Origin of the sequence: Allomuricauda sp. XS_ASV26, from assembly GCF_041224615.1 — a bacterium.
Taxonomy (GTDB): domain Bacteria; phylum Bacteroidota; class Bacteroidia; order Flavobacteriales; family Flavobacteriaceae; genus Flagellimonas; species Flagellimonas alginolytica.
The window spans coordinates 226,891-284,561 of the sequence record NZ_JBGFGK010000027.1 but is presented as its reverse complement, the minus strand read 5'-3'; the positions used below and the strand labels follow the sequence as shown (position 1 = coordinate 284,561).

Genomic DNA, 57,671 nt, shown 5'->3' with positions numbered 1-57,671 from the left:
GTGGAATTGATCTACGAACGGGATTCTCGGGTTCATCGTATTTATTGGATCCTTCGTCATAAAAAAGCAAAGGTTGGTCTATTCCCATTCCGCCCTCTTTAAACTCAGCCTACATTTGGATCAAACAAATAATTATGGGAAAGGTTTTTTGCTCTTTGAGCCTATCGATATTTGTATTGTGGTCTTGTAGTTCTGAAAATTATAATGCATCAGATTTTTTGGCCGGAGAAGAATTTACCGATAGCAATATTCGTGTTGCCCTGATCGATACGATCACCGTGGAAATTTCCACAATGAAGTTTGATAGTATTGTTACCAGCGAGTCCAGTAGGGTGCTGGTGGGTAAATATAACGACCCCGAATTTGGAGTGGTCAAGTCTTCTGCTTACATGGGATTGATGCCATCTTCGTATGTAATAGATTCCGATGCGGAATATGATAGTATTGCTTTGTATATGAAGTATGACTCGTACTACTATAGCGATACGCTGCGGACCAATACGTTGCACGTAAAGCGATTGTCCGCTACCTTAAAACCGTCAGAAGGGGATTATCTTTATAATACCAGTGAAGCCGAATATTTTGAAGATGATATTGGTGCATTGACCTTTATGCCCCGACCAATGGATGGTGACTCCTTGGAAATAAAACTCTCTGATGCATTGGGGGTAGATCTTTTTGAAAAGTTCCAGGAAAAGGAGATAACCACATCCGATCAATTTAAGGATTACTTTAAGGGAATTGCACTTATTCCCGGCCAAACGGACAATGGTTCTGTGATAGGATTTACAAAATCTTCGGAATCTATTTTTGTACGCTTGTACTTTAGTGAGGCAGAAGAAACCGAAAGGGTGCAAAGCTATTTGGACCTGAATATGGATGTGACATCTTCTCCTGTTCCATTTTTTAATCGCATCGAGTCGGAAAACCCCAACACAAACCTCGAGACATTATCAGATCAAGAAGTCAATCTCGATTCTAAGGATTCAGGCGGACTTAGTTATATCCAATCGGGTGTGGGCATTGCCACCCGGGTAGAGTTCCCACATATAAAGAACCTATACGACATAAAAGGTCAGGGGACAATTTTGGATGCAGTACTCAAAATCAGGCCTTTATCGGGATCGTTTACCGATAATCTTATTCTAAAGGACTCTTTGTCCGTATACGTAGTTAATCAAAACAACGATTTAATTTCTCAATTGCTTGTAGAGGAAATCGCTCCCGTACAAGGTATTCTAAATCGGGACAATGAGGAGTTCAACGATATTTATTACGAATTTTCTTTGGGAAGCTATATCGAAGAGCTGTTCACAGAAGAAATGGAAACGGAAGAAGCATTGATCTTGTTGCCGGATAATTATAATTCCACGGTAGACCGATTTATACTAAATGGCTCTGGCAATACAGGGTATAGCACGGTAATGGAGCTAACATTTGCGATTTATGATGAAGAAGACGATTAAATATTTATCCATAATAGCTATATGTTTTATGACTGGTTTGGCAAATGCTCAATCAGAAGGGCTTACCAGTTCACCCTATTCCTTATATGGATTAGGAGTGATCAATCAAACAAGTATTGGAAAAACCAATGGAATGGGGTATGCCGGTATTGGATTGCGTTCAGAGACTGAAATCAATAATCTTAACCCATCCAATTTTGCACTAATACCACAAAACTCCTTCTTTTACGATATTGGGGTGGTCGGTGAACTGAACAGTTATAGCAATGCCAGTTATAGCGAATCCAAGAGTACTTTGAATTTTTCCAATTTGGCCTTTGCTTTTAGAATTGCTGATCGATTGGGAGCGGGTGTCTCCTTAGTTCCCTATACTGATGTTGGCTACACTTTGGTAGGCCTAGAAACGAACATCGAAGGATCCAACGAAACATTTAATAGTAATGTAACCGGATTGGGGGGGCTCAACGACCTAAGTATAAACCTTGGGTATGGCCTATCGGAGGCTTTTAGGCTTGGTATAAAGGCATCTTTCCTATTTGGCAATATCGAAGAAACCGAGGGTTTTGCCATAAGTAATAGTTATTTCCAATTGGATGAGGTTACCAATTACAGTGGAGTTAGGCTGGGTATCGGTGCACAGTACGATGTTTTTAAGGACTTTACTGTAGGGGGTACCGTTCAATTGCCGGTCTCCCTTAAAGGAAATGTAACGCGATCGGTGTATAAAACACTGGACGATGTAGAAATTCAGGTCGAAGATGAAGAGGGCGATTCGGTTTCAGATTTTAAACTTCCATTGGAACTTGGCTTTGGTTTAAGTACAAAACTCATTAAGTCCTTCACCTTGTCGGCCGATTACAAACATAACTTTTGGGATTCCACCGACCAGTCCGAAAATGTGGGGACTTATATTGATCAGGATATATATGCCATTGGACTGGAATATTTAAAAAATGAGAGAGGTTTTAAGTATTGGGATCGTGTTCGGTACCGAGGGGGGTTCAATTATGATAATGGATATCTCGCCATCAACGATAATAAAATTGATGGATATGCGATTACAGCTGGCCTGGGCCTTCCGGTAGGGCGTACGAGCAATTCTATGTTGAATATATCCTATTCCTATGGCAGTAAGGGGCAAATTCAAAATATTTTGGTCAAAGAAAATTACCATACCATAACAATTAATTTTAGTTTGGAGGATCTGTGGTTTAGAGATAGAAAAATCAATTGATCCAAAAAGGTGGATTCTTTTTTTATTTTTTCTTTTTGAAAATGAAAAACTATTATATATTTGCACTCCCATTTAGGAAAATGAATGGGCGCTTAGCTCAGTTGGTTCAGAGCACCTCGTTTACACCGAGGGGGTCGGGGGTTCGAATCCCTCAGCGCCCACAATAAAAAAGCCTCCAAAATTGGAGGCTTTTTTATTTTTAAATGTTGATGGATTCCCCGATACCGGGCAGTAGCAGCTTCTTGCCCTTGCTTTCAAAGTGTTCCACTGCTGTTGTTTTGTCAATTTTTATAGGCGGGAATGTATCGTAATGATAGCCTAGAACTTGGTTGTGGCCAACTAGTCTTTCGTCATGATGCCGAAAATATAATCAAGGGATTTTATAATTGTTCTTTCGTGTTGGTTTTGATCAAACTTCAATTACTGCCCATTCTCCGGATATTGATGAATAGAATGAAGTATTTTCAATATTGATTAAAGCAAGACAGCGGACTCAATTAAAATTGGAGAGGCTAGCCGGAAATACATTCAATAAGATAAATGAAAGTAAATATTTAGTTGACCGACCAATGTCTAAATCGGATTGGTCAAAAAGCTTGCAAATGAATAAATTTCTGAAAATATTTAAAAAGGTAGTTTTATATACATTTTCTGTTCTAATACTTCTTTCAGTTGCGGGATACACTTACCTATATGTACTTCCAAAAGGACCTGAAATCACAGTTGCCAATAAAATTAATGAAGGAATAGACACTTTTGTTATGCAGGCTTTTAAAGATAGTGGGAAAAAATCCATTAAGGTATGGACCTACAAACCTGAAAGTTGGAACAACCAAGACAAAATTGTTTTTGTTATGCACGGTGGTGGTCGAAATGCAGATGATTATCTAAATGCATGGATTGAGTTGGCAAATAAGAATAACTTATTTATTGTAGCGCCTGAATTTGAGAACAAGTTTTCAAAATATACGACAAACGACTACCAAGAGGGAAACTTATTTACTTTTTTTGGAACTAAAAACCCAAAAACTGAATGGGCGTATTCAGTCGTTGAGAACATATTCGACCATATTAAATCTGTAAATAATATTACGAATGAGCAGTACGATATTTTTGGTCATTCAGCTGGCGGACAATTTGTGCATAGAATGGTGATGGTAATGCCCGAATCCAGAATTGGAACAGCGGTTGCTGCAAATTCTGGATTTTACAGCTTTCCGGACCAGTTCCTTGACTATCCGTATGGATTGAAAAATATAGGAACAGATTTGCCGAAAGCCTACAAAAAAAGATTGATCATTCTATTAGGGGAATTGGATAATGATCCTAGTTTAGGAACTTTTAGAACAACAGATCTGGCAATGGAACAAGGAGCGCATAGGTTGGAACGTGGTACAACTTTTTTTAATGCGAACAAGGAATTAGGAGATAAGAACAAATGGGAGTTTAATTGGACAATGGACACAGTGAAAAATGTAGGCCACGACTATAAAAAAATGTCAGAAAATGCAATTGAGTGGATAAAAAACCGCCCCCATTAATATATTTCATTCATTTCCCCCAAGTTTTTATTTTTTAGTTGATGTAAGAATCCCCCATGGTTTGCCTGTACTACTCCTTGAGCCAAATACATCATTTAAAACCTTTGACCGATAGTTGTACAGTATTGTCGCCACTATTCAAATAATTGTTTTTAAACAATGTTGATTTTATTTTTAAATGTTGATGGATTCCCCGATACCGGGCAATAGCAGCTTCTTACCCTTGCTTTCAAAGTGTTCCACTGCTGTTGTTTTGTCAATTTTTATAGGCGGGAATGTATCGTAATGATAGCCCAATACCTGGTCACAGCCAACAAAATCACTTGCAATCGCTGCATCTTCATAACCCATGGTAAAATTATCGCCAATTGGCAGTACCGCAATATCCAACTTGGGACAGGTCAATGGGATTAACTCCATATCCTTTGTCAATGCCGTGTCCCCGGCAATATAAATGCAATTGGATTCATCATAAATTACAAAACCACCGGGATTGCCTCCATTGCTTCCATCGGGCAATACACTGGAATGGATGGCATTTACATATTTTGCGGTCCCAAAATCAAACGAATATTTACCCCCGTGATTCATTGGGTGGCCTTGTATTCCCTTTTCCCCAAACCAAGAAATAATCTCAAAATTGGAGACCAAGGTTGCATCTGGATTGTTTTTTAAAATCGCCTCAACATCCAGAACATGGTCTTGATGGCCGTGTGTAACAAATACGTAATCCATCTTAAGAGTTTCAACGTCAATGTCGGACGCAAGCTCGTTACCGGTGATAAAGGGGTCGAACAAAATTTTCTTGTTGTTGATCTCTACCAATAAAGTGGCATGGCCCAAATAGGTTATTTTCATAGTGTAATGTTTATATCAGATTTTAAACGTAGCTGTAATAAGAAGTGTTTTTTTGATGCATAAATTTAGTAAGAACGCACGGCATTATCAATTCCGCTTATTTTTTTGAATCCGAAAATATGGAATGCAGAAAAAGGGATTACCTTTGCAGCATGATTGCCACAATTTGCAGAAAAGCCCATTTTAATGCAGCCCATAGGCTCCATAACCCTAATTGGAGCGATGAGAAGAACATAGAAGTGTTCGGAAAATGCAACAGCCCAAGTTACCATGGTCATAATTTTGATCTTGAGGTGAGAATTAAGGGCGAGGTTGATCCCGACACCGGGTTTGTAATGGATCTAGCGGAACTGGGAACATTGATCAAGGAAGAGGTCGAGGAACGTTTTGATCACAAGAACTTGAACGAGGACTGTCCTGAGTTCGCAAACCTATTGCCAACTACAGAATACTTTGTGAAAGTAATCTACGATATTCTAAAACCTAAATTAAAAGAGGGACAATTATTGCATATTACTTTGCACGAGACATCAAAGAACTCTGCGGAGTATGGAGATTGGGATTAATTTCCGATATTGCAGCCCGTTTCCAATAGGGGATATTAGCTCAGTTGGTTTAGAGCGCTGCCTTGACAGGGCAGAGGTCACTGGTTCGAATCCAGTATATCCCACTTTTCTTTTCTATTTACAGAATATCCAAAACCCGTTCTAAGGCCATACCGCGAGAGCCTTTTATCAGTAAATTGCCTTTTTCTAAAGGATTTTTCAAAAGGTGTTCTTTTAAATCATCAAACGAATTGAACTTGTTCAAGGTCGTATTGGTGCCAAAAAAGTTGGTGCCTACCAAATAAATATGGTCAAAATGTAGTTTCGCGGCCAAATCAACGATGGCCTGGTGCTCCTCTTTGGCAGTACTGCCCAGTTCGAACATATCGCCGATAATTATGGTTTTTGGATGATTTGGCATGGAGTCAAAATTTTCCAAAGCGGCTTTCATGCTTGTAGGGTTTGCATTGTAAGCGTCCAAGACAATGGAAAACCCATCTTTATCAAGTATTTGGGAACGGTTGTTCTGCGGTCTATATGATGCTATGGCCGATTTAATATCATCCAATGGAACGCTAAAATACTTGCCCATTAGAATGGCAGCGCAGCAATTGGTAAAATTGTATTTGCCTACCAGCTGTGTGTTTACTCTTTTTCCTTCAAACTCCAAGGATACATAAGGATCGGCCCCTAAAAACACGATGTTGTAAAATTGATGGTCTTGGGTGCTGAACCCGATTTTTTTTGTGTAAGCGTTCAGTTTTTCTTTTTGGATTCCATCATCGGCATTAAAAAAAACATGTTTGTCGTTGCCTATAAGATAATCGTATAGTTCGCTCTTGCCCTGAATTACACCTTCGACACCCCCAAACCCTTCAAGATGGGCCTTGCCAAAATTGGTGATGTACCCAAAATCTGGTTGGGCAATAGAGCTCAAAGCTGCAATTTCTTTTTTATGGTTGGCGCCCATTTCCACAATGGCAATTTCAGTGTCCTCTTTAATGGATAGCAAGGTCAATGGCACCCCGATATGGTTATTAAGGTTGCCCACCGTAGCGATGGTCCTGTATTTCTTGGAAAGCACGACATTAATGAGCTCCTTGGTCGTGGTCTTTCCATTACTACCGGTCAGAGAAATAATTCTGGCATTGGAATATTGTCTGTGAAAAGTGGCCAATTGCTGCAAGGTGGTCAGTACATCTTTGCAAACTACAAATCGGTCTGAAGTTTTGTAGGATGGATCATCAATAATTGCATAGGCCGCACCTTTTTCCAACGCATCTTGGGCAAAGGCATTTCCATTAAAATTGGGGCCTTTAAGAGCAAAAAACAAACCGTTTTTCTTGATTTTACGTGTATCCGTCGAAATTGTAGGGTGCGCTAAAAAGAGCGCGTGCAATTCTGTTATAGTCATAAATCGAAGATAAAAAAAAGCCCCGACCTTTTGGCCGGGGCTTTTAAAATACTCAAGAAGTTATTTATCTCGCCTTTTTATGGCGTACTGTTTTCTTTGATTTGGATTTTGATCCCACTCTGGACATGGCACATCTAAATCCGATATCGTCCGTTGCCATGTATTGTGGCAAATATCTACGTTGTGCCGGGTCTAACCAGAATGCACGGTCTCTCCAGGATCCACCTTTGTACACTCGAACTTCGTTATTGATCAAAGAAGTTCTGTAGTTGGATTCGTCGTACTGGCGAACAAGCTCCCCGTCTTCGTTGCGCTCCACTTTGTGCTGCGGAGAGTCATACATCTTTTGGTTATCCTCTTCGTCGCTAAAACGGCTGAAGAATCTAGAGGAACCTGGGTCCCCATCCCTAAATCCACGGTTATCACTTTTATCAAAATTGGTTCTTAAATAAGTTTCCTCTTCTGTTACCGCAACTTCTTTGATCTCTCCTGGCAGGTTGATGGCTACGATTTTTCCATTAGGGAGTGTATCGTACACAATTTTATCCTCTAGGATTTCAACTTTACCATCTTCGCCGATTGCTTTTTTCATGAAAACGTTTCCACGATAGTAGTTAAAGTCACTGATTTCATCATCGACAATGGGGCGGTAAACATCGGCAACCCATTCGTTAACGTTTCCGGCCATATCGTAAAGTCCAAAATCGTTGGGTTTATAGGATTTAACCTGTCCCGTAATATCGGCACCATCATCGGACCATCCGGCAATCCCGCCGTAATCACCTTTACCTTGTTTAAAGTTGGCTAGCTGGTCACCACGTCCTACACGTTGTCCATTTCTGGTGTAATCGCCGTCCCATGGATACTTTTTTCTACCTCTGTAGTTATTGTATTCCCTTGATCCAACAAGTGCCTGTGCGGCATATTCCCACTCTGTTTCGGTAGGTAGTCGGTACTCGGGCATAATTACCCCACTGCTTCTTTTTGCAAAAGTGTTTATGGAGTCTCTTTTTTGTTTCCCTTGAAGTGAATCTATTTGCCCACCATATACGGATTCTGGATTGTTAAGGTAAGCTTCGGTGCTAAAAGTACCTTGAATGTCACCATTCAAAACTTTGTACTTGGCGTCCTCCGCCAAATATCCTTCGCGCTCCAACATAACCTCGTTTACCCGATCGGTCCTCCACTCGGCATATTGTGTGGCCTGTACCCAGTTTACACCTACTACGGGGTATTCTGCATACGCGGGATGTCTTAAGTAGTTGTTGGTCATGGTTTCGTTAAAGCCCAAACGGTTTCTCCATACCAAAGTATCGGGTAGGGCACCTTGATAAATGTTGGCATAATTTGGGTTTTCAGGAGGATATACTTCCTTCAAATAATCCAAATATTCCAGGTACATTACGTTGGTCACCTCTGTTTCGTCCATATAAAAGGACTGCACATGCTGTTGGGTCGGCGTATTGTTCCAATCGTGCATTACATCGTCCTGAACTTTACCTTTGGTAAATGTTCCACCCTCTATAAATACTGTTCCAGGAGGAGTTTCCTGCTCTTTGAAGTCCGAATTGTATTGAAATCCCCCTTCTTTGGCATTGATTTTCCAACCAGTGGCTCTGGAGACGTTCTTGGATGAAGAAGAGTTTTTACAACTTGAAAAACTTCCCATCACTACGGCGCAAGAAAGTACAACTTTGATTAAGTGTTTTTTCATAATTTGGGCTTGAGTACTTTAAAACTCAGGGTTCATACCCTCAGTAACTTCGATTTGTTTTGATTTTTAAAATCTTTCGATGGCATTAAAACGGCGATTTTGCCATTATATTTTGTGCACATCAAATATTTATCGCAATGCCATGATCGGCACCTGCTACATTTCTGTAACGGAGAAGGAACCGAATTAGTATGATTGCCTTTGTTTTTAACGAATTCGCTCCCATATAAATTTTACAGGAATCTCCATACCTTTAAAAAAAACACCGTTGGTTACAAGAATTTGTGGAATTAAGCGTTTACATGTAATAATCCAATAGGTTTAAATTTAGACCGTGAACTTTACTAAACGCTAAATACTTAGAATGAAAAAGTTACTCGCATTAGTAGCAATGCTTGCCATAGCCCCATGGATGAGCGCACAACAGGAAAGAGCGATTACAACGGCAGTGCCATTTTTGACCATTGCTGCCGATGCAAGGGCATCTGGTATGGGCGATATGGGGGTAGCTACATCTTTTGATGCCTATTCACAACAATGGAACCCCGCCAAATATGCATTTGCCGATCAAAAATCGGGTGTGGGCATTAGTTATACGCCCTATCTGGAGACTATTGTAAACGATGTCTCCCTTTTAAATGCCAACTACTATAATAAGCTGAACGATAGAAGTGCTTTCGCCTTTGGACTTCGCTATTTTGGGTTGGGGGAAATTGAATTAAGACAGACCATTGATCAAGATGCTACCTTGGTGAAACCTAATGAGTTTGCATTGGATGGGTCCTACTCCCTTAAACTTAGCCAAACTTTTTCCATGGCGGTCGGGGGGCGCTTTATTAGTTCCAATCTTAGGTTCCAAGATGGTGCGCAGGATTCTCAGGCAGCAAATGCATTTGCAGTGGATATAGCCGGTTTTTTTAGGTCAAGGGAAATTGCCTACAGTAATTTTGATGGCCGATGGAGAGCAGGATTCAATATTTCAAATATTGGGGGTTCACTACAATACGATGAGGGCGGACAGGAAAACTTTTTGCCTACCAACCTTAAATTCGGAGGTGGATTTGACTTTATTTTTGATGCGGACAATGTATTGGCCATCAATACGGAGTTCAATAAATTATTGGTGCCCACCCCACGGGATTTCAATGGGGACGGCGATATTACTATTGAAGATAATGACGAGTATCAAAACATCAGTTTCTTTAACGGTATCTTCGAATCTTTTGGAGATGCACCAGATGGTTTTAGTGAGGAATTGAAAGAGGTGACCTGGGCACTCGGAGCGGAATATCGTTTCCGGGAAGCTTTTATGCTCCGAAGTGGTTACTTTAACGAGAGTGAGGAAAAAGGCTCTAGAAAATTCTTTACTCTGGGTGCCGGATTCAAATTTAAATCGGCCCAAATAGATCTTTCTTACCTCTTTTCGACCTCACAGGTTAGAAACCCATTGGAAAACACCTTGCGATTTTCGTTATCGTTCGATTTTGGAGAGGAGTTCTTCAACGATTGATCACAAACAGAAACACCATAATAAAAACCTGTCCCTTGGGCAGGTTTTCTTATTTTTGGAATACATCACCATCAAAAGATATGGAGAAAAAGAAGATTGATTTTGAACTGCTCATTTACGAGAATGAAAACGAGCTGTCACAAAACGACAAAAAATTGTTAGAAAAGGCCAAAGAGGCTATGCAGAATGCTTATGCGCCATATTCCAAGTTCAAGGTAGGTGCCGCAGTACTTTTAGAAAACGGGGAGGTTGTCCAAGGGAACAACCAAGAAAACGCTTCGTACCCTTCCGGTCTATGTGCCGAGCGGGTCGCCGTTTTCCACGCAGGTGCCATATATCCCGGGGTCACCATTCTAGCTGTCGCCATTGTAGCATCATCATCTTTGCACGAGGTTACCGTTCCAGCGGCGCCATGTGGCAATTGCCGACAATCCATGATCGAGTACGAACAAAAGCAAAAATCACCAATTTCAATAATACTTGGGGTGCCCAACGGGCCTGTTTATAAATGTGCTTCCATGTCCGATATTTTGCCTTTGGCGTTCAATAGTTCATTTTTGAGCGATTCTTAATTCAATTCTTTTTCCAAAAACAGATATATATGTATTTTTGCTCTTCCCTAGTGCAGGGCGAATCCATTTAATATCACAGTCGATGAAAAAAATCACCAAAGAAGTTTACCTTAAATGGTATGAGGACATGTTATTCTGGAGAAAGTTCGAGGATAAACTGGCCGCTGTATATATACAACAAAAAGTAAGAGGGTTTTTGCACCTCTACAATGGTCAAGAAGCGGTGCTGGCCGGTGCATTGCACGCAATGGACCTGGAAAAGGACCGTATGATCACGGCCTACCGGAATCACGTTCAACCGATTGGTATGGGTGTTGATCCAAGAAGGGTGATGGCAGAACTCTATGGAAAAGTAACCGGTACCTCCAAAGGAATGGGCGGGTCAATGCATATCTTTTCCAAAGAACATCGTTTTTACGGTGGACATGGTATCGTAGGGGGGCAAATCCCTTTAGGTGCCGGGTTGGCCTTTGGTGACAAATATTTTAAAAGAGATTCGGTAACTTTATGTTATATGGGAGATGGTGCCGTTCGACAAGGTTCGCTCCATGAGGCATTTAACTTGGCCATGTTGTGGCAACTGCCCGTTGTTTTTATATGTGAGAACAATGGCTACGCCATGGGAACATCAGTTGCAAGAACATCTTATTCCACGGATATCTGGAAATTGGGTCTTGGGTACGAAATGCCATGTGGCCCTGTAGATGGTATGGATCCTGCAATTGTGGCCAAAGAAATGGATAAGGCCATTGAACGTGCAAGAACAGGGGGAGGCCCAACTTTCCTGGAAATGAAAACCTACCGATATCGAGGACATTCCATGTCCGATGCACAGCATTATAGAACTAAAGAAGAAGTAGAAGAGTATAAAAAGATAGATCCGATTACTCAAGTAAAAGATGTAATTCTGGAGAAAGGATATGCATCCGAGGACGACCTTAAACAAATAGATAAAAAAGTCAAGGACTTGGTAAAGGAGTGTGAAAAATTCGCGGAAGAGTCGGATTTTCCACCAAAAGAACAATTGTACGATACTGTTTACGAGCAAGAAGACTATCCATTTTTACAACATAAATTATAATTAGATGGCAGAAGTAATCAACATGCCTAGATTGAGCGACACCATGGAGGAAGGTACCGTGGCAAAATGGCTCAAGAACGTAGGGGACAAAGTCGAAGAGGGAGATATTTTGGCCGAAATCGAAACGGACAAGGCCACAATGGAGTTTGAATCCTTTCATGAGGGAACTTTGCTTCATATCGGAATAGCGGAAGGTGATGGGGCCCCGGTTGATTCACTTTTGGCAATTATCGGTGAAGAGGGAGAAGATATTTCCGCGCTTTTGAACGGCAATACAAGTGACTCGGCACAACAGGAAGAAACTTCGGTATCAGCTGAAGAAAAACCAGAAGCTCCGGCGGAATCCGTAGATGTTCCTGAAGGAGTCGAAATTGTTACCATGCCTCGGTTGAGCGATACTATGGAAGAAGGTACCGTGGCCAGTTGGTTGAAAAGTGTTGGGGACGAAGTCGAGGAAGGAGATATTTTGGCCGAAATCGAAACGGATAAGGCCACAATGGAGTTTGAATCTTTCTATTCGGGTACACTTCTTCATATCGGTATTCAAGAAGGAGAAGGAGCGCCAGTGGATTCTTTATTGGCCATAATTGGTCCAAAAGGCACGGATGTGGACGCAGTTCTTAAATCACAAGCATCCGGAGGATCTTCAAAAAGTGCACCAAAACAAGAAGCGCCCAAAAGCGAGGCTACAAAAACCGAAGAATCATCAAACAAAGTAGAGACACCTTCTGCAAAAGATGGTCAGCGTATTTTTGCATCGCCATTGGCAAAAAAAATAGCCGAAGAAAAAGGTGTTGATCTTTCTCAGGTAAAAGGAACCGGAGACGGTGGTAGAATTGTAAAAAAGGATATAGAGAACTTTAAGCCATCGCAAACGGCGCCAGCTGCTGAGAAAGCCGGGGAGCCTGTCACAGCAGTTGCCCCAGTGAGTATTCCTGTTGGTGAAGAAAGCGTTGAGGAGGTAAAAAACTCTACAATGCGCAAGGTAATAGCCAAACGATTGGGAGAGTCCAAATTCTCCGCTCCGCATTACTATCTTACCATTGAAGTGGACATGGACAATGCAAAAGCATCCCGTTCACAGATCAATGGTTTGCCGGACACAAAAGTATCTTTCAACGATATGGTGTTGAAAGCCTGTGCCATGGCACTTAAAAAACACCCACAAGTAAATACGTCTTGGAACGGTGACACCACGATCTATAAGCATCATGTGCACATGGGCGTTGCGGTGGCAGTGGACGAAGGCCTTGTTGTTCCCGTAATTAAGTTTGCCGACCAGTTGAGTTTGACCCAACTTGGTTCTGCTGTGAAAGATTTGGCAGGAAGAGCTAGAAGCAAGAAAATAAAGCCGGACGAAATGGAAGGCAGTACCTTTACTGTTTCCAATTTGGGAATGTTCGGTATTCTGGAGTTCACATCAATTATAAACCAACCTAATTCGGCAATCTTGTCGGTGGGTGCCATTGTAGATAAACCAGTGGTTAAAAATGGTGAAATAGTTGTGGGCAGCACCATGAAAATCACGTTGGCCTGTGATCATAGGACCGTCGATGGGGCAACAGGGGCCCAGTTCCTTCAAACTTTGAGGGCATATTTAGAGAATCCTGTTACCATGCTTGCCTAAAAATAGTAGGGACTCTTCCCTTAACTTATATATATAAAAGCATCCTTTTAAGGATGCTTTTTTTATCTTTAAAAAATTTCAAAAAACGAAATTATGAAGATTGTTATCTGTGCTTTGGCAACCCTGTTTGCAATGAATTGTGGGTCCACTCAAGTGGTGGAAACCTCAAAAAATGAATCTCCGGCTCGGCCGGTTTCCGAAGAAGCCTTTACTAACGCCGAACGTGTAGGGGAGATGATGAACTATTTGGCATCCAATGATATGAAAGGAAGAGATTCCGGGAGCGAGGGCATTGAAATGGCCGCAGTTTACATAGAGAATTATTTTACATCATATAGGCTTGCTCCGTATTTTACATCCTATCGGGATACGCTATCAAACTTTAAGAAACCTTCCTATAATATTGTTGGGGTAATCGAGGGAACCGACCCGGAATTGAAGGATGAGTATATTCTTATCGGTGCACATTACGATCATATAGGCATTATTGATCCCGAAAATGGTGATAACATCGCCAATGGAGCTAATGACAATGCTTCTGGGACCATATCCGTTTTGGAGTTGGCACGCTATTTTGGTACACACAAAACCAATAAACGAAGTTTGATCTTTGCCTTGTTCAGTGCAGAGGAAAAAGGACTTTTGGGGTCAAAGCACTTGGCAAAAAAACTAAAAGAAGAGGACTTGAACCTCTATACCATGCTCAATTTTGAAATGACCGGGGTTCCTATGAACCAAAAGGATTATACCGTGTACATAACAGGGTACGAAATGTCAAATTTGGCAGAGGTAAGTAATACATATGCTAAGGAAAAATTGGTTGGTTTTTTACCGACTGCAAAAGAGTTCAGTCTATTTCAACGTTCGGACAATTATCCTTTTTATCAAGAATTTGGAGTTCCCTCACATACCTTCTGCTCTTTTGATTTTACCAATTATGCATTTTATCACAAGGTAGGGGACGAAGCATCGTTGATGGATTTTGAACATATGGCTACTTTGGTGAACAAGACCATTCCTGTAATCGAGGGTATAGCCAACTCCTCTTTCCAAGAGATTAAATTGGCCGAGTAACCGTACTTCGGTTTCTATAGTTAATGGGCAATTATTTTTAAACGGCGGAGAGGTTGTTTGTTGACCTAAAAATGCATCAAAAGTATTCCTGCTGTTGTGGGAATCAAAATAAATAAAGTAAAATGGCAAACATTATTATTACGGGGACAAGCAGGGGAATTGGATTTGAGTTGGTTAAACTTTTTGCCAAAGAGGGACACCAAGTGTTGGCACTCTCACGGAATGTGCAACCAGTTCAGCGTTTGGATTTGTCCAATGTCCATTGTTTTTCGTTTGATTTGGGTAACCCGAACGATTTTAAAAAAGTAGAAGCATTTCTAGAACAATGGAACGGGGTGGATGTGCTGATCAACAATGCGGGAAGTTTATTGAACAAACCCTTTTCGGAGACCACTATCGAGGAGTTTGAGGGAGTTTACAAAGTAAACGTATTTGGGGTGGCGGAGATGATCCGGACTGTTCGTCATAAAATGGGGAAAGAGGGCCATGTGGTCACTGTAAGTTCCATGGGCGGGGTACAGGGCAGCATGAAGTTTCCGGGACTATCCGCATACAGTTCGAGCAAAGGCGCCGTAATTACTTTGACCGAACTTTTGGCAGAGGAATATAAGGAGACAGGCCCAAGTTTTAATGTGTTGGCTTTGGGGGCTGTGCAAACTGAAATGTTGGAAGAGGCATTTCCCGGTTATCAAGCTCCCGTAACAGCTCTGGAAATGGCAACTTACATTAAAGATTTTGCGCTTACGGGCCATAAACTCTACAATGGAAAGTTGTTACAGGTGAGTAACAGTACCCCGTAGGTTTTACAAAGTTCGTTGTACGGATAAACTTGTAACTTTATTCCTGTGAACCATACCCTTCAAAAATACCTGCCTGAACTTGCAGTTGCTCCTTGTTTTGAGCTAATAAAAAAGCACAGTGTCCATCTAAAAATAGTGGATCATAGGGTCACAAGGCATGGGGATTACCGTAGATTGCCCAATGGGATGCATCAAATTACGGTAAACGCTTCATTGAATAAATACCGATTCCTGATTACGCTCGTCCACGAAATAGCGCATTTGGTGGCCTTTGAGACCTACGGTCGTCGAATAAAACCGCACGGGGAAGAATGGAAACGTACCTTTCAACTTTTAATGGTTCCATTTATTCGTCCAGAGGTATTTCCATCTCAACTACTGCCCATAATTGCGAATCACTTTAAAAACCCGAAAGCGAGCAGTAGTACGGACGCTCGATTATCCATCGCTCTCAAGGCTTTTGATGATGAGGAACGTAAAAACAGTTATGTGTACGAGTTGTCCGAAGGAAGTATTTTTAGACTATACAATGGTAAGTTGTTCAAAAAAGGAAATAAAAAAGTAAAACGCTACCAATGTGTGGAGTTATCAACAGGCAGATTATATTTGTTCCAACCCAACGCTGAGGTTGAGCTGGTCAAGGATGCAAGTGGATAACAAGCCTTAAATATAAAAACAGCAACATGAACAAGAATTATTACGCAGTTTTAATGGCCGGAGGTGTAGGGTCAAGGTTTTGGCCGGTAAGCACAACATCCAATCCAAAACAGTTCCACGATATGTTAGGGACAGGGAAAACATTGATCCAAAAAACGTTTGATCGTTTAAACCGATTTATCCCAACGGAAAACATATTGATCTTGACCAATGAGAGATATAATGATCTTGTTTTGGAACAATTACCAAAGGTAAAACAAGAACAGGTGGTCCTGGAGCCGGCCATGCGCAATACTGCCCCATGTATCTTGTATGCTTCCCTTAAAATCCAAAAAATGAATCCAAATGCGTTGATGATTGTGGCCCCTAGTGATCATTGGATAGAGGATGAGGAAGCATTTGAAAAAGATGTGATCGCTTGTTTTGATAAATGTGAAAAAGAGACGGCTCTTTGCACGCTTGGCATTCAGCCAACGTTTCCGAATACGGGCTTTGGCTACATCGAATTTAAAAAAGGAAGTGACGAGCAACTCAAAAATGTGTCTCAATTCAGGGAAAAGCCGGATTATGAAACCGCCAAGGAGTTTTTGGCTCAGGGCAACTTTCTTTGGAATGCAGGTATTTTTATGTGGAGCGTAGAAACCATTGTGGATGCATTTAAAAAATACCAGCCAAGTCAGTACAAACTATTTGGAGAGGGGATTTCTTGCTACAACACCAAAGAGGAGAGAACCTTTATCAAAGAAAATTATGCCAAGGCAGAAAACATATCCATTGATTATGCTATCTTGGAACAATCCAAGGCCATTTATACACTGCCAGCGACCTTCGACTGGAACGACCTGGGAACTTGGGGCGCTCTGTACGAAAAATTGGAAAAGGACGATGCCGATAATGCAGTGGTCAACGCTCAAGTGGTATTGAACAATGCCAAAGGCAATATGATAAGGTCGCCAAAAGGAAAAGTAGTCGTGGTAGATGGACTGGAAGATTATATTATTGTGGATAAAGAAGAGGTGCTACTAATTTATCCAAAGGACAAACAACAGGATATTAAAAAGGTATTGAGCCAAGTAAAGGATAAATTTGGCGATCAGTTTGCGTAACATATGAACGAGAATCAAAAAAATGTAACAGCACCTTCCGGGCAGGATAGTGGAGACGAAGTAAGAAAAGACCTAAAAGGGCTTTTGGGGAGTGTTCGGAAATTCCTTTCGGAACTTTTGGAAATACGATCCAATACCGATGCTGTTGCCACCAAGGAATCCATAAATGCGGATATACCCTTTAAAGGGCATACCTCCTGGATTTTGGTGTGTTCCATATTTATTGCATCCATCGGGTTAAACGCGAACTCGACAGCTGTGGTGATCGGGGCTATGTTGATCTCCCCACTAATGGGTCCCATTTTGGGAATGGGTATGTCCTTGGCCATCAACGATATTGACACGTTGAGGCGATCCCTAAAGAATTTTACGGTAATGGTGGTGCTCAGTGTTATCACCGCCTTTTTGTTTTTTTACCTTTTTCCGTTAAGGGATGAATCCTCGGAACTTTTAGCGAGGACCAAGCCGGATATCCGTGATGTGCTCATTGCGTTTTTTGGTGGTCTTGCCCTTGTTATTGCAAGGGCCAAAAAAGGGACCATTGCCAGTGTTATCTTCGGTGTGGCCATTGCAACGGCTCTTATGCCGCCACTTTGCACAGTTGGATTTGGTTTGGCCATTGGTAAACCTTGGTATGCGGCTGGGGCCATGTACTTGTTCATAATCAATACAATTTTTATTGGCCTGGCGACATTTTTGGTCATCAAGTACCTGCGTTTTCCTATGGTGCGATATGCCAATTCGCAACGAAGGAGGATGATTGCACGTTTGGCCTCCATTACGGGTATTTTGGTTATGATTCCGGCTGGATTTACATTTTATCAAGTATTTCAGGAATCACTGTTTAAAAAACAGGCACAAGAATTTTTGCAGGATACGGTAGAGATGTACCAGTTCAACGGTTCCGGAAGGTATGTGGATAATTTGACCAAATTGGAATATGTAGATGATGGAGAATCCCTGGTAGAAGTTGTTTTTATGGGTGATGAATTGATTCCTGATAACGTTATCAATACATGGAGAACACAGAAAAATCAATTTTCAAGATTAAAGAATGCCGAACTGCACATTATTCAGGGAGGTAGGGACGATTCCGAGGAAAAATTCAACTATGTGAGTGAATTGTATGAGAAGAACAAAGCTGAATTGCTGAACAAAGATGAACAGATTAGATTGCTTGAAGAAGAACTGGCAACGTTGACCAAAAACGTTGGAAAACAAATCCCATTTCGAGAAATTAGTGCCGAGGCCAAGGCCAATTATGAAAATATTGATGCGCTAGGGTTTTCGTACCTCATTACAACCGATTTTAACAAACTGGATACCGTCCCCGTATTTGAAGTAAAATGGAAAGACGGGCTACGAACCGATCAAAAGCAAACAGATGCCAAAAAAATGTTGTCCTGGCTAAAACTTCGTTTACAGGATAGCACATTGGTGATCAAACAAGTCAATTAAATGTCCGATGTTTGAAGTTGGAATCAATTCCGTTCTTCGATATACATTTGTCTTACTTTTTTGAAAAGCTCGGAGGAATAGACAAAATCGGTAACGGATTGGTTGTCGGTTTTAAAGATTTCTTTATTGGTGCCTTCCCATTCTTTGATTCCATTCTTTAAAAAAATGATTTTTTCCCCAATTTCCATAACCGAGTTCATATCGTGGGTGTTTATCACCGTGGTAATATTGTATTCTTGGGTAATTTCTTGAATCAGGTTATCGATTAAGATGGCCGTTTTTGGGTCGAGACCGGAATTTGGTTCATCGCAAAACAAATATTTTGGATTCATCACGATCGCCCTGGCAATGGCCACCCTTTTTTGCATTCCACCGGAAATTTCGGCGGGATATCTTTTATGGGCATCGATCAAGTTGACGCGTTTCAGGACAAAATCTACCCTGTCTTGCTTTTCCGACTGTGATTGGTTGGTGAACATATCCAAGGGAAACATAACATTGCCCTCTACTGTCATCGAATCAAAAAGGGCACTGCCTTGAAAAACCATGCCCATTTCTTGGCGCAAGTTTCGCCGTTCTTTGGTAGATAGTTCGGAGTAGTATTGCCCATTGTAGCAAATTTGCCCTTCATCGGGCTCAAATAGACCAAGTAAACATTTTATAAAAACTGTTTTTCCCGAGCCACTTTGCCCAATGATCAAGTTTGTTTTTCCTGTTTCGAACTCGGTGGAGATTCCTTTAAGAACGTGGTTGTCCCCGAACGATTTATGAATGTTTTCTACTTGTATCATCAGCCCAGTAACAATTGAGTTAGAACATAGTTTGATATAATGATCACCACACTGGTCCAAACAAAGGATGTGGTGCTAGCCTTTCCAACTTCCAAGGCACCACCTTTCATGTAAAAACCGTGGTAAGATGGCACTGTGGCGATCACAAAGGCGAACACGATCGATTTTATAAAGGCATAGGTAACATGGTAAGAATCAAAATCCATTTGTAGCCCTTGTATAAAATCACCGCTGGGTGCAAAACCACCAAATACGGCCGCTACCCATCCGCCCAAAATACCGACAAACATGGAAATAGCCACTGCAAAAGGGTACATCATGGTTGCTATTATCTTGGGGAAAACAAGGTAGTTCAACGAGTTGATTCCCATAACCTCAAGAGCGTCTATCTGCTCGGTTACCCGCATGGTACCAATACTGGATGTAATGTACGAACCCACTTTTCCTGCCATGATGATGGAGGTGAAAGTCGGGGCAAATTCCAAGATGACCGATTGCCTCGTTGCAAACCCGATCAGACTTTTTGGCAGAAGGGGATTGTTCAAGTTCAGTGCAGTTTGGATAGTGACCACGCCCCCGATAAAAAAAGATATAAATATGATGATGCCCATAGCACCAAAAATTAGCTCGTCGATTTCCTTGAGGATCAAGGTCTTCATTATGCGCCACTTGGTAGGTTTTTTAAATACTTCCCAAATCATGATGAAGTATTTTCCAATCGCTTCTAGGTATTTCATGCGTTTTATGGACTTGAGTTGATAAAAATAAGAATATTGTTAAGCATTTAACCTTGATTTAAATTTTTAAAAGGGAGAAATCTATAGTTTTGCCCAAATTCTGAATAAATACCAATCATGAGAACAACCAACCTTATCGTTTCTGTTTTAGCATTCTGTACTATCGGCCTTACTTACGGCCAACGCAGAAAAAAGAATGTTGTGGAAGAAAAGCCCAAAGTTATTGCCCAATCGCCAAAATTGGTACTGGGTATTGTGGTCGATCAAATGCGGTACGATTATTTGACCCGCTTTTGGGGTCAGTATGGCGAAGGCGGTTTTAAACGATTGGTTAACGAAGGTTTTAATTGCAAGAACAATCATTTTAATTATGCGCCAACCAGCACCGGACCAGGACATGCTTCGGTGTACACGGGAACTACACCTGCCATGCACGGTATTATCGGGAACGATTGGTTCGATAAAACAACGGGTGAGGATGTGTACTGCGCCGGTGACGATGCCTATACTTCTGTAGGAACCACTTCGGGTGTAGGGAAAATGTCCCCGCATAGAATGTTGACCTCAACCATAACCGATCAATTGCGATTGCACACACAAATGCGGGGAAAGGTAATTGGTGTTGCCGTTAAGGACAGAGGTGCAGTGTTGCCAGCGGGACATGCCGCCAATGCGGCCTATTGGTTTGAAGGTGGAGCAACCGGTAACTGGATCAGCAGTTCCTATTATATGGAGGAGTTGCCACAATGGGTCTTGGATTTTAATGCTTCGGATAAGGTTGAAGAGTACAAAAAGCCCTGGACTACCCTAAAACCTATAGAAACTTACGTTGAGAGCGGATTGGATGTCAATAATTATGAAGGATTGCAAAAAGGGGAGACTACCAATGCTTTTCCACATGACCTTCCTGCAATTTGGGAAGACAACGGTCAGTTTGATTTATTGCGAAGAAGTCCTTTTGGAAACAGTATTACGGCAGATTTTGCACTGGCGGCTTTGGAAGGCGAAGCTTTGGGAGTGGACTCCATAACCGATTTCTTGGCCATTAGCTTTTCCAGTACCGACTATGTAGGTCATTTTTTTGGGGTAAATTCCAAAGAAATAGAAGATACCTACATTAGATTGGATAGAGATTTAGAGCGTATTCTATCCGAATTGGACAACAAGGTGGGTAAAGGTGAGTACACGGTTTTTTTGACAGCCGATCATGCTGCAATTCATGTTCCTTCTTATTTAATGGATTCGAACATTCCATCCGGGTATTTGGATATGCAAGGTATGAAAGCCCAATTCAACGAGTTTCTTCAGTATAAATATGGCACAACGGATGTTGTAAAAAACATTAGCAATTATCAGGTTTTTTTGGATCATAAGATTTTGACCAATCTGGACATCGATGTAGAGCAAGCGCAAAAAGATATTGCCATGGAAATGTTGTCCTATCCAGGGATTGGTCAAGTGTACACCGGATACCAAATGTGGCAAAACGAGTACGTAGAGGGAATTCCATATATACTACAGAACGGATACAACCAAAAACGCTCAGGTGATGTTCTTTTGGTACCAGAAGTGGGTTATATATCTTACAATAGAACCGGTTCCACCCATGGTTCACCGCAAATATATGATACACATGTGCCCTTATTGCTTTATGGGAAAGGTATAAAACAAGGGAGTACGGTAAACCGTACGGAGATCCCGGATATTGCGCCCACAATTGCTGCTCTATTAGGCGTTGCTTTCCCTAGCGGAACCACGGGGCGACCCATTGGAGAGGTTTTGGAGTAATCTAATTGGATTAATTTTATGTCTCTAGTTGTCATAAAAAAAGGAGGGGAAACATAGGAGTGTTGTAACGGTTAAACAACCGATGATCAAATAATCATATATGCTTAAGTTTTTTATTCCTTCCATTTGAAAAATGCCATACAGGACTAAAAAGCCTATGAGGAGCACTAAGATGGAACTAAACAAAAAGATATTGTTAATGGGGCCATTTAAACCGAAAATAAAGATGGCAATAATTCCTAGTATAATTATAAAACTAATGGAAAGACCACAGAGAATCCCGTACTTTTTGTCTTGAATAAAGCCAATTAGAGCAATCAATGAAAGAGTTGTGGTAAGAATAAATCCTTTTGCAGTCCATATGGTTTCCAAGGTACTTTGCGACCAAGGGCTCCAAGCATTGCCATATGCTGTGATAAATATTGCACCCAAAGACAATAAAGAAAATACAATTACCAAGAAAATAAAAGATGCTATCATAAGTTTGGAGTATTTTTTAGTTGAATTTTGGGGCATTTTAGCACTAATTAGTAAGGTTTATAATGAGGGATTTAAATTGTTTTTAAACAAGTAAACTCTCTGTTGAATTCATTTCCAATAGGTTACTCCGCAAATATAGTTTTACTTTAAGTAGCTTAGTTGTGCTAATTGATGAAACAGGGTTTTCAATTGAGGAAAGCTAGGAAGGAATTGATTTTTTGTCAATAAACAGATGTACAATAAAGGTAAGGTACACCATGTGTTTAGAGTTAAGCCCTACTTTTAAGAATGACTTTTAGGTCTTAACTCATGATTTTTAATGGCTGGTTATGTTGTTTTTATAAGGATATAATGAATTCAAATTTTGGATTTGATTCCTTTCCAACGATATTTTCGAATGAACTTGCCTTCTTTCTTGGTCACATATTTGGACGTTTGTCCTAAATAGGATTGTATAAAACCCAATATTGCGAATAAATACAACGATGGACTTTTAGCTTGCCATGCCATTTTTAAGGCGGCAATTTTGGTAAGCACAAGACCGTATCGCATTTTGTACATGGCAATACCTTTGGCTCTGTAGTTTTTGGAAGAATATCCATGACCGGTAGGGCGTAGGTGTTTTACCAGAAGATCGGGAAGTGTCAAGGTTTCAAAATCGTGAAATTTGGCCAAAAGAATATCCACTGTGTCCCAGCCTATACCCGCTCGCAAGCCTCCTATTTTGTTAAAGCAGGCTTTGTGATAGAGTTTGATCGGGCCTCGGATATGGTTTTTGTCCGCGATGTTCTCATAGACCCATTTGTGTTCTTTTTTGATGAAAAGGAGTCCTGAGCACATTCCTAGTTTCCAATTGGCCTGAAATTGATTCACAATGACTTCAAAATAATTGTTTGGGAGAACAATATCTGCATCAAATTTGCCAATGAGGTCATATTCCGAAGCATGTTCCAAGCCAAAATTAAAAGTGTCCACAACCTTTTTCCCGGGGATATGTTCATCCGAAGAAAAACGCTTTACTACTTTTATCCAGTTATGTTGTTGGGCAAAACCTTGGGCTATCAAGAACGTATCGTCCGTAGAATTATCGTCCACCACAATGAGCTCATTGGGCAAACAGGTCTGCTTTGCAAATGAGTTTAAGCACTCTTTTAAATGGGCAGCCTCATTATGGGCGGGAACAACAATACTTATTTTCATGGGCTATGTTCTTCTATAATCGTGGGTATAATCCAAAGTTGCATTAAGGTCGTTCGGCGCACACAATATAGTATCGGTCGGTGAAGTATCTAAGAATCGGTCTAATCCCAATTTTTTTGGTAGGGTTTGTCCATTTGGCAGCGTCTTTAATGTGCCAACCCGATTTTTCCAACAGCCAATCAAACTGCCAATCTTCAAACTCATGATAATGCCTGTCCCATGGGTCGGTTTTACTGCGATACGCAGGGGAGAACCATAATCGCATGGGTATGCTTGCAATCAATTTTTTGGCTTTGATTTCCCTTAGAACATTAAAAGGAGCCACTAAATGTTCAAATATTTCAAAAGCGGTCACTACATCCGCATCCGATTGGACAACCCGGCTAAAGTCCACATCCAAATCTTCACCTTTTGTATTTTCCACCTGAAACCCGTTGGCCCTCATTATCTCCGAAAAAGGATTATCCACCCCCAGGTCTAAAATTGATTCGGCAGGGTCAACGTGTTTTTGCAAAAACTCGAGGGTATGCCTGTAACGTTTATTGGGAAAGTTGTTTTCGTACATGGGCTAAAATTCCAAAAAACAAATAACAATTCCCAAATTACTTTTACGTTAGATCGATTTTGTGATGAGATCAATACCGGTAAACAATGGCATTGATGTTCATTCCGGCACCAACACTGGCAAACATGATAACATCCCCTTTTTGTAGATCATGCCCTGGGAGATTGCCCTGAAGGACCATGTCGTATAAAGTGGGAATGGTGGCCACGGAACTGTTTCCCAATTCGTGAATGCTCATGGGCATAATATTCTCTGGAACACCCTTGCCATAACTTTTGTAAAAGCGCTTAATTATGGCTTCGTCCATTTTTTCGTTGGCCTGATGGATGAAGATTTTTTTTACGCTGTCAATATCCATGCCGCTCTTTTCCAGACATTCGGCCATAGCCTTGGGTACATTGATGCAGGCAAATTCGTAAATTTTACGCCCCTGCATTTTTATAAATCTAGTGTTCTGGTTCTGCTCTGGATTGTTGGACTTGTCAAAATTTAGGTAGTAAGCCTCCTCATTGGCATATGTTTCCGATGCGTGGGCAAGAATTTCCCCCGTAGGAGCATTGGCTTCAAGAATGGCGGCTCCTGCACCATCGGCAAAGATCATGCTGTCGCGGTCGTGTGGATCGATAACCCTGGAAAGCGTTTCGCCCCCAATAACCAAACATTTTTTGGCCATTCCACTTTTGATGAAGGCGGTTGCCTGAATTATTCCTTCAACCCAACCGGGACAACCATAAATAAGATCGTAGGCAACACATTTGGGGTTTTTAATGCGTAAAAGATGTTTTACCCTCGAAGCCAAGCTTGGCAACATATCACTTTGGGTCTTGCCAGCAGTAAGATCTCCAAAATTATGGGCAAAAATAATGTAGTCCAGTTCTTCCTTGTCGATTCCTGCATTTTGGACCGCTTTTTCTGCGGCCAAAAAACCAATATCGGAGGTTTTTAATTCCGGTTTTGCATAACGCCTTGCCTTAATTCCGGTTATGGCCTTGAATTTTTCTACGATAACCGTATTGGGCTGTTCAAATTTAGAACCGTCCGTTTCTAAAAATGCATGTTCCAAAAATGCTTCGTTTGTAGTAATGATGGAGGGGATGTAACTTCCTGTTCCGGATATGCCTATTTTCATGCTGAGGATAATTTGATCTAAGATACATCATTGTATGTTTTTTATTATGCATGCATAATAAATCTTACAATGCCCAGTCCCGTTCTGGAACTTTATTGGAATCAAAAAAGCCCTGAAGGAATAACGTCCTCAGGGCTATATATCAATGCTCATCGAGGTTTTTAAGCCTCCATGTATTCTTCAATCGGTGCACAAGTACAAATTAAATTACGATCCCCAAAAGCTTCATCGGTTCTTCTAATACTAGGCCAAAACTTATTTTCGGCAACATAGGTCAACGGATAGGCGGCTTTTTCTCTGGAATAGGGAAAATCCCAAGAATCGTTGGTTAGCATACCAAGCGTGTGGGGTGCATTTTTTAGTACGTTGTTGGGCTCTCCAGCTGTGGCTTCGTCGATTTCTTGCCTTATGGAAAGCATGGCGTCGCAGAATTTATCGAGTTCTGCCAGGCTTTCACTTTCTGTTGGCTCTATCATTAAAGTGCCGGCCACAGGGAACGATACCGTTGGGGCATGGAAGCCATAATCTATCAATCGCTTTGCGATATCGGTAACTTCTATGCCATTGGCTTTAAACGGACGACAATCCACGATCATCTCATGTGCAGCTCGGCCCCGTTCACCGGCATAAAGAACATCGAATTTTCCTTTTAATCGGTCCTTTATGTAGTTGGCATTCAAAATAGCAGCTTTAGTAGCATTGGTCAAACCTTCGGTTCCCAACATTTTAATATACCCATAGGAGATCAAACATACCAATGAGCTGCCCCATGGGGCAGCGGATATGGCGGTAATAGCATCTTTTCCACCCGTTTTAACCACGGGATTGGACGGTAAGAACGGTTTTAATTGTTCAGCTACGCAAATTGGCCCAACTCCGGGCCCGCCGCCACCGTGTGGAATGGCAAATGTTTTGTGTAAGTTTAAGTGGCATACATCTGCACCTATGGTGGCCGGATTGGTCAAGCCTACTTGAGCGTTCATGTTGGCACCATCCATGTAAACTTGACCACCGTGGTCGTGTATCAGTTTGGTGATCTGTTTTATGGATGATTCAAAAACCCCATGGGTGGAAGGGTAGGTTACCATTAAGGCTGCAAGGTTTTCGGCATGTTTAACCACTTTTTCCTCCAAGTCGGTTACATCAATATTTCCTTGGTCATCTGTTTTGGTCACCACCACTTTCATTCCGGCCATTACGGCAGAAGCAGGGTTGGTGCCATGTGCGGACGCCGGAATAATACAGATATTACGGTGTCCTTCGCCACGGGATTCGTGGTAAGCGCGTATGACCATTAAGCCGGCATACTCACCTTGGGCTCCCGAGTTAGGTTGTAGTGATGTGGCAGCGAAACCTGTAATAACGTTCAGTTGCTCCTCCAAGGATTGAAGAACTTCTTGATAGCCTTGTGTCTGATCGAGTGGGACAAAGGGATGGATATTGCCCCATTGTGGCCAACTTAATGGTAGCATTTCCGAAGCAGCATTGAGCTTCATAGTGCAGCTACCCAAGGAAATCATGGAGTGGTTCAGTGCCAAATCCTTACGCTCCAATTTTTTGATGTAGCGCATCAACTCGGTTTCTGAATGATAGGAGTTGAAGACTTCATGCTCCATAAATGGAGCTTTTCTTTGAAGGCCGGCCGGAATGGCATCGTCCAATTCTAAGTCTTTTAAAGACTTTTCCTGTAAATTGTGTGATTCAAGGAAACAAGATATCAATGTGTTCAAATCCGATTCCGAAACGGATTCATTCATTGAAATGGACACAGTTTCCCCATCTACATAAAATAGGTTGATGCCTTTCTTCTCGGCAAGCTCTTTAAGGCGCTTTGTGTTTTTGACTTTTACTTGTACAGTGTCAAAATAGGAAGAGTTTACTTGGTCAAACCCATAAGCTTCCAGACTTTTGGCCAGTTTTTTAGTATAGCCGTGTACTTTTTCCGCGATGTATTTTAATCCATCCGGTCCGTGATAAACGGCGTACATCCCGGCCATTACGGCCAATAGTACTTGGGCGGTACAAATATTGGAGGTGGCCTTGTCCCTTTTTATATGTTGTTCCCTTGTTTGTAATGCCATACGCAAGGCACGGTTACCATCAGTATCTTTGGTAACACCGATTATACGGCCCGGAATACTTCTCTTATATTCTTCTTTGGTGGCAAAAAAAGCAGCGTGCGGTCCTCCGTAACCCAAGGGGATACCAAAGCGTTGTGTAGTTCCCACCACGGCATCTACGCCCCATTCTCCGGGAGGGGTCAGCATAACCAAACTTAGAATATCGGCGGCAACGGCCACTTTTATATCCTTGGCTTTTGCATTTTCCACAAAGGATGCATAATCATGGACCTGACCGTATTTTCCGGGATACTGTAACATAGCACCATAAAAATCATCGGAAAATTGAAAAGTTTCATGGTTGCCCACTACCAATTCTATACCTAAAGGTATAGCCCGCGTTTTGAGCAAGCTCAATGTTTGCGGTAAAATCTCTTCGGATACAAAGAACTTGCTTACTTGTTCTTTTTTTTGGGGACGACTGCGCAATTCAAACAACATGGTCATCGCTTCGGCCGCAGCGGTACTTTCGTCCAAAAGCGAGGCATTGGCAATTTCCATGCCGGTTAGGTCGGAAACCATGGTCTGGAAGTTAAGCAATGCTTCCAGTCTTCCTTGGGCAATCTCGGCCTGATAAGGCGTGTAAGCGGTGTACCACCCCGGGTTTTCCAATATATTTCGTTTGATCACCGATGGTGTCAAGGTTTCATGGTATCCCAGCCCGATATAACTTTTAAAAACCTTGTTCTTTTCGGCCAGTTGGTGAAGGTGGCTCAGGAATTCGTGTTCACTTATCCCTTCGGGAAGATCAAGTGTTTTTTTTAATTTGATGTCATCGGGGATAGTCTCATAAATGAGTTGATCCATACTATTGACCCCAATAGTTTCGAGCATGTGGGGCAAGTCCTTTTCTGTAATGCCAATGTGCCTGGCAGCAAAAACCTCTGTGTTCATGTTCAATCCAATAAAGTGCACAAAATTAGGGATAAATTCGATGAAAATGGTCAATTTTGAATATCACGGGAACAAAGTTGTTAACCACAAATTAACCTTGAGTGAAATAGAAGCGACAATGATTTGATGCGAACCTTAAAAGCTATATTCGACTTTTATCTCGATGCCAGTATCCATGTGGCCGTTTCGGTTATTTCTATGGCCGGGGCAACATTTTATTTGATGGGCAGCTCTACCGATATATATCTTTTGGGCTTTATTTTTTTTAGTGTGATAGTTTGTTACAACTTTATAAAATATGGGGTAGAGGCCTATAAGTATATAATCGTATCCAATGCTTACCACAAGCTTATCCAGGTTTTTAGTTTTTTGTCGTTCGGTATGGCCATTCTTTTTCTGATGCGATTGGATGCCAAAATATGGGGGGCAACCATTTGTCTTGCGGTATTGTCCGTACTTTATGCAGTTCCTTTATTGCCCAGGGCCAGGAACTTAAGGAATTTAGCTGGTCTTAAAGTGTATATTGTGGCCTTTGTTTGGGCCGGATTCACGGTCTTGCTGCCGGTTTTGGATGCCGATATGCCCTTGGATTGGGATTTTGCAGTTACATTTATCCAGAGGATGCTTTTGGTCTTGATTCTTATTCTACCGTTTGAAATCCGCGATTTACAATGGGATCACAAGAGTTTGAGAACCTTACCACAACTATTGGGTGAACGCAATACCCGGCGCTTGGGAACTATATTGTCCTTAGTTTTCTTTATGATCACATTTTTAAAGGACAACCTGAAAAGCGAGGAAATAGCCCTCAGACTGATCCTGGTCGCAATATTGATTTTTGTTTTGCAGATGGGTAAAAAAATGCGTTCCAAGTATTTTGTAATATTCTGGATAGAAGCGATTCCTATTTTTTGGTTGGGTCTGCTTTGGCTTTCGGAAAGATACGGTTAGGCATTCTTTTTTTCCAGGTCCCTTTTCATTTTTTCCTTGTCTTCTTCGGACAATACAGTAAGTCCGGCCCTATCGCAAAGCGAGGTCAATTCGTTGTTCTTCTTGGAATATCCTTTGCATACTTTGCAGGTAAACAGGTGAAAGCGCAACTTGATAATATCCCAAAAACTTGCTTCCTTGTATTGGGATTTATCGCAGATGCCCTGTGCTTCCTCACATGAAATCTTCATAGCTAAAACCAATTTTCGTTTAAACAACCCATTAATGCAGTTCTTGCCCTATGGATCATTACCCATAAGTTGGACGGATTTATACCCAATTCATTACAAACATCTTCCGTGCTCATGCCCTGTATGGTTTTCATGCTAAAAACCAATGCTTGTTTTTGGGGTAATTTGGATATACAATCTTGTAGTGCATCACCCAATTCCTCGTTCTCAAGTACATTGTCGCCGTCTTTACTGTAAGGGTCGGCTACCTGCTGTTCCAGCCAATCACCTTCAGCATCGGTATCGGAACTATAATTTATACGTACTTCTGCTTTGCCTTTTTTTGAATTGATTTTTCGGTAGTGGTCTATAACCTTTCGTTTTAGGATGGACACCAACCAAGTTCGCTCGGCAGCATCGCCCTTGTAGTTTTTAGCTGAATTAAGACCTGCAAAAAAGGTCTCCTGAACCAAATCCTTTGCAATTTCTGTGTCGCTTACACGGGATACTGCATAGTTAAAGAGGTAATCCGCATATTGATCTACCCAAGTGTCCGGTTGAAGTTTATGTTTGGTCATATTCCTATCGAATAACCAAAAGTAATGGTTTTTGGCGTTTTAACATAGGTTTTGAGGCAGGTTAGACGTATGAATTGCTCCTACCTAACACATTGTTTGTGGTTTAACAACAATTTAGTTCTATAAAAAAAAGGAAAATTGAGTTTATTTGAATTGGGTCAGGATGTTTTTTACCTGTTCCGATTTTAGCGGTTTGATCAAATAATCGGTAATGGCATCGTTTCTTTTGGCCTTGCGGATGTCTTTAGGGTCAATGGAAGAGGATACAAGATATACCTGTATGGGTTTGTTCAGCTTTGGCAGTAGATCTGCGAATTCATCCATAAACTGGAACCCATCCATTACAGGCATGTTGATGTCCAGAAAAATAATATCGGGCAGTGCATCCTTATCATTTTTATTGTTGATGATATATTCGAGTGCTTGGGCGCCGTCGGTAAAAACTTGGGTAGATTTTACCGTAGGGATGTTTCTTATGGTCACCTTCATGGTAAATTGATAGATATCATCGTCGTCGACTATACATACATTGATAGGTTTCATGGGGGTCAATGATTTAGGTTAACAAAAAAGGATGTGCCGATGCCCGGTTCGCTCTCGGCCCAAATTTTTCCGCCCATGGCGTCTATTTGTGCCTTGGTCAGAAAAAGGCCCACGCCTTTGGCGTCCTTGTTACGATGGAACACCTTGCTAAATCCAAACAATTTATGTCCGTTTTTTTTAAGGTCGATGCCCAGTCCGTTGTCCCGAAATTCCAGTTGGGTCCTTCCATTTTCTATTTTGGACTTCACCAATATTTTAGGTTTTCTATTCTCGTCCCTATACTTTAACGAATTGCTGATCAGATTCAGGAAAATGCTCTCCAAATAAATTTTATTGTACATGGCGCTTTCGACTTCGGAAAAATCATGTTCAATAATTGCTTCGGTCTTCAGTATTTGGGCGGCGAGCATATCCTCTGTCTTCTGGAGGATAGATTCAAAAATGGTCTCTTCGAGGGCAACGTTGGTCTTGTTTTTTATTACCAAGGACTCTACTAGTGTGTCCAAAGTCCAAGTTAAATGATTGGTAACAGATTCCATTTTTTCTATGAGCTCCTCCCGCAGGTCACTGTCGTCCTCCGTCTTGTAAATATTGATTAGGGAACTTAGGTTGCTCACCGGCGATCGCAGATTATGCGATGTTATATGGTTGAATTCGGCCAGTTGCTTATTCTGGATTTTTAGCTTATTTGCGGATTCCTTTAAACTTTTATTGGTTTCCAAAATCCGATGGGCACTCTGTTTTTGTTCGGTAATATCCCGAATGGCCAAGGAGACCAACAGTCCCTCGGAGGTTACAAGAGGACTAAGGGTAACCTGTATGGGTATTTGAAAACCAGCTTTGTTTTGTACATAGAAATCGAGATCAGCGGGCAGTCCTGTATGTTTTGGGTCTTTAAAAAATATGTTGGCGTGGTACTCCATGGTATCCCACAAACGATTGGGTACGAGCATGGAAACATGTTGGTCTACAAGTTCGGTTGCCTTGTACCCGAACATTTTTTCCGCTTGTTTATTGGCCAATTGTATCAGACCTTTTGTGTCTACAATGATCATTGTGTCCGGTGCGGAATCCAATAGGCCCCGGAACTTAATTTCGGACATACGTTGTTCGGTAATGTCCTGTGTGATCCCAACCATTTTTAGAACATTTCCTGCTCTGTCCGTTACCACCTCGCCATAAAGTTCAACAGTTCTTACCGCTCCACTATCGTAAACAATACGGTGCATGAACTTTCTGAATTTTTTTTCTGCAATAAATTCCTCTGCATGGGCGCGGAACATATCCCTGTCGCCGGGGTGAATGGCTTCAACCACATTCTCAAAACCAAGGGGAGTGCCCACCTCCATGTCAAAGATCCGGTACATGTTGTCGGACCAAGTAAGGTGGTCGTTCACTACATCCCATTCCCAATATCCTATTTTTGCCAGTTCTTCGGCAAAGGTCAATTGCTGGTTTTTTTGAATTACCTCTTGAGCTTTGTTGAATTGATCGGTAATATCTTGGCATGTGCCCAGCATTTCAATGGTTTGCCCATGGGCCACATTGACAATTCCAGTGGATTTAATGGTTTTTACGGAACCATCTTGTAACCGGATACGATAGTTAAGGTCTTCGTAAACCCCTGTTTCTGCTGCTTCACCTATCTTTCGTTCCACAAAAGGTCGGTCATCTTCATGTACATAGTTTAAATACACTTCATAACTTAAGTCTGCGTCTTTTGGGTGTCCGTAGATGTCGTATAAGTTATCGGACCATTGTACTTCGTTGGTAAGTGCGTTCCATTTCCAGTTGCCGATTTTGGCCATCTTTTCGGCAAGGTTGAGCTGCTGGTTCTTAAATATAAGTTCTTGTTCCTTTATGGTTTGTTCGGTAATATCTTGACACGTGCCCAGAATTTCCTGGACCATTCCTTTGCTGTCCGTTATAGCCTGCCCAACGGTATTAATGGTTTTTAGGGTTCCATCTTTTAACTGGATACGATAAACAATGGGCTCAAAATTTCTTGTAGCTACAGCGTTTTCCATATTTGCCTTAACGGCTTCTCTGTCTTCATGGAAAATGGTGTTCAAAAATACTTCGGTATCAACTTTGATGTTTTTGTCAACTCCTGATATTTCATATAAGTTATCCGACCAATAGGCTGTGTCGGTATCTAAACACCAGCGCCAGTGCCCAATTTTTGCGATTTTTTCGGCGTTGTTGAGTTGTTGGTTCTTTTTTATTAATTCTTGTTTCTGATGCACAAATTCCGTTATATCCTGAGAGGTGCCGATTATCTGATCTATTTCTCCCTGTTCATTAACAATGATCTCTCCTAAGACTTTAAAATGGTGTGTACTGCCATCTTTGTGTTTTATTCTGTGGGTGAAGGGTTCAAATATCTTGGTTTCGTTGCATTTGTCTATATGCTCCAAGATCTTTTTTCTATCCTCTCCGGGAATGTGTTTTAAATATTTTTCCAAGGTCATTGGAACACCGATTTTAAGGTCGGCTATCCTGTACATATTTTCGGACCAAGTGAATTTTTGGGATACCGGATCTATTCTCCAATGGCCTATATGGGCCATTTTTTCGGCAAAACCTAGGAGCTGGTTCTTTCGGGTCAAATCGAATTTTATTCTTTTTCGCTCCGTAATATCCTGTAGAACGCCAATGATTTTAACACAATTACCATTCCTGAACTCTGGATATCCTATATTCCGTACATATCGCTGATTTCCTTTGGCGGTTATCATTTCCACATCCAGATCAAAAGGTTCTCCATGTTCCTTTGCCCGGTGTAATGCCTGTATGGCTTGTTCCCTGCAATTTCCCTCCTTGAAAAAATATTTGATATTTTCCAGTGTTGGCACAAAATCGCTTGGCACTTCCGTAATTTCTCGGGTAACTCCGCTCCAATATATTGTATTGGATGCAACGCTAAGTTCATATATGCCGACCTTTGCGATCTTTAAGGTTTTTTCGAACAAATCCCTTGTGCTGATATCTTCAATATCCCAATGCTTCATTTTAAAGGTTGATTACATTTAGGGGGAACATAGCATTATTGTTTAGGACATTTGTTTTGCCCGTTTCATTTGTATTTGGTAAACCGTTAAGTTATAGAACAATATAACTCTAATTTATGATATCAATCAAGATTGACTTTAAAATCAATTGGTTTTCAACAAACCTGCCCGTTCGAGCAATGCATCAATGTTGGGTTCGGCTCCCCTGAACTTTTTGTAAAGGTCCATTGGGTTTTCTGTGCCTCCTTTCGAGAGGACATGTTCTTTGAACTTATCGGCCACCGTAGTATTGAAAATTCCATTTTCCTTAAAATGGGCAAAGGCGTCGGCATCCAAGACCTCGGCCCACTTATAACTATAGTAGCCGGATGAATACCCGCCTTGGAAGATGTGTGAAAATGATGTGCTCATACATGTTTCCGGTGTTTCAGGGAACAGGTTGGTGCTTTTAAAGGCCCCTGTTTCGTATGCTTTAACGTTGTTGATGTTATATGGATCTTTTCCATGCCATGCCATATCTAAAAGGCCAAAGCTCAATTGGCGTACCGTAGCCATGCCTTCTTGGAAAGTTGCCGATTCCTTTATCTTTTCAACCAGTTCCATGGGAATCATTTCCCCACTTTCGTAGTGATGGGCAAAAAGTTCCAGAGCCTCTTTTTCGTAGCACCAGTTTTCCATTACTTGACTTGGCAGTTCCACAAAATCCCAGTATACGGAAGTGCCGGATAAACTAGGGTAAGTGGTGTTGGCCAACATCCCGTGCAGGGCATGTCCAAACTCATGGAAAAGCGTGGTCACTTCGTTAAAAGTGAGCAAGGAAGGTTTTGAGGCTGTTGGTTTGGTAAAATTACATACGTTTGCTATGTGTGGTCTACTATTTTTACCGTTCAAGGTGTATTGTGGCTTAAAAGATGTCATCCATGCACCGCCACGTTTACCCGGTCTTGGATGGAAGTCGGCATAGAAGAGCGATAAAAAATTATCGTTCTCGTAAACCTCGAAGGTTTTTACCTCTTCGTGGTATTTGTCCACTGTGTCAACCTCTTTAAAAGTGAGTCCAAACAGTTTTTCAGCCACTTTGAAAACGCCGTTGATCACGTTCTCCAGTTTAAAATAGGGTTTTAGTTTTTCATCGTCCAGATCAAAGAGTTTCTGCTTCAATTTTTCGGAATAATAGGCGCTGTCCCATTTTTCAAGCCGATCAATATTATCCAACTCTTTGGCATACGCTTCCAATTCAGCAAACTCGCGATCGGCGGCTGGTTTGGCTTTCTCTAAAAGTTCGTTCAGGAAGTCAAGTACTTTTTCGGGGGTCTCCGCCATGCGCTCTTCCAGAACAAAATCTGCATGGGTTTTATAACCGAGCAAATTGGCACGCTCAAAGCGCAGGTTTACGATTTTTTTTACATTTTCTTGATTGTCCAGCTCGTCATTATGAAACCCTTTGCTGCCAAAAGCCAAAGAAAGTTCTCTGCGCAATTCCCTGTTCTTGGCGTATTTCATAAACGGGATATAGCTCGGATAGTCCAAGGTAATCAGCCAGCCTTGCCTGCCTTTGGATTCTGCTAGTTGCGCTGCTGCCTCTTTGGTGCCTTCGGGAAGGCCATCCACATCTTTTTCATCCGTTAGCAACATTTCATATTTGTTAGTCTCGGCCAGCACGTTTTCGCCAAACGTGAGCTTTAATTTAGAGAGTTCCGCATCGATTTCTCGTAGGCGTTTTTTTTCTTTTTCTTTTAAGTTGGCACCATTTCGGCTGAAATTCTTGTATTTCTTTTCAAGAAGGGTTTGCTGCTCCGTGGTAAGGTCTAAAGAATCGCGTTGTTCGTAAACAGTTTTAATTCTTTTGAACAGGTCCTCGTTTAAAGTGATGTCGTTGCTGAATTCCGATAATAGTGGGGAGACTTCCTGTGCGATTTTTTGGATTTCTTCGTTGGTTTCCGCTGAATTTAGATTGAAAAAAACACTCGAGATACGGTCCAATTGTTGTCCGGAAAAATCCAAGGCCTCCAACGTATTTCCAAATGTTGGGGGTTCAGGGTTGTTGACTATGGCATCAATCTCCTTTTTGGTGTCTTCGATAGCCTGAAGAAAAGCAGGCTTAAAATGTTCGTTTTTTATTTTGGAAAAAGGAGCTTCGTTAAAAGGTTCCAATAATGGGTTGTTCATATATTTCTTAGTGTTTGTACTAAATCACTTTAGTGGCATTAAAAAGTTTTCTTGACCTCTTCGGCTCCTTTGATCACTTTTTCTTTTAGTCCTTCTTTGTAGGAAATAATATTGTCCATAATCTCACTATTGGAGCTCCCAATAATCTGGGCGGCAAGGATTCCGGCATTTTTGGCACCGTTAAGGGCTACTGTGGCCACGGGAACACCTCCTGGCATTTGTAAAATAGATAACACTGAATCCCAACCATCTATAGAATTGCTACTTTTAACGGGAACCCCTATCACCGGAAGTGGCGATAAGGATGCTACCATTCCGGGCAAGTGCGCTGCACCTCCTGCACCCGCAATAATGGCCGAATACCCATTGATGTGGGCATTTTTGCTAAAACTGAACAATTTTTCGGGAGTTCTGTGGGCCGAAACAATGTCCACATCCACATTAATTCCCAATTCTTTTAAAATATCGATGGCGTCTTTCATAACGGGAAGGTCACTTGTGCTTCCCATGATCACGGCTACTTTGCTCATATCTTATTTGCTTATCACTTTAATGGTTTCCTTTACCTGCTGGGCCACTTCTCTGGCTATGGCCATATTCTTGTCCACGATGGTTACATGGCCCATTTTACGGAACGGACGTGTTTGCTTTTTGCCATAAATGTGTGGGGTAACCCCGTCCATTTCCAATATTTTGTCGATATTCTCGTAAACCACATTCCCGGTATGGCCCTCGGCACCGACCAAATTAACCATAATTCCGGCCACTTTACTATCGGTTTTTCCTAAAGGCATGCCCAAAATGGCACGAATATGCTGTTCGAACTGATTGGTGTACGAGGCCTCAATGCTGTAATGGCCACTGTTATGAGGTCTTGGAGCAGACTCGTTTACCATAATCTGATCATCCTTGGTCTGGAACATTTCCACTGCCAATAACCCTACGTGTTTCATGTGCTCGGAAACCTTTAAGGCCACTTCTTGGGCCTTCTTGGCTACGGCATCGTCAATTCGTGCTGGACAGATAACATATTCCACCTGATTGGCTTCTGGGTGAAACTCCATTTCCACAACAGGGTATGTTTTAACTTCACCTTTAGTGTTTCGCGCAACTACAACGGCCAGCTCGTTTTTAAAATCGATCATTTTTTCGGCAATGCACTCAACATTGGGCAGCTCTTTAAGGTCCTCTATTTTACGGACCACCTTAACGCCCTGTCCGTCGTAACCAAATTGGGCGCTTTTCCATACGAATGGAAAGGAAAGTCCTCCATTGTGAATGCTGTCCTCAATTTCTGAAGTATAGGCAAATCGGGTGAATGGGGCAGTAGGTATGTTGTGATCGGTATAGAACAACTTTTGCACGGCCTTGTTCTGGATGGTTCTTAGAGTTTTGGTCGGGGGATAAACCTGGATTCCTTCGTGCTCTAATTTTTCGAGTGCATCTATATTTACGTTCTCGATCTCTATGGTAAGTACATCTACATCTTTTCCAAATGCCAAAACAGCATCATAATCCATCAGGCTGCCCTGAATAAATTCGTTACAGGCTATTTTGCAAGGGGCTTCGGCCGAAGCATCCATCACTTTGGTCTGTATGTCCCATTTCCTGGTTTCGTAAAGCATCATTTTGCCCAGTTGTCCACCACCTAAAATTCCCAGTTTAAAGTCGGAAGAGAAAATTTGCATTGATTTGTGAATTGAATGTGAGCAAAAATACGTGAAATCCACGAGGGTATAAAAGTTGAACGGGCCTAGCAGCTTTAAAAATACTATCTTTGCCAACCTGTTGATAACTTGAACACATTGATTAAGCTCCACGACAAGTATTTTAAGCCGTATATAAAGGAAGAGCAAATCCTTGCTGCCATAGATAAAATGGCCAAAGAGATTGCCGAGGATTATAAGGACGAAGTGCCTTTGTTTGTTGGTGTGCTCAATGGGGCCTTTATGTTCGTTTCCGATTTTCTAAAAGCATATCAACATCCTTGCGAGGTATCTTTTGTTCGGTTAAGCTCTTATCAAGGTTTAACATCAACAGGTATTGTGGAGACGCTTTTGGATATTCCGGAAGAGATGGAGGGGAAAAGTGTGATCATTTTGGAAGATGTTGTGGATACAGGCCGCACCCTAAAACAATTGGTCCATTTATTCTCCAATACCAATGTAAAGGAATTTAAGATCGGTACGCTTTTTTATAAGTCCGATGTGTACAATGGTGAATATGCCATCGACTATGTAGGCCTGGAAATTCCCGATGATTTTATTGTAGGGTATGGGCTGGATTATAATGAACTGGGCCGAAACCTAAGAGAAGTTTACCAATTAAATCAAACAGATATGATTAACCTAGTGCTTTTTGGAAAGCCAGGAGCTGGAAAAGGTACCCAAGCAGGGTTCCTTAAGGAAAAGTATAATTTGAAGCACATTTCCACAGGAGATGTTTTTCGCTATAACATTAAAAATGGGACCGAGCTTGGTAAATTGGCCAAGTCTTTTATTGATAAAGGCGATTTGGTTCCGGATGAGGTAACTATTGATATGTTGAAGGACGAAGTTGAAAAAAATCCGGAAGCAGCAGGTTTTATTTTTGATGGATTTCCCCGCACGGCGGCCCAAGCAGAAGCATTGGACAATTTCTTGGAGTCCAAGGACATGAAGGTGAACGCTACCATTGCATTGGAAGCTGAGGACGACATTTTGGTACAACGCCTTTTGGAGCGGGGCAAGAGTAGTGGTCGCTCTGATGATCAGGACGAAAGCAAGATCCGTAACCGTTTTGATGAGTACAACGAAAAAACCGCTCCCTTGAAAGCCTATTATGAAAAACAAGGGAAGTTCCACTCCGTAAACGGGATAGGTGGCATTGATGAGATTACCGGGCGTTTGAGCAAAGTGATCGATTCCCTATAATTAGTTTTTTTTGAAAAGATATTGGATTTATGACCGAGGGTAATTTTGTGGATTATGTAAAAGTGCACGTCACTTCTGGTAACGGAGGCAAAGGCTCTGCACATTTACGTCGCGAAAAGTATGTGGCCAAGGGAGGCCCCGATGGTGGTGATGGCGGTAGAGGAGGTCATGTGATCATAAAGGGGAACAAAAATCTATGGACTTTGGTCCATTTTAAGTTTAAAAAGCATTTTAAGGCAGGTCACGGTGAGCACGGAAGCAAAAGCCGAAGCACAGGAGCCGATGGCGAAGATGTGTACTTGGAGGTGCCTTTGGGCACAGTGGTACGAAATACTGAAACCAACGAAATACTCTTTGAGATAACCGAGGACGGTGAGGAAAAAATTGTTCTCGAAGGCGGTATGGGAGGTCGTGGCAACTGGCACTTTAAAAGTGCCACGAACCAAACTCCAAGATATGCCCAACCCGGGATAAGCGGTAAGGAAGATCACCTTACCTTGGAACTTAAAGTTTTGGCGGATGTTGGTCTGGTTGGTTTTCCCAATGCAGGTAAATCCACATTGCTTTCCGCGATGACCTCTGCAAAACCTAAAATTGCCAATTACGAGTTTACTACCCTAAAACCCAATTTGGGCATTGTGGAGTATCGGGATTTTCAAAGTTTTGTAATGGCCGATATTCCAGGGATTATTGAAGGCGCCGCCGAAGGCAAGGGGTTGGGGCATTATTTTTTGCGCCACATTGAGCGCAATGCCACACTTTTGTTTTTGATCCCCGCCGATAGTAAAGACATTAGTCAAGAGTATAATATCCTTTTGGATGAGTTAAGGAGGTACAATCCCGAATTGTTGGATAAGCAACGCCTAGTGGCCATTTCCAAATGTGATATGTTGGACGATGAGCTTATCGAAGAAATAAACGAGGATATGAAAGAAGATTTTAAGGATGTTCCATACATGTTTATTTCTTCTGTGAGCGGACTCGGTATTCAGCAACTTAAGGACAGACTTTGGAAGTTATTGAACGATTAATCGTCAATATTCACTTTCTCGATCAATTTATTGGTTAAATTTAAGTGGATCCAAAGATTTATCATGCGCAAATTTCTTTCTTTACTATCGGTCTTCATATTGTTCTCCTGTAGTGCTGTAAGGGTGAACTACGATTATGATAAAACGGTCGACTTTTTAAGTTACTCTACCTATAATTATTATCCGGATATGCAGTCTGGCCTGAGCCAATTGGACGAAAGGCGTCTTCTAAGTGCACTGGATTCAACTTTACAGGCCCGTGGCTACCGATTGGCCGAAGAACCCGAACTCTTTTTCAATATAATAAGCGATGAATACAGAGGTGCGCCGAACAATAATGTTGGTGTCGGTATCGGGGGGACAGGGAGAAATGTTGGTGGTGGTATTTCTGTTGGACTGCCATTGGGAGGCCCAACTTTACAAAGGAGTATTCAGTTTGATCTAGTAGATGCCCAGCGAGATGCACTTGTCTGGCAGGCTAGGGCAGAGAGCGGACTTCGGGATAATGCATCGCCCAGTGTACGGGAAGCTAAACTTAAAGCTGTGGTAAAAAAGGTGTTCTCCAAATTTCCACCACAGCCCAAATAGTTCTTAAAATCAACTGTTTACAGGATTATTGGCGCACATACATAGTACATTTACCGTTCACTTGCCCCAAATTACCACTTGTCATAAAATACTTCTCGTAAGAAGTGTTGTCCATTACTTTCGCTTTAGAAATAAAATCTAAAAAGCAGAACAGTCATGATAGCACTAGCTAAATTTATTATCTCAATTTTAGTAAGCATAATTTTATAATCCGTTTAATCGGGGTAAAAACTCATCAATATGAAAAAACTGAGCACACAACAAAAAATAGTATTTGCCATGGGTATCCTTGGGGTGTTGATAGGAATCTATGGAAAGTTCAATTCCTGGGAACATGCAATGTATTTTCCATTCTTCTATTCTGGCTCCGCCATGATGTGGATTGCATTTTTGCCACAGAGAAAATCCTGTTGCAGTCTTTTTAAAAGGAAAGCGGCGCAAAAATCGTAGTAGAGTCTGTGCCGAGTAAGTTTAATGTAAATTTGGGCAGTAGATGCCCTAGCGAATGGAATTAAGTTCAAAGAAAAGGAATATTGCGTTTTGGACGCTTCAATTGTTAGGATGGGTTTTTATTAACTCTATTGGAGCATTGATTCCCCAAAAAATTAGTTTCGAGATGGTCGTGTTTTCGATTGTTGTTGGAACTTTTATAGGTGTGTTTTCAACCGCTATTTTGCGCTGGTACCTTAAAAGGAACGTTCATTTTGATTCCTTTGGAGGCAAAGAAGTCATTAAAATTATTTTGTCCACATTGGTGGCCTCTGCAATATTTGGACTCCTTAATGTCCTTTTTGGGTATATATATGTGGAATTTGGGCCGGAGCTCACGGAGTCGGAAATCCATATGTTCGAAGGCTATGATAAAGTAATGGTCCAAGTGTTGAATTCGCTCTTTTTGGTCGGGGCATGGACGATTACCTATTTGGTGATCAAATTGCTTTTAAAGGTGAACCAAAACCGCATTGAACGGTTGGAGCTCAACACTACTTTAAAGCAAGCTCAATTAAATACGCTAAAAGGTCAGATAAATCCACATTTTATGTTCAATAGCCTCAACAATATCCGTGGGCTTATGTTGGAAGATGTGGAAAAATCCAGGGAGATGCTCACTAAACTTTCTGAAATTATCCGCTACTCCTTGACCAAAAACAATGTAAACGACATCCCGGTACACGAAGAACTGGAGGTAGTGGACAATTATATCGATCTATCCAAGATTCAGTTCGAAGATCGTTTGGAGTATGTAAAACAAATTGAGGAAGATACGTTCGATCTTAGAATCCCTCCGATGGTCATTCAATTGTTGATAGAAAATGCGGTAAAGCATGGCATTTCCAATCTAAAAAATGGAGGGCGGGTGCTCTTGTCCATTTATAAAAAGGACGGCGACTTGTTCATTATTGTTCGGAATACCGGGAAACTCAACTTTTCCAAGGGCTCCACCAAATTGGGGTTGAAGAACATAGAACAGCGCCTTAAATTGTTGTACGCCGATAAAGCTTCCTTTAAATTAGAGGAAATATCCGATGAAGTAGTGGCAGAAATTAAAATACCATTGGCATGAAGATAAAGGCGGTAATCGTAGAAGATTCCAGATTGGCTAGGAACGAGCTAAAGGAGCTTTTAAAACTCCACGATGATCTAGAGCTAGTAGGTGAAGCGGAAAATGTGGACGATGGGGTGGCGCTGATAGAATCCGAGTCGCCGGATTTGTTGTTTTTGGACATTAACATGCCAGAGAAAGATGGTTTTGATCTATTGGAAATGTTGGATGAGGTTCCTATTACTGTTTTTACCACGGCTTATGACGAGTATGCTATAAAATCCTTTGAATACAATGCGTTGGACTACTTACTGAAACCTGTTAGCAGTAAGCGTTTCGATATGGCCTTGGAAAAGGTACGTGAAAAAATGGTGACCAAGGAGGAGATTGCTTCCAACGTTAAGGTTTTGACAGAGACCAGTCAAATTTTTATTAAAGATGGGGAAGCCTGTTGGTTGGTTAAAATAGGGGATATTACCCTATTCGAAATTGTTGGGAACTATACCAGGGTGCATTTTGAGGATAAAAAACCATTACTATATAAATCCTTGAACCAGGTTGAGGAAAAATTGCCCCAAGATTCTTTTTTTAGAGCCAATCGCCAACAGATTGTCAACACCAACTATATTGAAAATGTAGTGCCATGGTTCAACGGGAAGTTAAAACTTACCATGAAAAATGGGGAAGAGGTGGAAGTTTCCCGCAGGCAATCTTATATTTTCAAGGATAAAATGAGTCTTTAATTTACAACGATTTTAGCAGTCCGCCATCAATTGGGATATTGGTTCCCGTAATAAAAGCCGCCTGTTCCGATGCCAAGAAGGCAACCAAATAGCCATATTCCTTTGGGTCGCCAATCCGTTTTACAGGTACTTGCTCTTCCATGTTGGAGCGCACTTCATTTGGGGAAACACCCAATTTTTCTGCTTTTTTAGAGTTCAGCTGGGCAATTCGGTCAGTATCAAAATAACCTGTTAGCGTACTGTTCACGGTAATGCCATCTTTGGCTACATCGTACGCCAAACTTTTGGCCCAGGTAACCACTGCGGCCCGTATCGTGTTGGAAAGTGCCAAATAGTTCAAGGGCTCCTTTACCGATATGGATGCTATATTGATGATCCGCCCCCATTGTTGCTCCTGCATATGCTTTAGGGCAAGTTCCGTGGTGAATACCACCGATTTGAACAGCAAGTCGAACGCGTTCTGATAATCATCCACTTTCTTTTCCAATGCACCTCCGCCTTCGGGTCCTTGTGTATTGTTGACCAGGATATCCACGGTATTGGTCTCGAAGAAGGCTGATATTTTTACCTTGTAGGCCTCAAAATCTGTAAAATCCACCGAAAGGAATTGGTGCTGTTGCCCTTGGGAGCTGTCCATTTCCATAATGAGCTCCTGCATCCGCCCTGCGCTACGTGCCATAAGGGTCACACTGGCGCCACTAGCTGCAAGTTGTTTTGCTATGGCTTCGCCGATCCCTTTGCTGCTGCCTCCAATTAGGGCTTTTTTTCCCTTTAATGATATATTCATGATTATCGGTACTCTTCTCTTACAGGACTAAAAATATCCATCAATTTACATGGTGTCAAGGCTTTTCCGCTATGGGGAATGTTGGATGGAATTACTACAACATCACCGGGCTTGTACACTCCTTTTTCTCCATTCAGGGTGAATTCGAAAGTACCTTCCACTACGTGCATAATCTGTTCGTGGTCGTGCTGGTGTTCGGGTACTTCCGCATCTTGTTCCACATCCCAAAACACCCAGCTCATCCGCTCTCCGTGCACTAATTTACCGTGGTAACCAGGCATAATTTCTTTAGGTTCTATATCCGAAAGGTTCATTGTTCTCTGTTTTGGTCACAAGATAAAGATTTATATAAAGCCATATGGTTTGTAATGCTGCTAGCATTGGCTATTTTTGAGCTCTAATTTGAAGTGATGCAGGTACATTTTATTGGTTTGGGCGAAATAAACATGTTGAATTTGGCCGTGGCCTTGTACAAAAAAGGGGCAATTGTAACCGGCAGTGAAGAAACATTCAACGATTCCCTCGCATCGGGTGTAAAAGAGCGGGGTCAGATTGCCCAGAAAGCAGGTTGGTTTACCGATAAAATCCATGATCGGTTGGACGCAGTGGTATTCGGTCCTAATGTAAAACCTGATAATCCAGAGTTGCTCAAGGCAAAGGAACTCAATTTAAATATACTGACCTGTTCCCAATTTTTGTTCGAGCAGACCAAACTTAAAACTAGGGTGGTTATAGCGGGGACCAATAACAGTGCAACGGTTGCTGCCATGGTTTTTCATGCTTGCGTCTACAACGAAATTGAGGTTGACTATGTCTTGTCCAAACCCACTGAAATTCGTTTGACAGACGAGAACGATTTTGTGATCATCGATGGTGGAAGTGTAATCGTGGAAGGAGGTTACCAACTCCAATCCATTCGCCCGAACATAGCTTTATTGAGCGATATTTATTATGATGAAACTTCGGTGCAACCAGATTTTGATAACAATGCCGAGACGTACGCTAAGTTTGTGGACAGTGTTGTAAAAGGTGGTAGCATTACCTATAATGAGGAGGATGTCGAGGTTAAAAAGCGGGTCGAAGCATCTGAAAACCCTATCCGAAAATTTCCATATTCAACCCCGGCATACCAAGTAATGGATGGTGAAGTGTTTGTGGATACCCCGGATGGTGAAATGCCCTTGAAAATTTCTGGACAGGAAAAACTAAGATGTATGGCAGGGGCCAAGTGGATATGTCAACAAATGGGTATTGATGAGGTCGAGTTTTACGAGGCCATGGCAACTTTTGGATAAGATTCTCAAACCCCAAATTGTCGCAAATGATGGTCCAGATGTTTATATTGCATTTGTCCCCATTGCTCTGGGGTAAACGAGCCAAAAACCGGATGTGGATCCCATTCTTTCTTATCTTTTTCTTGATGGAAATCATTGATCAACCCTATCAATTTATCTTTTTCCTTGCCAAAATCTTTGGACTCGGTTACTTTTAAACCTTTGGCCGTTGGAAGGTTTTGTCTCCATGGTTTATCGTTGTACAGGCTTTTTTTGAAAAACTTCCCCATAAGTTTCAGCATTATGTTGGGTCGGTTATTGGGATTGTATCTTTTTAACGAAATTTTTAGTGGGTATTGACAGTGGTTCAGCATCTGACCCACTTCCATTTTGCCCCATTGCCTTTCGGAAGAATTCGATAGGTTATCGATACGTTCCAATATTTCTTTGTGGGCCTCGGGACTAAAAAGCGATTTCATTTTTGAATTCTTTATGCCTAAGGTACATAAAATTATTCTTCTATCTTTAGGCCATGCATATAAAACAGACCTACTTTTTTCAAGAAAATAAGGCAGGCCAAATTATCCCCTTGGGGAAACAAATAAATCCCTGTACATCAATAAGAAAAGGGATTTTACCATTGCTGATGATATTGTTTTTGGTGTTTGGCTGTGATTCTGAAGAAAATGAAACCCCCGGGACCTTACCACCGGACGAAACCAATGAAGAGTTGGATACAACACCGCCAACTGTCACTATTTCCAATTTGGTGGCCACTGTCGAAGTCACAACCACTTTTAATGTCACCGTTGAGGACAAGTCCGATGTAGTTTCTACTAAGGTTTTGATCAATGGACAAGAAATATACATGAGCGATCAAAAATCTTTTTCTTTTGATGTGGACCCCTTTGATTACCCTTCCGGGGAGAATACCCTTACTTTGGTTTCCCGGGATGGAGAAGACAACAGCGTTGAACAAAGTGAAACTTTTGAGCTGAGAAAACTTCTGGTAAGTATAGCGGCACCCTTGGTGGCCGATAGCCAGCAAGTGCTATTTTCGGTCAATTCTTTAGAAGGTGAGCTACTTGCGTTTATTGAAACTGAACGGAAAGTCGAGAACGTAAAACTTTATGCAGATGATAGCTTCGCCCCACAGCCAATAGTGGTGACTTCTTATATTTTGGAACCACAGTCTACAAGAAAAGCGACGATAAATTCCATTGCGAACATAGAACCAGGTACAAATTTGATTGATTTTCAAGTTACCGGAGGAGTACTTACAGAGCACACCTATAATGGCGGACCATATGGCACTCCTGTTACTATTGGGGTATCGGGTGTTCCAACAAGTAAACTGGCAAATTCACTTTGGACCATCGGAAAAGATCATAGTGCAAAAGCTGTAAACATTGTGGAGGAATCCGAAGGGTTTACTGCACAATTGCCATTCAGGTCGCAAAAACAAACCATTGATAAAGCATTTATCTATACTTCCAATTTTTCATTCCTTAGCAATGATCAGATTAATGTTGGGGATTATCAATATGTATTTATGGAAGACCCGTCGAGTTCGTCACTCTCTTATTCCGAATTTAAAACACCTCAAAGCATTGAAAATATTAGTATTCCGAGCTCAGTGACCTCATATGCTTTGAGCGTGGTCGGATTTCAGGATGCTGAAGCTTATTCCAACAATGCGTACCACTACATTTATGATACTAAGTTCTCCGATAATCTTACCAATAAAATAGAGGTACCGGTTATTTCGGAATTTGGTGTGGTAAGGAACACGGTTACCATGCAGCTTAATAACTCTAAACGATATGAATCTTCCACCTTGGGCTTAAAAAATATAACCGAAATACCGAATTGGAGCGCTCAACGGAATGGAACAACTCTTTCGCTGGCCGGCGAATTCGATACGTTTACCCTTTCCATTCTAACAACGCACGATCCCAACGCAGGACTTAAGTGGTCCTTTACAAATGAGCCGGAAGAAACTTTTGTATTACCGTTTGAATCTTTTGAATTTCCCGATGATTTTTTGACCTATGCCACCTCGCAAAACTTAAATCTATCAAGCTTGCATTCCAATAGCATTTTCTTCATATCCTTGTTCGATTCTTCGGAAGAATTGGAATATGAGGAGCTACTGTTCAATATATATACCTATAATCGCCTTGGTGATGTTAGGGAGTTATCCATCAATCTATAAGGATTTTGGGAAAAGAGGGGACCGAACTGCTTAAGTAAAGGCATTTGACCTAATCAGACCAAATTTTGATTTGATCGGTGGAACAGCTTTATCTTGAGATGTTTAATTTAAAAATCACATAAAATTATTCTTCTATCTTTAGGCCATGCAAGATAAACCAGCTTCTTTTTCCATTAAAAATTGGGCGGACGATGATCGACCCAGAGAAAAATTGGTGCAAAAAGGAAGCTCAGTATTGTCCGATGCAGAATTGATCGCTATTTTAATCGGATCGGGCAGTAGGGAGGAAAGCGCCGTGGAGCTGGCCAAACGGATATTGGCTTCGGTCGACCATAACCTTAACGAACTTGGGAAGCTCTCCGTAAACCAATTAATGCGATTTAAAGGTATTGGGGAAGCCAAGGCGGTTTCCATTGCCGCGGCTTTGGAAGTAGGTCGACGAAGGAGAACGGAAGATACCGCCAAGATTACAAAAATTAAAAGTAGTTACGATGCATACGAGCTGCTCTACCCTTGGATCGGCGAGTTGCCGCACGAGGAGTTTTGGATAGTGTACCTGAATAATTCGAATAAGGTGCTCCATAAATGCCAGTTGAGCAAGGGAGGGATAACCGGAACTTTGGTGGATGTTAGGTTGGTGCTCAAACTAGCTTTGGAACTGGGTGCCGTCGGATTGATTTTGGCACACAACCATCCATCGGGTACGTTAAGGCCGAGTGAGGCAGACAAACAACTTACCGACAAGTTGAAGATAGCTTCGGAATCTCTGGACATTAAAATATTAGATCATTTGATATTGGCCAGACAAGACTATCTTAGTTTTGCGGACAAAGGAATATTATAGCCCATGTTATTGATATTTACCCATAAGGTAACCAACCGATTAACGTATACTGCCAAACAGATTTTTGAAAGGATCTTGGGAGTGGAGATAGGTTTTACCACAAAGGTGGAAGACTTTATAAAGCATAACGGCCCCAAGATGACCTATTCCAAACAACCGTTGCAAAATGAGTTTTTTATTCGAAGCAACGACCTTTTGTTCGAACAGGGCATTAATGATCTGGATATAAAGGTCGCCGATTGGGACGACATACCTTGTTTTTTCTCGGCGGGAGATAAAAGCACGGTACCTTTCGATATTTTTTCCGCAAGTTTTTTTCTATTGAGTAGGTATGAAGAGTATTTGCCTCATGTAAAGGATAGTGTGGGCAGATTTCCTGTAAAGGAAAGTATTGCTTATCAAAACAATTTTTTAGAACTGCCAGTGGTAGATCTATGGGCATATAAGCTGTTCAAAGCTTTGAAAGAGCGTTTTCCCGAATTGGAAAATAAGGAAAATGGGTATCGGTTTACATCGATCATTAATGTTACCACCTCCCATGCCTACGCCCTTAGAGGGCCATCAAGAACCATTGGAGGGCTCTTATTGGATTTGGGCAATTTCAAGTTCAGAAATGTTTGGGAGCGTATTTCCGTTGTATTGGGCATCAAAAAAGATCCTTACGATAAATTTTTGGAACTGGTGGAGATACACAAAAGGTTTCCGATCGAGACCATGTTCTTTTTTCAATTCGCCAAGCATTCGGCCCACGATAAGAACATATCCACAAACAATAACAAGTTCCGTTACCTAATAAAATCCGTAGCGGATTATAGTGCAGTCTCCCTTAGTACCTCTTTTGTATCCTCGTTGGACAAGAATGTGCTTAAAGAAGAAAAGAAGCAGTTGGGCAATTTGATCAATAGGCCCATCAACTATGCCAGGCTCCGCTATAACAAAGTCAACGTTCCGGCCACATACCGTAACTTGGTAGAAACAGAATTTACAGACGATTTTTCTATGGGCTATACACACGAAATAGGTTTTAGGGCGGGCACTTGCACCCCTTTTTATTTTTACGATATAAACACCGAGGTGAGGCAGCCCATTAAAATACACCCCTTCGCCATGCACGATTATGCTTTGCTCAAGTTCAAGAAAAAGGAAGAGGTGTTTGAAAAAATGGACAATTTGTACCGAATGGTAAAACAGGTCAAGGGAGAATTTGTGCTTGTGTTTTCCAACGAACTACTGGGCGGAAAACAACAATGGGATTGGATGGAACTGTATCAAGCCATGTTAAAGCGCTATTATGTTTGAACATAAAGTAACCGATATTTTTTTTGATCTAGATCACACACTATGGGATTTTGAGAGGAATTCGGCCCTTACATTTGCCAAAATTCTTGACCATCATAAAGTAGAAGTGGATTTAAATGGGTTTTTGGAAATTTATGCCCCCATCAACCTACAAATGTGGGCCTTGTATCGTAAAAATGATATAAGTAAATCGGAGTTGCGATACCAACGGTTGAAAAAAACTTTTGATGTTCTGAACATATCCATTTCCGATGATATGATCAATGCACTGGCCCACGATTATATTGCGCATTTGTCATCGTTTACCCATCTATTGCCCAATACGCTGCCCGTTCTGGAATATTTATTTCCAAAATACAGATTGCACATTATTACCAATGGGTTTCAGGAAGTGCAGAACAAAAAGTTGAAAGGGAGCAGCATACACCATTTTTTTGAGAAAGTAATAGATTCGGAGATGGCAGGGGTTAAAAAACCGAATCCGCATATTTTTAAGTTGGCTTTGGACCTGGCCGAGGTAAGACCAGAAAATTCACTTATGGTTGGGGATAGCTTGGAAGCCGATATTTTGGGGGCAAAGGCCATGGGGATGCAAGTGCTTCACTACAATTTTCATAATGATCCAAATCACGGTGAATGTAGAATGATTAACGATCTTATTGAAATAAAAAGCATATTATAGAGTTATCTAAAAAGTGGCATGCCCATTTTTTGGCTATGAAAAAATTACGCTATTTACTTGCTTTGGTAACGCTGTTTGCTTTCCAGTTCACCTTGGTTTCTTGTACCGAAGAACAAAACTTTGATCAGATCGAGGATTTAAGTCTTACCCCGACCTTGTCCACAGGCATTTTTTATCTGGAATCGGACGAAGCTTCTATAAATCAAGCAGGTCCTTTTAATTCGTTTTATTTTCAGGAAGTAAATTTTGATGCTTTTAATGAAGAGTACGTCTCGGAACGTTTGTTGGAAGGGACAATTCTTTACGAATTGGAAAATACAACAAGCAAACAACTACGGGTTACCATCGATTTTTTAAGTGAAGATGGTCAGGTTTTGGACACAGAAGTTTTTAACGTCCCGGCCAATACAACAGATATAATAACCAGAGATGTGTATTACGGGCCCGGAGGCAAAAGTTTGGATATTCTTATCAATACTTCGGGTTTACGGATATCCGGTAATAATTTAAGTGATAGTACCAGTGTATCTTCCAACGAGAATCCAAAGGTTATTTTACGTTCTGGGGCGGAATTTGAATTTGAGCTGCTATGAGAATGGTATGCAAGATTGTTTTGGCCGTTGTTTTTTGTTGTGCAACTACTTTTGCCCAAAACAAGCAGTTGTTGTACGACTTTTATGAGATTCCCCAATCTTTAATGATAAACCCAGGGGTAAAGACCTCGCATAAATGGCATGTAGGAGTTCCGGTAATATCGGGCATATCGGTTCAGGGAGCTAGCAGTGGGGTAACCGTAAACGATCTTTTTGCCAATGACGGTGTTGATTTCACTACAAAGGTCCAAGAGCGATTGCTTGATGTAATGGGCAATAGGGACGATTTTGGTTCAACAAGCCAGATAGAGGGGTTTACCATTGGTTTTCGAGGAAAAAACAGGCCGGACGATTATTATTCCTTTGGAATGTACGGGGAAATGGATGTTATCTCTTATTGGCCCAAAGATCTAGCTATATTGGCCTTTGAAGGCAATGGAGGCAACAATATTGGCCGAAATTTTGATCTGGGTGATTTAAATGTTCGAGGAGAAATGGTCAATGTTTTTCATTTTGGTATCAACAGAAAAGTGAACCCCGATCTTACCATGGGAATCAGGGGCAAGCTCTATTCGAGTATTTTTCAGTTTCAATCCATAAAAAACTCAGGGTCGTTTGTAACCACTCAAGGAACCAACAATATTTTTGAAAGTGCCATTAATGCAGACATGCAGCTTCAAACGGCCGGTGTAAAAGGGTTTTATGATATTGTGGACGAAGATTCTGGAACAACAAGAAAAGATGTGGAGCGGTTGTTTTCTAAACGTGTTTTATTGGGGGGCAATCTTGGTCTCGGACTGGATTTTGGGTTCAGTCACCAACTAAATCAACAGACGACCATCACTGGCAGCATATTGGATTTAGGATTTATTTATAACGCCAAAGATGTTTGGAACTATACCTTTAGCGGAAGTACCGTTACCGATGGCATTTCGGTCATTCTTCCGGATGATATAAACAATCTGGACAATGATTTATGGCAAGACCTGATCGATGAGATAGACGAAGCATTGCCACATGGGGAAAACCAGGAAGCATATATTTCATGGAGGCCTGTAAAACTGTACGGATCTATCCGTTACGATTTTGGAGAAGGGGGAAACCCACTGTCCGATAATTGTGGGTGTGCCGTAAATCCCGGAGGAGGAATAAATCGGGATTATTACAGGAACAGCTTGGGTGGACAATTGTTCATGATCAAAAGACCTAAAGGTATTCAACCGGCGTTAACGGGTTTTTACCAGAGAAGGCTCGGAAGGGCGATTACCTTAAAAGCAACATATACGATGGACAAATATTCCTATACAAATGTTGGACTGGGCACTAGTCTTCAAATGGGGCCGGTAAATTTTTATGTCTTGGCGGACAATCTACTCAGTTATTCCAATTTGGCCGACAGTCACTATGCTTCTTTACAGTTCGGATTTAATATTATATCTTGGAACGATAATTGAGTATACCATCTATATGAAAACAAAAGTATTGTACATATTGCTATTTGCAATGGGGGTGAGCGGAGCTGTAAATGCTCAACTGAACAATTATAAATATATTATTGTTCCCAAGAAATTTGAAGCCTACAAAACAGTAAACAAGTACCAGACCAGTACGTTGGTCAAATATTATTTTGAGCAAAACGGGTTCGATGCCGTATATGATGACGCTCTGCCTCCGGACTTGGCAAATGAAAGATGTTTAGGTCTGGTGGCCGATATCGAAGATAGCTCTTCCTTGTTTGCAACAAAATTGAATATTACCTTAAAAGATTGCAATAATGTTGAAGTATTCCGATCTATGGAGGGCAAGAGTAGAATCAAAGAATTCAATGAATCCTACAAGGATGCTATCCAAAAAGCCTTCGTTTCCTTTTCTGGGATGAATTATAGCTATGTTCCAAAAACAAAAGTGAAGGTGCAGGACGAAGCTCCGGTAACCATAAGTTTTAAGGACGATGTTAAAACCGTGGAAGAAGAGCCGGCAAAGTATGTAGTTGAGCAAAAATCCACAATGGATGAGCAAGTTTATAAGGCCATAGAGCCAAAGCCAAGTAATATCACCAGGGCAGTAGTGGAGAAAACAGAACTTCCGGACCCATCTAGTGTTTTGTATGCACAGGCCATAGGAAATGGGTATCAGCTAGTGGACAGTAGTCCTAAAGTGGTGCTAAAACTGGAAGAAACATCCATGGACAATGTTTTTATGACCAGTTATAACGGAAACAACGCATTGGTTTTTAAGAAAAATGATAAATGGATATTGGAGTATTCGGATAATGGGGAGAAAATCCAAAAAGAATTGAACATCAAGTTTTAATAATCATACTTGTTCTTCCACCTTTTCTTTAAAAAATCCTTCATGGCATTTTCCCTGGGATTATTGCCAGGCTTATAAAAGGTAGTGCCTTTTATTTCGTCTGGTAGAAATTCAAAATCCACAAAGTTGTTTTCGTGGTTATGGGCATAGTCATAACCCTTGCCATAGCCAAGGTCTTTCATTAATTTGGTCGGGGCATTGCGAATGGCCATGGGCACGGATAGGTCACCGGTTTTGCGAACCGTTTGTTGTGCTTCGTTGATGGCCATATAGCTGGCATTACTTTTGGCCGAACTTGCCAAGTAAACCGCACATTGTCCTAAAATAAGTCTCGCTTCTGGGTAACCAATGGTTGTAACGGACTGGAACGTGGTATTGGCAAGTACCAAGGCGGTCGGATTGGCGTTTCCTATATCCTCCGATGCTAGTATTACCATTCTACGGGCAATAAATTTAACGTCCTCCCCACCTTCGATCATTCGGGCCAACCAATATACGGCGGCATTTGGGTCGCTCCCACGAATACTTTTAATAAAGGCCGAAATTATATCGTAATGCTGTTCACCGGTCTTGTCGTAAAGCACGGTGTTTTTTTGCACTTTGTTTTGCACTAATTCGTTGGTGATGACTATTTTGTCGCTGGCTTCGGAATTTATGATCAATTCAAAAATGTTCAGCAATTTTCTGCCATCACCTCCCGACAATCGTAGGAGGGCTTCGGTTTCCTTTAGGATTATTTCTTTTTTGGCAAGTTGAGCATCAGTTTTTATGGCACGTTCCAACAAGGCGATAAGGTCGTCCTTGCCAAATGGGTTCAATACGTAAACCTGGCACCGTGATAAAAGTGCAGGAATTACTTCAAAGCTTGGGTTTTCCGTGGTCGCACCAATCAAAGTGACCCAGCCTTTTTCAACCGCTCCAAGCAACGAATCTTGTTGCGATTTGCTAAACCGATGGATTTCATCAATAAAAAGAATCGGATTTTTGGACGTAAAAAGTCCACCGCTCTGTTTGGCTTTGTCTATAACTTCCCTAACATCCTTAACACCGCTACTGATAGCGCTCAATGTGTAAAATGGCCTTTGGCTTTCTGTTGCAATAATATTGGCCAAGGTGGTTTTTCCCGTTCCGGGAGGTCCCCAAAAAATCAAAGAAGGAATAACGCCGTTTTTTATCTGGTTGGTCAATGCTCCTTGCTTGCCCACCAAATGCTGTTGACTTATATAATCTTCTAACGTTTTAGGACGTATGCGTTCTGCCAAAGGTTCGTTCATGGCGTAAAAATAAAATATTTTTGATGGTCTTTCATCAATGGATTTTATGGTATGCCTGACAATTTGTATAATTTTAGGATTGTGGCGGGATGTTTGATTTTGTGGTAATATGAGTGCGGATACATTTAAATTTTCAAATTCGGTGGTTTTTGTACCCTTGTTTGCCGTTCTGGCCATTTGGGTGGTTTTTTGGGTCGAGGTCAAATTTGGCATCAACCTTAACGAGTATGGGGTATACCCCCGTAGGCTATCCGGGTTAAAGGGTGTAGTGTTCAGTCCTTTTATCCATGGGTCCATTACGCATTTGTACAACAATACCATCCCGTTGGCGGTCTTAACGGCTTTCTTGTTTTATTTTTATAATAGTGCCGCACTACGGGTATTGCTTTTGGGGACGCTTGTCTCGGGTATTATCACGTGGGCGATTGCTAGACCATCGTACCATATTGGTGCAAGCGGGGTGATTTATTTATTGGCCAGTTTTATCTTTTTTAAGGGCATTTTGGCCAAAAATTATCGTTTGGTTGCACTTTCTTTAGTGGTTGTTTTTATCTATGGCAGTATGATCTGGTATATTTTCCCGGTAAAGGATGGTATTTCGTGGGAAGGGCACTTGGCAGGTTTTGTAACTGGTTTGCTCTTTGCCTTTTTTACCAAAGTACCTGTTCCCGAAGTTCGAAAGTACGATTGGGAAAAGGACGATTACAACGAGAAGGACGACCCATTTCTACAACATTTTGATGAAAACGGCAATTTTATAGCATCATCTGAGGAAGATGAACCTGTCCAAAAAGTGGAAATCAAATACCACTACAAAGAGTCCGATAAGGATTGATGCTTACGTATTTCGCTGCCTTACTACTTCGTAAAGGAAAACGCCACAGGCAACAGACACATTTAGCGAGCCAATTTTGCCCATTAAAGGTAGTTTTGCCCTATGGTCCAATATGTTGAGAGTGGAAGGGGAGATACCTTTTTCCTCTGAGCCCATAATTATGGCCGTAGGTTGGTTAAAATCCAAACTATAGATCTCATGTTCAGCTTTTTCCGTGGCTCCGGTGACAACAACCCCCGAGGACTGTAGGTAAAAAATAGCGTCCTTTAAGTGATCTACTTTGGCAATGGGAATGTTAAAAGCTGCCCCGGCAGATGTTTTAATCGCATTCTCGTTCAGAGGGGCGGACCCGGAGGTAGGTACTATGATCGCATGAACACCGGTACATTCTGCAGTACGGATTATTGCTCCAAAATTGCGTACATCGGTTACTTGATCCAATAATAGGAAGAGCGGTAATTTTTCGGTTGCCATTACGGCTTCTGCAACAGATTCAAAATCTTGGAATGCTATTTGGGAAATTTTGGCCACGGCTCCCTGGTGATTGCCATGTGCCAATTTGTCCAATTTTTGAAGAGGGACATAAGAATGACTTATTTTGCTTCTTCTTATGTCCTCCTCCAATTGTGTAAAAAGATCACCCTGTAATCCTTTTTGTAGATAAACTTTGTTTATTGGGGTTCCGGAATGAATCGCTTCTTGGATCGCCCGTATGCCGTAAATGGTGTGGTCAGATTTCAATAGTGATCGATCAGATTTAATAAAGATTGTTAAAAAGTATCAAAAGACCTTGGTCCGTATCTAAATCGATGTCTTTTTTTCTGAAGCTTTTTGCATCAAATCCTGCAATGTTATCCTCTAAAAACTTAAAAAGTTTGTTCTTTTTAGTGGGTAGTTTTACAATTTTATCCGATCCTTCCATTTGCACATAATATCCAATAAATGGTGTAAATCTACTGGGTATAGGGTTTACCATGGAATTTTCAGCTTCTTTGCCTTCAAAAAACTTAACATCGTATTGTTTGTACAAAGATGCCTTTTCTCCGGCAGATAAAAGAATAAGATAGCCATTTTGTACCTCTCCTTTTTTATCGAAGAATTGGTTGTAGATATACTTTTTGCCGCTATTGGAGATGATATAGATATCGTTACTTTTTATAAGTGCCTGATAGTCTTCTTCTTCCAACTGGGTCTTTTTTACTTCCAATTCATCGGAAAAGGCATTGTACCTAAAATAAACGTTGTCCAAAAGTTCGTCTTTACTGTAAACTTTTCCATTGGTGAATTTTTCGTTTTCGTAAGCGGAACCTTCTTGGGCGCCTATATAGAAAGACTGTGTTGTACCATTGTTTTTTACATCCCGCATTAGCTGGTCCATTGCAGGAGTTCTTCTCTGAAAATAATTGGCCAATGGGCTTCCTTCTACTTGCGGGTTGCCAAGTGCGGCACGAACCGATGCATCGTTAGTGTCCAAAACCTGCCCAAAAGCAAGACAGGTTGTGCTTAAAAAAAGAATAAGTGCTATAGGTTTCATAAGGCGTCTATTTTTTGAAAAAACAGTTTTAAGTCGTTCTCGTCGTTTAAATCGGTTTTTTCGGTTTTTAAGATTTCGTTTATTGTTTTTCTTTGATCCGGTGTAAATAGTTTCAAAAATTTTCCTTTTCGGGTATCGACCTCATCGATTCGGTTTACCCCTTTCTTTTGAAAATAATATTCTGAAAAATGGGTAAATCTGCTCGGTGTACTTTGTACCATGGAATTTACGGCTGATCTTCCTTCGGTGAACTTTACGGATAGTTTGTGGTAGAGCTTGTATTTTTCACCTTCCCAAATGGTTGCCAAGTAGCCGTTTTTAGTTTCTTTTTTCCTGTTGATAAAGGTGGAGAACTTCATCATTTTGCTACCATAGAGCACTTCTATTTTTTTGTCGGGTAAAAAAGATTTTAACGGTTTGTCCTCTTGGGCACTTTCCTTTATTTCGAACTCGTTGTTGAACGCATTGTAGCGAACCATAAATTCGCCTGTAAATTCACCATCATAAAAAACTTTGCTTCGGACAAAGTTTTTGGTGTAGTACGGAGAGCCCAAAATATTGGAGTTTTCATTAAAGGAACTTTTCTTGTTTCTTAGCTCCATCATTACCAGGTTCAATTGGGGACTTCCTCCTCTTGCTGCGTCGAACATTCCCTGTTCAGTGGTGGGAGCGGAGGACAGTTGTGCAAATCCGTTAAAAGTTAATGCGATAAATACGGTAAAAATTGAATATTTCATTAATTAGGGTTTAGTATGTCATTCGATATCAGTTCGTTCTTTGATTTATGTGGAATTCTAAAATAAGATAATTTGGGATTATAACTTATTTTTATTAATAGTTTTCCCATATAATGATTTATGATTGTGTAATTATGTGCTTTTCGTTTTTAAAGGGTTTATTGGGTTGAAGTAATCTTAAATTAGTAGGGGAAAGGTATTAAAGGAACAAAGGCCACCTGTAAGGGTGACCTTTGAAGTAATTAGGAACTATATTCAAAAAAAATTATTCACAAACTTTTAGTTCAATTTCTAGGGTGTAAATTTCTAGACTATTTTCAAATGGTCCTTCACTGGCGGCTCGTTTTCCATTTGGATCGATGATTTCGAAGGTATTTTCACTATCATATTCACCACTTGTATAAACTAGAGTTAAGGATGTAGCACCATCTGGAACTGTAAATGTTCCGGATGCATCAGTGCCTGTTTCGACCCTGAAGGGAGACCCTGGAACTTCCTCGCCGTCCAAAGTGACGGTCAGGAAGCCACCGTTCCAGCCATCACCCCAATCGTCTTTCATGTTAATTGTATATTCTCCTGGATAAGGGGCGTCGGCATTCAACTGAACGCACTCAGAAGTCGATATACTGAAGAAGTACTCGGTAT

Annotated in this window: 55 protein-coding genes and 2 tRNA genes (1 of these 57 running past the window's edge); 33 read left to right on the top strand and 24 right to left on the bottom strand. The window is 41.3% G+C overall.

Annotated features, from left to right (window positions below; all coding sequences use genetic code 11):
- The first annotated feature begins 134 nt into the window (after positions 1-134).
- From AB9K32_RS02990 to AB9K32_RS02975, 4 genes are all read left to right on the top strand, one after another.
- Positions 135-1,466 carry a DUF4270 family protein gene (locus AB9K32_RS02990; protein WP_369884295.1) on the top strand — a complete coding sequence of 444 codons (1,332 nt, stop codon included), beginning with the start codon at positions 135-137 and terminating at the stop codon, positions 1,464-1,466.
- Entirely contained in the window at positions 1,447-2,700 is a 1,254-nt protein-coding gene (locus AB9K32_RS02985) for an OmpP1/FadL family transporter (protein ID WP_369884294.1), read from the top strand. Before AB9K32_RS02990 ends, AB9K32_RS02985 begins: the two co-directional genes overlap by 20 nt.
- A gap of 86 nt (positions 2,701-2,786) precedes the next feature.
- Positions 2,787-2,861 (top strand) — tRNA-Val (locus AB9K32_RS02980).
- Positions 2,862-3,170: 309 nt separating this feature from the next.
- Positions 3,171-4,241: a hypothetical protein gene (locus AB9K32_RS02975; protein WP_369884293.1), complete on the top strand. Its 1,071-nt coding sequence runs from the start codon at positions 3,171-3,173 to the stop codon at positions 4,239-4,241.
- 174 nt (positions 4,242-4,415) lie between these two features.
- On the opposite strand, the gene AB9K32_RS02970 is transcribed toward AB9K32_RS02975, so the two are convergent.
- Positions 4,416-5,099 carry a metal-dependent hydrolase gene (locus tag AB9K32_RS02970; RefSeq protein WP_369884292.1) on the bottom strand — a complete coding sequence of 228 codons (684 nt, stop codon included), beginning with the start codon at positions 5,097-5,099 and terminating at the stop codon, positions 4,416-4,418.
- 152 nt (positions 5,100-5,251) lie between these two features.
- Between AB9K32_RS02970 and AB9K32_RS02965 the strand changes: the two genes are divergently transcribed.
- Positions 5,252-5,665, top strand: a complete 414-nt coding sequence (locus AB9K32_RS02965) for a 6-carboxytetrahydropterin synthase (RefSeq protein ID WP_224837583.1) — start codon at positions 5,252-5,254, stop codon at positions 5,663-5,665.
- Between the two features lie 29 nt (positions 5,666-5,694).
- Positions 5,695-5,769, top strand: a tRNA-Val gene (locus AB9K32_RS02960).
- 14 nt (positions 5,770-5,783) lie between these two features.
- Here AB9K32_RS02960 and murF read toward each other — a convergent pair.
- Together murF and gldJ are read right to left on the bottom strand one after the other, a co-directional pair.
- Entirely contained in the window at positions 5,784-7,058 is a 1,275-nt protein-coding gene (gene murF, locus AB9K32_RS02955) for a UDP-N-acetylmuramoyl-tripeptide--D-alanyl-D-alanine ligase (protein WP_369884291.1), read from the bottom strand.
- Between the two features lie 64 nt (positions 7,059-7,122).
- Positions 7,123-8,772: a gliding motility lipoprotein GldJ gene (gene gldJ / locus AB9K32_RS02950; protein ID WP_224837371.1), complete on the bottom strand. Its 1,650-nt coding sequence runs from the start codon at positions 8,770-8,772 to the stop codon at positions 7,123-7,125.
- Between the two features lie 364 nt (positions 8,773-9,136).
- On the opposite strand from gldJ, the gene porV reads away from it, so the two are divergent.
- The 9 genes from porV to AB9K32_RS02905 all read left to right on the top strand — a co-directional run bounded on the left by porV (position 9,137) and on the right by AB9K32_RS02905 (position 18,657).
- Entirely contained in the window at positions 9,137-10,282 is a 1,146-nt protein-coding gene (porV, locus tag AB9K32_RS02945) for a type IX secretion system outer membrane channel protein PorV (protein ID WP_224837372.1), read from the top strand.
- 80 nt (positions 10,283-10,362) lie between these two features.
- Complete coding sequence (gene cdd, locus AB9K32_RS02940) at positions 10,363-10,854, top strand: cytidine deaminase (protein ID WP_224837373.1); 492 nt, start codon at positions 10,363-10,365, stop codon at positions 10,852-10,854.
- An 82-nt stretch (positions 10,855-10,936) separates the two neighbouring features.
- Entirely contained in the window at positions 10,937-11,935 is a 999-nt protein-coding gene (pdhA, locus tag AB9K32_RS02935; RefSeq protein ID WP_369884290.1) for a pyruvate dehydrogenase (acetyl-transferring) E1 component subunit alpha, read from the top strand.
- Between the two features lie 4 nt (positions 11,936-11,939).
- Positions 11,940-13,562: a pyruvate dehydrogenase complex dihydrolipoamide acetyltransferase gene (locus AB9K32_RS02930; protein WP_369884289.1), complete on the top strand. Its 1,623-nt coding sequence runs from the start codon at positions 11,940-11,942 to the stop codon at positions 13,560-13,562.
- Between the two features lie 93 nt (positions 13,563-13,655).
- On the top strand, positions 13,656-14,636 hold the full coding sequence (locus tag AB9K32_RS02925) for a M28 family peptidase (RefSeq protein WP_252080558.1): 981 nt from the start codon (positions 13,656-13,658) through the stop codon (positions 14,634-14,636).
- A 122-nt stretch (positions 14,637-14,758) separates the two neighbouring features.
- Positions 14,759-15,436: an SDR family NAD(P)-dependent oxidoreductase gene (locus AB9K32_RS02920; protein ID WP_369884288.1), complete on the top strand. Its 678-nt coding sequence runs from the start codon at positions 14,759-14,761 to the stop codon at positions 15,434-15,436.
- Between the two features lie 45 nt (positions 15,437-15,481).
- On the top strand, positions 15,482-16,093 hold the full coding sequence (locus AB9K32_RS02915) for a SprT-like domain-containing protein (RefSeq protein ID WP_369884287.1): 612 nt from the start codon (positions 15,482-15,484) through the stop codon (positions 16,091-16,093).
- 26 nt (positions 16,094-16,119) lie between these two features.
- A complete protein-coding gene (locus AB9K32_RS02910) occupies positions 16,120-17,199 on the top strand; it encodes a mannose-1-phosphate guanylyltransferase (RefSeq protein WP_252080556.1) in 1,080 nt (359 codons plus the stop codon).
- Positions 17,200-17,202: 3 nt separating this feature from the next.
- Positions 17,203-18,657: a DUF389 domain-containing protein gene (locus AB9K32_RS02905; protein ID WP_369884286.1), complete on the top strand. Its 1,455-nt coding sequence runs from the start codon at positions 17,203-17,205 to the stop codon at positions 18,655-18,657.
- Positions 18,658-18,680: 23 nt separating this feature from the next.
- On the opposite strand, the gene AB9K32_RS02900 is transcribed toward AB9K32_RS02905, so the two are convergent.
- Complete coding sequence (locus tag AB9K32_RS02900) at positions 18,681-19,448, bottom strand: ABC transporter ATP-binding protein (RefSeq protein WP_224837381.1); 768 nt, start codon at positions 19,446-19,448, stop codon at positions 18,681-18,683.
- Positions 19,448-20,185: an ABC transporter permease gene (locus AB9K32_RS02895; RefSeq protein ID WP_224837382.1), complete on the bottom strand. Its 738-nt coding sequence runs from the start codon at positions 20,183-20,185 to the stop codon at positions 19,448-19,450. Before AB9K32_RS02895 ends, AB9K32_RS02900 begins: the two co-directional genes overlap by 1 nt.
- Positions 20,186-20,302: 117 nt before the next feature.
- Between AB9K32_RS02895 and pafA the strand changes: the two genes are divergently transcribed.
- Together pafA and AB9K32_RS02885 are read left to right on the top strand one after the other, a co-directional pair.
- Positions 20,303-21,973, top strand: a complete 1,671-nt coding sequence (pafA, locus tag AB9K32_RS02890) for an alkaline phosphatase PafA (RefSeq protein WP_369884285.1) — start codon at positions 20,303-20,305, stop codon at positions 21,971-21,973.
- Positions 21,974-22,334: 361 nt separating this feature from the next.
- A complete protein-coding gene (locus AB9K32_RS02885; protein WP_369884284.1) occupies positions 22,335-22,547 on the top strand; it encodes a hypothetical protein in 213 nt (70 codons plus the stop codon).
- A 263-nt stretch (positions 22,548-22,810) separates the two neighbouring features.
- Here the strand turns inward: AB9K32_RS02885 and AB9K32_RS02880 are convergent, their stop codons facing one another.
- The 4 genes from AB9K32_RS02880 to gcvP all read right to left on the bottom strand — a co-directional run bounded on the left by AB9K32_RS02880 (position 22,811) and on the right by gcvP (position 28,361).
- Positions 22,811-23,653, bottom strand: a complete 843-nt coding sequence (locus tag AB9K32_RS02880; protein WP_369884283.1) for a glycosyltransferase family 2 protein — start codon at positions 23,651-23,653, stop codon at positions 22,811-22,813.
- Between the two features lie 43 nt (positions 23,654-23,696).
- On the bottom strand, positions 23,697-24,218 hold the full coding sequence (locus AB9K32_RS02875; RefSeq protein ID WP_369884282.1) for a methyltransferase: 522 nt from the start codon (positions 24,216-24,218) through the stop codon (positions 23,697-23,699).
- Between the two features lie 70 nt (positions 24,219-24,288).
- On the bottom strand, positions 24,289-25,347 hold the full coding sequence (locus AB9K32_RS02870) for a 3-oxoacyl-ACP synthase III family protein (RefSeq protein WP_369884281.1): 1,059 nt from the start codon (positions 25,345-25,347) through the stop codon (positions 24,289-24,291).
- 161 nt (positions 25,348-25,508) lie between these two features.
- Positions 25,509-28,361, bottom strand: a complete 2,853-nt coding sequence (gcvP, locus tag AB9K32_RS02865; RefSeq protein WP_369884314.1) for an aminomethyl-transferring glycine dehydrogenase — start codon at positions 28,359-28,361, stop codon at positions 25,509-25,511.
- Between the two features lie 126 nt (positions 28,362-28,487).
- Between gcvP and AB9K32_RS02860 the strand changes: the two genes are divergently transcribed.
- Complete coding sequence (locus AB9K32_RS02860) at positions 28,488-29,312, top strand: hypothetical protein (protein WP_369884280.1); 825 nt, start codon at positions 28,488-28,490, stop codon at positions 29,310-29,312.
- On the opposite strand, the gene AB9K32_RS02855 is transcribed toward AB9K32_RS02860, so the two are convergent.
- The 7 genes from AB9K32_RS02855 to AB9K32_RS02825 form a co-directional block, all read right to left on the bottom strand.
- Positions 29,309-29,542, bottom strand: coding sequence for a hypothetical protein (locus tag AB9K32_RS02855; RefSeq protein WP_224837389.1), 234 nt, complete (start codon positions 29,540-29,542; stop codon positions 29,309-29,311). The two genes, AB9K32_RS02860 and AB9K32_RS02855, sit on opposite strands and share 4 nt — an antisense overlap.
- Before the next feature lie 2 nt (positions 29,543-29,544).
- Entirely contained in the window at positions 29,545-30,099 is a 555-nt protein-coding gene (locus tag AB9K32_RS02850; RefSeq protein ID WP_224837390.1) for a sigma-70 family RNA polymerase sigma factor, read from the bottom strand.
- A 144-nt stretch (positions 30,100-30,243) separates the two neighbouring features.
- Complete coding sequence (locus tag AB9K32_RS02845) at positions 30,244-30,642, bottom strand: response regulator (RefSeq protein WP_338196588.1); 399 nt, start codon at positions 30,640-30,642, stop codon at positions 30,244-30,246.
- A 5-nt stretch (positions 30,643-30,647) separates the two neighbouring features.
- Positions 30,648-33,653 carry a PAS domain-containing protein gene (locus tag AB9K32_RS02840; protein WP_369884279.1) on the bottom strand — a complete coding sequence of 1,002 codons (3,006 nt, stop codon included), beginning with the start codon at positions 33,651-33,653 and terminating at the stop codon, positions 30,648-30,650.
- Positions 33,654-33,797: 144 nt separating this feature from the next.
- Entirely contained in the window at positions 33,798-35,822 is a 2,025-nt protein-coding gene (locus AB9K32_RS02835; protein WP_369884278.1) for a M3 family metallopeptidase, read from the bottom strand.
- A gap of 38 nt (positions 35,823-35,860) precedes the next feature.
- Positions 35,861-36,352 (bottom strand): 5-(carboxyamino)imidazole ribonucleotide mutase, encoded by a 492-nt coding sequence (gene purE / locus AB9K32_RS02830; protein WP_252080546.1) that lies wholly within the window; start codon positions 36,350-36,352, stop codon positions 35,861-35,863.
- A 3-nt stretch (positions 36,353-36,355) separates the two neighbouring features.
- Positions 36,356-37,510, bottom strand: coding sequence for a 5-(carboxyamino)imidazole ribonucleotide synthase (locus AB9K32_RS02825; protein ID WP_369884277.1), 1,155 nt, complete (start codon positions 37,508-37,510; stop codon positions 36,356-36,358).
- Between the two features lie 117 nt (positions 37,511-37,627).
- Here AB9K32_RS02825 and AB9K32_RS02820 point away from each other — a divergent pair, with 117 nt between their 5' ends.
- From AB9K32_RS02820 to AB9K32_RS02795, 6 genes are all read left to right on the top strand, one after another.
- Entirely contained in the window at positions 37,628-38,734 is a 1,107-nt protein-coding gene (locus tag AB9K32_RS02820; RefSeq protein WP_369884313.1) for an adenylate kinase, read from the top strand.
- Between the two features lie 29 nt (positions 38,735-38,763).
- Positions 38,764-39,765 carry a GTPase ObgE gene (obgE, locus tag AB9K32_RS02815; RefSeq protein ID WP_369884276.1) on the top strand — a complete coding sequence of 334 codons (1,002 nt, stop codon included), beginning with the start codon at positions 38,764-38,766 and terminating at the stop codon, positions 39,763-39,765.
- A gap of 63 nt (positions 39,766-39,828) precedes the next feature.
- Entirely contained in the window at positions 39,829-40,353 is a 525-nt protein-coding gene (locus tag AB9K32_RS02810) for a DUF4136 domain-containing protein (protein ID WP_369884275.1), read from the top strand.
- A gap of 240 nt (positions 40,354-40,593) precedes the next feature.
- Positions 40,594-40,803 carry a hypothetical protein gene (locus AB9K32_RS02805; protein ID WP_224837398.1) on the top strand — a complete coding sequence of 70 codons (210 nt, stop codon included), beginning with the start codon at positions 40,594-40,596 and terminating at the stop codon, positions 40,801-40,803.
- 166 nt (positions 40,804-40,969) lie between these two features.
- Positions 40,970-41,917, top strand: coding sequence for a sensor histidine kinase (locus AB9K32_RS02800; RefSeq protein WP_252080542.1), 948 nt, complete (start codon positions 40,970-40,972; stop codon positions 41,915-41,917).
- Positions 41,914-42,639 carry a LytR/AlgR family response regulator transcription factor gene (locus AB9K32_RS02795; protein ID WP_369884274.1) on the top strand — a complete coding sequence of 242 codons (726 nt, stop codon included), beginning with the start codon at positions 41,914-41,916 and terminating at the stop codon, positions 42,637-42,639. The genes AB9K32_RS02800 and AB9K32_RS02795 overlap by 4 nt, the downstream gene beginning before the upstream one ends.
- A gap of 1 nt (position 42,640) precedes the next feature.
- On the opposite strand, the gene AB9K32_RS02790 is transcribed toward AB9K32_RS02795, so the two are convergent.
- Entirely contained in the window at positions 42,641-43,426 is a 786-nt protein-coding gene (locus tag AB9K32_RS02790) for an SDR family oxidoreductase (protein WP_369884273.1), read from the bottom strand.
- A gap of 2 nt (positions 43,427-43,428) precedes the next feature.
- The gene (locus AB9K32_RS02785) at positions 43,429-43,740 is read right to left on the bottom strand and encodes a cupin domain-containing protein (RefSeq protein WP_224837402.1); all 312 of its coding nucleotides are present in this window, start codon (positions 43,738-43,740) and stop codon (positions 43,429-43,431) included.
- A gap of 96 nt (positions 43,741-43,836) precedes the next feature.
- On the opposite strand from AB9K32_RS02785, the gene AB9K32_RS02780 reads away from it, so the two are divergent.
- Entirely contained in the window at positions 43,837-44,721 is an 885-nt protein-coding gene (locus AB9K32_RS02780; RefSeq protein WP_369884272.1) for a Mur ligase domain-containing protein, read from the top strand.
- 5 nt (positions 44,722-44,726) lie between these two features.
- On the opposite strand, the gene AB9K32_RS02775 is transcribed toward AB9K32_RS02780, so the two are convergent.
- Positions 44,727-45,179 (bottom strand): DUF1569 domain-containing protein, encoded by a 453-nt coding sequence (locus AB9K32_RS02775; RefSeq protein ID WP_369884271.1) that lies wholly within the window; start codon positions 45,177-45,179, stop codon positions 44,727-44,729.
- Positions 45,180-45,346: 167 nt separating this feature from the next.
- Here AB9K32_RS02775 and AB9K32_RS02770 point away from each other — a divergent pair, with 167 nt between their 5' ends.
- From AB9K32_RS02770 to AB9K32_RS02740, 7 genes are all read left to right on the top strand, one after another.
- A complete protein-coding gene (locus AB9K32_RS02770) occupies positions 45,347-46,915 on the top strand; it encodes a hypothetical protein (protein WP_369884270.1) in 1,569 nt (522 codons plus the stop codon).
- Positions 46,916-47,060: 145 nt separating this feature from the next.
- Positions 47,061-47,759, top strand: a complete 699-nt coding sequence (gene radC, locus AB9K32_RS02765; RefSeq protein ID WP_369884269.1) for a DNA repair protein RadC — start codon at positions 47,061-47,063, stop codon at positions 47,757-47,759.
- A 3-nt stretch (positions 47,760-47,762) separates the two neighbouring features.
- Positions 47,763-49,058, top strand: coding sequence for a polysaccharide deacetylase family protein (locus AB9K32_RS02760; RefSeq protein ID WP_369884268.1), 1,296 nt, complete (start codon positions 47,763-47,765; stop codon positions 49,056-49,058).
- Entirely contained in the window at positions 49,051-49,740 is a 690-nt protein-coding gene (locus AB9K32_RS02755) for a YjjG family noncanonical pyrimidine nucleotidase (RefSeq protein ID WP_224837408.1), read from the top strand. The genes AB9K32_RS02760 and AB9K32_RS02755 overlap by 8 nt, the downstream gene beginning before the upstream one ends.
- Positions 49,741-49,775: 35 nt before the next feature.
- Complete coding sequence (locus tag AB9K32_RS02750) at positions 49,776-50,333, top strand: hypothetical protein (protein ID WP_224837409.1); 558 nt, start codon at positions 49,776-49,778, stop codon at positions 50,331-50,333.
- On the top strand, positions 50,330-51,787 hold the full coding sequence (locus tag AB9K32_RS02745; protein WP_224837410.1) for a DUF5723 family protein: 1,458 nt from the start codon (positions 50,330-50,332) through the stop codon (positions 51,785-51,787). The genes AB9K32_RS02750 and AB9K32_RS02745 overlap by 4 nt, the downstream gene beginning before the upstream one ends.
- A 13-nt stretch (positions 51,788-51,800) precedes the next feature.
- Complete coding sequence (locus AB9K32_RS02740) at positions 51,801-52,646, top strand: hypothetical protein (protein ID WP_224837411.1); 846 nt, start codon at positions 51,801-51,803, stop codon at positions 52,644-52,646.
- Here the strand turns inward: AB9K32_RS02740 and AB9K32_RS02735 are convergent.
- Complete coding sequence (locus AB9K32_RS02735; RefSeq protein WP_224837412.1) at positions 52,643-53,920, bottom strand: replication-associated recombination protein A; 1,278 nt, start codon at positions 53,918-53,920, stop codon at positions 52,643-52,645. The genes AB9K32_RS02740 and AB9K32_RS02735 overlap by 4 nt on opposite strands.
- A gap of 109 nt (positions 53,921-54,029) precedes the next feature.
- On the opposite strand from AB9K32_RS02735, the gene AB9K32_RS02730 reads away from it, so the two are divergent.
- Positions 54,030-54,755 (top strand): rhomboid family intramembrane serine protease, encoded by a 726-nt coding sequence (locus tag AB9K32_RS02730; protein WP_224837413.1) that lies wholly within the window; start codon positions 54,030-54,032, stop codon positions 54,753-54,755.
- A 3-nt stretch (positions 54,756-54,758) separates the two neighbouring features.
- Here the strand turns inward: AB9K32_RS02730 and rlmB are convergent, their stop codons facing one another.
- From rlmB to AB9K32_RS02710, 4 genes are all read right to left on the bottom strand, one after another.
- Positions 54,759-55,496 (bottom strand): 23S rRNA (guanosine(2251)-2'-O)-methyltransferase RlmB, encoded by a 738-nt coding sequence (gene rlmB, locus AB9K32_RS02725; RefSeq protein WP_224837414.1) that lies wholly within the window; start codon positions 55,494-55,496, stop codon positions 54,759-54,761.
- Positions 55,497-55,512: 16 nt separating this feature from the next.
- On the bottom strand, positions 55,513-56,289 hold the full coding sequence (locus AB9K32_RS02720) for a hypothetical protein (RefSeq protein WP_369884267.1): 777 nt from the start codon (positions 56,287-56,289) through the stop codon (positions 55,513-55,515).
- Positions 56,286-57,026 (bottom strand): hypothetical protein, encoded by a 741-nt coding sequence (locus AB9K32_RS02715; RefSeq protein ID WP_252080533.1) that lies wholly within the window; start codon positions 57,024-57,026, stop codon positions 56,286-56,288. Before AB9K32_RS02715 ends, AB9K32_RS02720 begins: the two co-directional genes overlap by 4 nt.
- Positions 57,027-57,291: 265 nt before the next feature.
- Positions 57,292-57,671, bottom strand: partial view of a hypothetical protein gene (locus AB9K32_RS02710; protein ID WP_252080532.1) — the 3' portion only. 958 nt of this gene lie beyond the right edge of the window; only the last 380 of its 1,338 coding nucleotides appear in the window; its start codon lies off the right edge, out of view — the gene reads right to left on this strand; the stop codon is at positions 57,292-57,294.

Excerpts from the sequence above, each read along its gene's own strand:
- AB9K32_RS02990 (WP_369884295.1), top strand. The coding sequence starts at position 135 with ATGGGAAAGGTTTTTTGCTCTTTGAGCCTATCGATATTTGTATTGTGG.
- AB9K32_RS02985 (WP_369884294.1), top strand. The coding sequence starts at position 1,447 with ATGATGAAGAAGACGATTAAATATTTATCCATAATAGCTATATGTTTT.
- AB9K32_RS02970 (WP_369884292.1), bottom strand. The coding sequence starts at position 5,099 with ATGAAAATAACCTATTTGGGCCATGCCACTTTATTGGTAGAGATCAAC.
- AB9K32_RS02965 (WP_224837583.1), top strand. The coding sequence starts at position 5,252 with ATGATTGCCACAATTTGCAGAAAAGCCCATTTTAATGCAGCCCATAGG.
- murF (WP_369884291.1), bottom strand. The coding sequence starts at position 7,058 with ATGACTATAACAGAATTGCACGCGCTCTTTTTAGCGCACCCTACAATT.
- gldJ (WP_224837371.1), bottom strand. The coding sequence starts at position 8,772 with ATGAAAAAACACTTAATCAAAGTTGTACTTTCTTGCGCCGTAGTGATG.
- porV (WP_224837372.1), top strand. The coding sequence starts at position 9,137 with ATGAAAAAGTTACTCGCATTAGTAGCAATGCTTGCCATAGCCCCATGG.
- cdd (WP_224837373.1), top strand. The coding sequence starts at position 10,363 with ATGGAGAAAAAGAAGATTGATTTTGAACTGCTCATTTACGAGAATGAA.
- pdhA (WP_369884290.1), top strand. The coding sequence starts at position 10,937 with ATGAAAAAAATCACCAAAGAAGTTTACCTTAAATGGTATGAGGACATG.
- AB9K32_RS02930 (WP_369884289.1), top strand. The coding sequence starts at position 11,940 with ATGGCAGAAGTAATCAACATGCCTAGATTGAGCGACACCATGGAGGAA.
- AB9K32_RS02925 (WP_252080558.1), top strand. The coding sequence starts at position 13,656 with ATGAAGATTGTTATCTGTGCTTTGGCAACCCTGTTTGCAATGAATTGT.
- AB9K32_RS02920 (WP_369884288.1), top strand. The coding sequence starts at position 14,759 with ATGGCAAACATTATTATTACGGGGACAAGCAGGGGAATTGGATTTGAG.
- AB9K32_RS02910 (WP_252080556.1), top strand. The coding sequence starts at position 16,120 with ATGAACAAGAATTATTACGCAGTTTTAATGGCCGGAGGTGTAGGGTCA.
- AB9K32_RS02905 (WP_369884286.1), top strand. The coding sequence starts at position 17,203 with ATGAACGAGAATCAAAAAAATGTAACAGCACCTTCCGGGCAGGATAGT.
- AB9K32_RS02900 (WP_224837381.1), bottom strand. The coding sequence starts at position 19,448 with ATGATACAAGTAGAAAACATTCATAAATCGTTCGGGGACAACCACGTT.
- AB9K32_RS02895 (WP_224837382.1), bottom strand. The coding sequence starts at position 20,185 with ATGAAATACCTAGAAGCGATTGGAAAATACTTCATCATGATTTGGGAA.
- pafA (WP_369884285.1), top strand. The coding sequence starts at position 20,303 with ATGAGAACAACCAACCTTATCGTTTCTGTTTTAGCATTCTGTACTATC.
- AB9K32_RS02885 (WP_369884284.1), top strand. The coding sequence starts at position 22,335 with ATGGTTTCCAAGGTACTTTGCGACCAAGGGCTCCAAGCATTGCCATAT.
- AB9K32_RS02880 (WP_369884283.1), bottom strand. The coding sequence starts at position 23,653 with ATGAAAATAAGTATTGTTGTTCCCGCCCATAATGAGGCTGCCCATTTA.
- AB9K32_RS02875 (WP_369884282.1), bottom strand. The coding sequence starts at position 24,218 with ATGTACGAAAACAACTTTCCCAATAAACGTTACAGGCATACCCTCGAG.
- AB9K32_RS02870 (WP_369884281.1), bottom strand. The coding sequence starts at position 25,347 with ATGAAAATAGGCATATCCGGAACAGGAAGTTACATCCCCTCCATCATT.
- gcvP (WP_369884314.1), bottom strand. The coding sequence starts at position 28,361 with ATGAACACAGAGGTTTTTGCTGCCAGGCACATTGGCATTACAGAAAAG.
- AB9K32_RS02860 (WP_369884280.1), top strand. The coding sequence starts at position 28,488 with ATGCGAACCTTAAAAGCTATATTCGACTTTTATCTCGATGCCAGTATC.
- AB9K32_RS02855 (WP_224837389.1), bottom strand. The coding sequence starts at position 29,542 with ATGAAGATTTCATGTGAGGAAGCACAGGGCATCTGCGATAAATCCCAA.
- AB9K32_RS02850 (WP_224837390.1), bottom strand. The coding sequence starts at position 30,099 with ATGACCAAACATAAACTTCAACCGGACACTTGGGTAGATCAATATGCG.
- AB9K32_RS02845 (WP_338196588.1), bottom strand. The coding sequence starts at position 30,642 with ATGAAACCTATCAATGTATGTATAGTCGACGACGATGATATCTATCAA.
- AB9K32_RS02840 (WP_369884279.1), bottom strand. The coding sequence starts at position 33,653 with ATGAAGCATTGGGATATTGAAGATATCAGCACAAGGGATTTGTTCGAA.
- AB9K32_RS02835 (WP_369884278.1), bottom strand. The coding sequence starts at position 35,822 with ATGAACAACCCATTATTGGAACCTTTTAACGAAGCTCCTTTTTCCAAA.
- purE (WP_252080546.1), bottom strand. The coding sequence starts at position 36,352 with ATGAGCAAAGTAGCCGTGATCATGGGAAGCACAAGTGACCTTCCCGTT.
- AB9K32_RS02825 (WP_369884277.1), bottom strand. The coding sequence starts at position 37,510 with ATGCAAATTTTCTCTTCCGACTTTAAACTGGGAATTTTAGGTGGTGGA.
- obgE (WP_369884276.1), top strand. The coding sequence starts at position 38,764 with ATGACCGAGGGTAATTTTGTGGATTATGTAAAAGTGCACGTCACTTCT.
- AB9K32_RS02810 (WP_369884275.1), top strand. The coding sequence starts at position 39,829 with ATGCGCAAATTTCTTTCTTTACTATCGGTCTTCATATTGTTCTCCTGT.
- AB9K32_RS02805 (WP_224837398.1), top strand. The coding sequence starts at position 40,594 with ATGAAAAAACTGAGCACACAACAAAAAATAGTATTTGCCATGGGTATC.
- AB9K32_RS02800 (WP_252080542.1), top strand. The coding sequence starts at position 40,970 with ATGGTCGTGTTTTCGATTGTTGTTGGAACTTTTATAGGTGTGTTTTCA.
- AB9K32_RS02795 (WP_369884274.1), top strand. The coding sequence starts at position 41,914 with ATGAAGATAAAGGCGGTAATCGTAGAAGATTCCAGATTGGCTAGGAAC.
- AB9K32_RS02790 (WP_369884273.1), bottom strand. The coding sequence starts at position 43,426 with ATGAATATATCATTAAAGGGAAAAAAAGCCCTAATTGGAGGCAGCAGC.
- AB9K32_RS02785 (WP_224837402.1), bottom strand. The coding sequence starts at position 43,740 with ATGAACCTTTCGGATATAGAACCTAAAGAAATTATGCCTGGTTACCAC.
- AB9K32_RS02780 (WP_369884272.1), top strand. The coding sequence starts at position 43,837 with ATGCAGGTACATTTTATTGGTTTGGGCGAAATAAACATGTTGAATTTG.
- AB9K32_RS02775 (WP_369884271.1), bottom strand. The coding sequence starts at position 45,179 with ATGAAATCGCTTTTTAGTCCCGAGGCCCACAAAGAAATATTGGAACGT.
- AB9K32_RS02770 (WP_369884270.1), top strand. The coding sequence starts at position 45,347 with ATGATATTGTTTTTGGTGTTTGGCTGTGATTCTGAAGAAAATGAAACC.
- radC (WP_369884269.1), top strand. The coding sequence starts at position 47,061 with ATGCAAGATAAACCAGCTTCTTTTTCCATTAAAAATTGGGCGGACGAT.
- AB9K32_RS02760 (WP_369884268.1), top strand. The coding sequence starts at position 47,763 with ATGTTATTGATATTTACCCATAAGGTAACCAACCGATTAACGTATACT.
- AB9K32_RS02755 (WP_224837408.1), top strand. The coding sequence starts at position 49,051 with ATGTTTGAACATAAAGTAACCGATATTTTTTTTGATCTAGATCACACA.
- AB9K32_RS02750 (WP_224837409.1), top strand. The coding sequence starts at position 49,776 with ATGAAAAAATTACGCTATTTACTTGCTTTGGTAACGCTGTTTGCTTTC.
- AB9K32_RS02745 (WP_224837410.1), top strand. The coding sequence starts at position 50,330 with ATGAGAATGGTATGCAAGATTGTTTTGGCCGTTGTTTTTTGTTGTGCA.
- AB9K32_RS02740 (WP_224837411.1), top strand. The coding sequence starts at position 51,801 with ATGAAAACAAAAGTATTGTACATATTGCTATTTGCAATGGGGGTGAGC.
- AB9K32_RS02735 (WP_224837412.1), bottom strand. The coding sequence starts at position 53,920 with ATGAACGAACCTTTGGCAGAACGCATACGTCCTAAAACGTTAGAAGAT.
- AB9K32_RS02730 (WP_224837413.1), top strand. The coding sequence starts at position 54,030 with ATGAGTGCGGATACATTTAAATTTTCAAATTCGGTGGTTTTTGTACCC.
- AB9K32_RS02720 (WP_369884267.1), bottom strand. The coding sequence starts at position 56,289 with ATGAAACCTATAGCACTTATTCTTTTTTTAAGCACAACCTGTCTTGCT.
- AB9K32_RS02715 (WP_252080533.1), bottom strand. The coding sequence starts at position 57,026 with ATGAAATATTCAATTTTTACCGTATTTATCGCATTAACTTTTAACGGA.